Genomic DNA, 57,671 nt, shown 5'->3' with positions numbered 1-57,671 from the left:
GGTGGTCCAGCAAAAGATGGTGTACCTGGTAAAGATGGCGCTATGGCTGTGAAAGACGCTAAAGGTAACGATGGCGTATCTGCGACAGCGAAAGATGGCAAGGGTACATTGACATTGAATAATGCAGGTACTGATACAGATGGTAAAGATGCTTCTACAGTTAACATTTCTACTGGAAAAGCTCCAACTGATTTAGCCAATACTCCAAAAGATGGAGCAGAAGTGCCAACTATGGATCGTATCCAATACACTGATGGCAAGGGTACATCTTACAATGTAGCGACTATGAATGACGGTCTTCGTTTCGTAGGGGATGACGGTACAGCTATCGATAAAACGTTGAACTCTACATTGACATTAACTGGTGGTAATCGTGAAGCTACAAATAAACCAGTGGCGGAAACAGCAACCACAACAGGTAATATTGGTGTGTTCAATAAAGAAGGTAAATTGTCTATCCAATTAGCAAAAGACCTTGATAAATTGAACAGTGCTAACTTTGAAAGTAAAACTGACAAAGCAGGCAACCCATTGAAAGTTGTGGATGGTCAATACTATCCTGAAAAAGCAGTAGTCAAAGAAGGCAAAGTATATCCTGAAGGTACTGTGATTATCGATAATAAACCATATCCAGCAGGCACTACAAAAGATGCAGCAGGTAAAGTGGTGAACAACGGTAAACCGGCGACAGAAGCGACACCGATTAACCCAATCGATAGCAAACAAGTACAAGATGGTCCTACATCTAAATTGACTGGCACAGGATTGACTTTCAACACACCAACACCTAAGGATGAAAAGGGTAACCCATTAGTATTAGTGGACGGCAAATACTATAAAGCTGATAACTTAGAAAATGGTAAACCAAAAGCAGGTGCAAAACCTGAACCTGTGAAACCGGCACAATCTACTGCATTTACTCCAGATGGCTTGATGGTAACACCTGACACGGCAAAAGTAGTAGACCCTAAAACAGGTGAAGTGAAAGTAGATCCTAACAAAGTAGTATCTTTTGGAGCTCCATCTATCGTAACGGATCCAGCTACAGGTAAACCGGTAATCGACCCTAAAACAGGGGAACCTGTGATGAAATCTGGCATCTCTGCAGGTGGCCAAGTGATGGCGAATGTAGCACCAGGTGTCCTTGATACAGATGCGGTTAACGTATCTCAGTTGAAAGGCGTATCTAACATGGTGATGAACGTTAATAACCGTGTGAACCGTCTTGGTGCACAAGCGGCAGCAATGGCTGGCTTACGTCACTTACAATATGATCCATTGGAACCTACAACAATCATGGCAGGTGTTGGTACATACAAAGGTGAAGGTGCCTTAGCATTGGGTATCGCTCATTACAAAAATGAGTCTACATTATTCCATGCAGGCGCATCCATTGGTAGCCGTGGCGATGAATTGATGGCGAACGCTGGTGTGAGCTGGAAATTCGGCTCTCGTGCTGACGAAACAGCTGTGAAAGACACATTCCGTCAAGGACCTATCAGTGCGTCTTATACATTACAAGATAAAGTGTCTGCTTTAGAAGAGCAAAACCAAGTGCTTAAAGAACAAGTGGCAGAATTATTCAGACGCTTGAATGAAAAAGCTTAGGTTATAATTAGATATACTTAATAGATGTCTTACAAAATGGACACTAAGTTTCTGTAACAGATAAGGAAAAGAACCTGACTTTCGAGTAAGAGAGTTCAGGTTCTTTTTCTATTTTCTGAATAGATAGTGGAGGGTAATGAAGGGAATGTAAAGAATTTGTTGCTGTTGTAAAGGAGGGAAGGGTATCAATCAATTAAAAAAAGCCGAAAGGATAGAGGGAAACGCTTGATACTGGATGAAAATTCATATATAATAACAATATCGAAAAAAATTAAACTAAATTGATACAATGTTATATCTGACAGTAGTACTCTACGAGTTATAAAATGTTGATTGTAATGTAAGTATAGATGTTATTTCTGTCATCAAACTTTTGGGAAGCTAGGGAGTTGTTTTAGTTTAATTATAGCTTACTATAAGAATCGTCTTTCTTATGTTTCATCGTATATGCTATGTGAACATACTATGGGAGTCGATTAAAATTTTTTTATCACTATAAGTATACTAAATAGGTATAGTATACAGAAGTAGAGTATGAGTAGGTACTAAGATCTAAAGTTAGTATAAAAGGAGACATATATATGGGGTTAAATCATGTATATAAAGTAGTTTGGAATAAAACTAAGGGATGCTATGTAGTAGTATCTGAATTAGCAAAGCGTGTAGGTCGTAATAAGGCGAAAGCTATTGTCATTAGCTCTGCTGCTATGGCTATGGCGGTAAGCCCTGTTGTAACAAGTACAGTAGGTGCAGCTCCGAATCAGGCTGGTACAGGTCCTGATGACAGTGTAGCATGGGGAGCAGACTCGACAACTGTTAATCAAGCAGTGGCTGTCGGTAAGAATGCTAAGGCAACTGGTGGTGCATCTGTGGCTATCGGTAAGTCTTCAAAAGCGGAAGCGGTCAGTGCTGTAGCCCTTGGTGAAGAGGCAAAAGCAAGTCAGGCACGTTCTATTGCTATAGGCAAGGCTGCAACGATTGTTGATGGTCAAGATACGATTGCCATCGGTACTGCTTCAGTAGCAGCAGGTCATAACAGTATTGCCATTGGTAAAAACGCCAAAATCACAGATAAGCTTGCAGAAGGTACCGTTGTTATCGGCCGCGATGCGTTCAGTGAAGGTTCTGGCAATGGAGCTCGCCCTAATACTGTTGTGGGGCGTGGTGCGTATACAGCATTTGGTGAAAATGGTACCTATCGTTTGAATGCCTCTACAGCGTTTGGTTTCCAAGCGGGTGCTGGTGTGATTGTAGATCCAAAAAATAATCGAAAATTAGTGAACAATAACACCAATGCAGATACGAATGCAGCGGTTCTTGTAAAAGCTGGTTATGGTTTAGATGTGAATGCTCCTACAGAGACTAAAGCAACATTGCAATCAGGGGCTATTAATGATGGTTTAGTATTCTATCGTAAAAATCATATCAATGAAGCCACTGCACTTGGTGCAGAAGCTCGTGCCATAGGTGATCAATCCATTGCGATTGGTGCACAAGTAGTAGCCGGTGATGGTGTAGTTGCCTTAGGTGGTAATGATACGGATCAATTGCGTCGTAATAAATATCAAGTGGTAACGGGCGATGCAGTAGCTAACACTGACGTAAGTACAATAGATGATTATAATTTGGCGTACACGGAAAGTGAAAGAACAGTAGAGCAACAATATAATAAACTTGTAGGTCGTGGTATGCCTACTGCTTATAAATCTACGTATGGTCAATCGGGTTCCGTAGTTATCGGTATGGAAGCCCATTCTACGACAGCGTTGGGTACAGCTATTGGTACTAACTCTGTGGTTCGTATGGGTGCTTTCGGTGCGACAGCTATCGGTTCTGGTTCTACAGTACAAGCAAATGCAGAAGCAGCGGTGGCTATCGGTATGGGCTCTGTAGCAAATGGTGCCTATGCGTTAGCAGCAGGTACTGCATCTTGGGCAGAACTTGGCGATATTGCGATGGGTTATAAAGCAAAAGCCAGCGGTAAACAAGGGGCGATTGCGATTGGTCAAGCTACGAACGCAAAAGGTGACTCTTCTGTTATGATCGGTGGTGCTAACATTTCTAATGCCGCTGATCAAGCGATTACCTATGAAGCGGAAAAAAAGAATCCGGATGGCTCTCGTGAAACCTATACAAAAAATGTGACAGAGCGCATCAATGGACAAGATGTAACTCGTAAATATACCTATGTATCTACGGAGAGAAAAAACGGTAAAGTTTCTGATGCCTATGCTGAATTGACTGGCAAAACAATGAACACATCAGAATTAGATTATAATAGAGATGAGAACAAGAATGGTCATGCGTCTACATCGGTAGGTGTACATTCCTTAGCAAAAGGTGATTTAGCATCTGCCTATGGTGCAAGCTCTCGTGCCTCTGCTGTTGGTTCCTTAGCATTAGGTACTGGTGCCATTGCAGATAAACAAAATGCAGTAGCGATTGGTACAGGCTCTACTACAGACTTGACAGGTACTCGCCAATTAGATGCAAGTTATGACAAAGATGGCAAATGGGTAGCTAGTGATTCTCCAGAGGCTGTATATACTTTCAAATGGGCTGGTGGTTTAAATACCTCTGAAGGTGACGTAGTATCCTTCGGTTCTTCTGGAGCAGAACGTCAATTGAAAAATGTAGCAGCTGGTCGAATTGCAGAAGATTCTACAGATGCTATCAATGGTTCTCAAGTGAATGCTGTCATTGAAAAGTTCATTGCAGATGGAGTGAAATATTTCTCTGTAAATTCTACGGTAGAACCAAACAGACAAAATAAAGGTGCCACAGGTACAGATGCGATTGCCATCGGACCAAGTGCATCTGCTACAAATACAAATGCACTAGCCACTGGTACTAATGCAACAGCCACAGGTGACAGTGCGACTGCGTATGGTACAGGTACAAAAGCATCTGAAACAGGTGCGGTAGCGATTGGTTCGACGATTACGAAACCGGATGCAACAAAAGCCAGCACAGAAGCGACAGGTACTAATGCAACAGCAGTAGGTGCTGGTGCACAAGCAACTGCCTTAGATAGTACAGCAGTGGGCGCACTTTCAGAGGCAAAAGCAGAAGAAGCGATTGCGATTGGTTCTAAAGCAAAATCTGAAAGCGTAGCTGGTGTTGCCATCGGTCAAAATGCACAAGTGGGAGCAGCAGCGACACAAGGCTTAGCATTGGGCCAAAATACAACAGTAAGCGCAGTAGGTGGTGTTGCCTTAGGTACTGGATCTGTAGCATCCGTTGCTAGCGGTGTTTCTGGTATCGGCGTGGATGGTGAAGCAGAGGGTACCGATCGCGTTAATAAGTATGCGAAATTACATAGCAATGCAGATAATGCCTTAACATCGGGTCAAGGTGCTATTTCTGTAGGTGGTACGGTGAATAATAACTCTTTCACCCGTCAAATTACAGGCGTAGCAGCAGGTACAAATAATACAGATGCAGTGAACGTAGCACAGTTAAAATCTGTAAACTTGGCGTTCAAAGGTAATGCTGGTACAGGAGACGTGCGTTTATACGATCAACGCTTAACAGTAGAGAGCGACAACACAAATCTATTAACAGTAACAGCAAGTGATAAAAAATTAACATTAACACCAAAAACAACAACTTTAACGGTAGATTCTACAGCAGGTAGTACTACATTAGGTAAAGTGACTGTGCCAGATGCAACTAATAATGGGTTGGTAACAGCCGCTGACGTAGCGAATGCCATCAATGCAGTGCACTGGAATGTGGCTACATCAGCTAGTACAGCAACAGGAGCGAAGCATACAGGGGACTCTAATAAAGCGGTACATGCTGGTGAGACAGTTAAATTTATTGCTGGCGAACATGTAACGATCGATCAAAATGGACGTGATATTACAGTATCCATGAAAGATGCTGTTACATATGTTATGCTAAAAGATAAAATTCAATCATCTTTTGAAAATGGTAATAATACTGTATTTAATGTCAATCCAGAGAATGGGAAAATACGTTTTGATGTGACGCCAACAGCCACGTTCACGTCTGTACAGACAGGTGATACAGTACTGAAAAATGGTATAGTTACTAATTTGAAAGACCATTTGCCTTCAGATGCTGTTACTTCTGGTACAAAACCAGTTCTTGATGAAATCAATAAAGAGGGCAACCAAGCCTCTACTGTGAACGATGTGCTGAATGCAGGTTGGAACTTACAAAATAATGATGTACCGAAAGATTTTGTGAAGCCATATGATACAGTGACTTTCAACGATGGTGTTAATACAAGTGCCGTAGTGGCAGTATCTCCAGATGGTAAGAAAACTCAGGTTCGATTCAATGTAACAGGTTTGCCAATTACTTATACTACAGAGACGGGAGCCCCTGTATCTAAAGTAGGTAACGAGTTCTATACAGTGACTGAAGATGGTATACCAGTAGGTCCAAATGGTAATAAAGCAGTTGGTAAAAATGCGTCTGGCGATGTAATTGATAAAGATGGTAATATCATTCCTCCTATCGATATAACAAAAAGTCCATTGAAAACGAATTTAGTAAATCCAAATGTAGATACTACAACAGCACCTCCTAATTCAAGAAATACAACCCCAACACAATTGGGCAATGTAGCGAATGGTGGTGTAACGCATAATTTGCGTGATGCGGATGGTACAGAATTAGCCTTGGCAAACGATGGCAATTACTATGATGCGACAAAAGTAAATCCAGATGGATCTCCTGCGACAGGAGTGACTGCAGCGGATGCGAAAACACCTGTGGTATTAGCGAACAATGGTAAATGGTATCCAAAAGATAAAGTATCAGACCGTGGAGAATTGAAAGATCCAACGGCAACACCAGTGGTGCCTGGTATTACAGCAGCTTCACCAACAGCAGGCTTGATTGACTTCGGTAAATCTAATCCAAACAATGTTGCCACTATCGGCGATTTACGTAACATGGGGTGGGTAGTATCTGCGCCTACGAATGGATACTTAGACCAAGTTCGTAATGCGAACCAAGTGGACTTCGTTGGTAAAAATGGTATTACAGTTACTGGAGAAACAAAAAATGGTATCCGTACAATTACTGTGGAAACAGCAGAAGAAGCGGTAGTATTCAAAGCTCCAGATGGAACGCCATTAGTTAAAACAGAGACAGGGTATTTCCCTGAAGATAGCGTAAAAATTGATGGAAACTACTATCCAGCGAATACGACAAAAGACCCTGTTACAGGTAATATTACAAACAATGGTGCGCCAGCAAGAGCGTTAACTCCTATACAATCAAAAGATATTGTGACTTCTATGAATAGTTCCACACCCAAAACATTGAATAATGTGAAAAATACATTACCAAGTGTTAATGATGGAACAAAAACTGTAACGAATGCAGACGGTACGCCAGGAGCCAATCCAGGGGATGTATCAAACATTACAAAAGCGCCTATCACAGCAGAAGAAGCGGCGAAGTTGGCAAATCCTACGACAGCAAATGGACAAACAAATCCTAATTACCAAGGAAGTAATGCGGCTACAGTGTCTGATGTATTACATGCTGGCTGGAATTTACGGACGAATGGCACTGCCTTAGACTTCGTGAAACCATATGACACGGTGAACTTTATTAATGGTGCTAATACAACTATCGAAAGCTCCACAGATGGTACAACAAGCAAAATCCAAGTGAATGTAACTGGATTGCCAGTGTCTAATACGATCACAGATGCACAAGGTAAACAAGTTCCTGTCGCAAAAGAGGTAATACATACTTCCCAGTGAAAGCAGATGGTGCGCCAGATATTCAACGTGATGCGGAAGGTAACCCAACGAATGGATACACGATAGCAGATGATGGAAATATCTACCCATCTAATCAAATGAATTTTATTCAACAACCAGATGGTAGTAAAACGATGACTCCACGAGGGGGTACGAAACCAACTACATTGAATACGAATTTGGTTAACCCAAATGTAACGCATAGTAACCCTACGGCAGGTGTGAATACACCAACAACAGTAGGTAATGTAAACAATGGAGCTGCGATATTTAACCCAATCTCTACCACAGGAGTACCATTGAGACAGGCCATCGATGGTAAATGGTATGAGGCCACAAAAGTAGATGAGCAAGGTAATAAATTGCCTGATGCAGATGCTTTTGAGGGGACACCAGCAGTATTAGCGAATGATGGTAAATGGTATGAAGCAGGAAAAGTAGATGCAAAAGGCACTCCAAAAGCAGATGCGCAACCAATTGCAAATCCATTGACAAATAAAATTGCTAATGGTGGATTAATTAACTTTGCAAACTCTAATCCTAACAATGTAGCCACTGTAGGAGATCTACAAAATATGGGTTGGATTGTAGGGGCACCTGGTAATAACTACGCGGATCAAGTTCGTAATGCGAACCAAGTGAACTTCATTGGTACAAATGGAGTTAGCGTTACAGGTGAAACAAATACAGACGGTATTCGTACTGTCACAATTGATGTGCATGAACAAAAAACTGTAGAAGCGGCACATACACCAGTTGTGTATACAGATGGCAAAGGCAATAAATTAACAAAACTTGACAATGGTAAGTTCTATGATGCACAAGAAACTGCGGCTCTAGGCCCAAAAGTGAAGGAAGTAGATGGTAGATTATATCCTGCAGATGCATTGGAAGTGGATGGTAAATACTATCCAGCAGATACTATTTTCATCGATGGTAAACCATATCCAAAAGGATCTATAAAACATGATGATGGGTCAATTACAAATCCTAGAGGGTTGGATTATAAAGCGTTAGATGGGGTTGCACCTGTGACAGATGCTAAAGCATCTATGAATGATACAGAGGGCAGCACTACCAATCCATTTCCATTGGCAAATGTAGGTTCTAACTTGAAACAAGTGGTGGATCCAAAAGAAAAGCTGCCAGGTAAAGTCAACGACAAAGATGGAGAAACTAAAGTTGGTGATGTTACCAATACAGCTCCATATACTGCACAAGAAGCAGCAACAATGACGCAACGATATGAGTTGAATGCTGATGGTACAATCAAAACAGAAAAAGTACCGGTTATCGACCGTGAAACAGGTAAACAAAAAGTTACTAAAACAAAAGAAATAGACCCACAAACAGGTCTAGAAACTGAAGTAGAAACTCCAGTATTCGAAGATAAAAAAGTAATCAATGCTAACTATATTGGCAATAACGCAGCTACTGTATCCGATGTATTGAATACAGGTTGGAATTTGCAAAATAATGGGGACGCTCGTGATTTTGTAAAACCATATGATACGGTAAACTTTGTGAATGGTGCTAACACAACAGCGATGGTCACAACATCTGAAGATGGTTCTACAAGCAAGGTGACTTTCAATGTTACAGGATTACCTGTTACCTACACAGATACAGATGGAAAACCTGTGTCCAAAGTAGGCGATAAGTTCTACAAAGTGAATGATAAAGGGGAACCTATCAGTGATACTGGAAAGCCAGCGGTGAAAACAAATAATGATGGAAAATTAGTGGATGAAGATGATCATGTTATCGAACCAATCGATCCAGCTGCTACACCATTGAAAACTGCTTTGACAAACCCAGCACCAGCGAAAGATAAAACAAGCACAACTAGCCCAACAGCATTAAATAATGTAACAAGTAACTTGTCTAACTATACAGAGCCAGTGAAAAACGCATTACGTAATTTAGATAATGAGAATGTATCTAATAACACAGCAGCTACTGTTGGTGATTTACGTAATATGGGTTGGATTGTATCCTCCGATAAGAAAACTGATGATTTAGGTAACGCATACTCTGAGGCTGTGAAAAACGCTAACGAAGTGAAATTCGTAGGTACTGGTGCAGCGGTTGTATCTGGTAAAACAGCAGATGATGGTGTGCGTACAATCACTGTAAGTGTAGATAATCAAGTAGCCACAAATAACTCTGTAACGCCAGTAGTTTACACAAAAGCAGATGGTACACAAGTATATCCTACAAACCAAAAAGATGAGCAAGGTCGTCCAATCTTCAATACAAAAGCGGATGGCAATGGTGAACCAGTTCAAAGTGGAGATGTAGTTACATCCGTGAACGGGCCTAACGGCACAAAAGGTGAAAATGCACCAACTACATTGAAAAATGTGAAAAATAACATTCCAAATGTAAATGATGGAACTGAAGAAATCACACATCCAGATGGCACTGTAGATAGTAAAACTCCAAATAAAGCAAATATTACGAAAGCTCCGTTAACAGCAGCAAAAGCAGCTGAACTGTCTAACCCTAAAACAGCAGACGGTGCGGTAAATCCTAACTACATTGGTAACAATGCAGCTACCGTATCTGACGTATTGAATGCTGGTTGGAATTTACAAAACAATGGTGCAGCGAAAGACTTCGTAAAACCATTTGATACTGTGAACTTCGTGAACGGCGGCAATACAACAGCTGTAGTAACAACGAATGCGGAAGGTACTGCAAGCGATGTAACATACAATGTAACAGGATTACCTGTGACATATACAACAGAAACTGGTGCTCCAGTATCTAAAGTAGGTGACAAGTTCTACACAGTTGATGAAAGTGGTACACCAGTAGGACCAACTGGTAAAAAAGCAGTTGGTAAAAATGCAACAGGTGATTTCATTGACGATGCGGGTAATGTAATTACGCCAATCAATATAACAGAAAAGCCATTGCAATCTAATTTGGTAAATCCAAATGTTAAGAATACAAATGATGCACCAAACAACCAAACTACAACACCAACACAATTGGGTAATGTAGCGAACGGTGCGAAAACATTTGCTCCACTAGCAGCTGATGGTACAGAAGCAACCGATGCAAAACCAGCAGTGAAATTAGCTAATGATGGTAAATGGTATCCAGCAGATCAAGTGGAACCAAATGGTAAACCAAAAGAAAATGCAACACCAGTAGCAGGTCCAGTTAACGTTGCAAAATCTGGTTTAATCGACTTCACAAACTCTAACCCTAATAACGCGGCTACTATTGGTGACTTACAAAATATGGGTTGGGTAGTGTCTGCAGAAGGCAACAGCTACTCTGATCAAGTACGTAATGCGAACGAAGTGAAATTTGTTGGCGAAGGTAAAGCTGTTGTCACAGGTAAAACTGATGCGAATGGTGTGCGTACAATTACAGTAAAAGTAGAAGACCAAGATGTGAATCATGATGCATTGCCGGTAGTGTATACAAAAGCAGATGGTACACAAGTATATCCAGTTAAGAGTGAAGATGGAACGATCACATACCATACAACTCCAAATGGAAAAGGTGATGGTGATCAAGAAGTACAAGGTGCAGACGTAGTTACATCTGTGAATGGTCCTAATGGTACAAAAGGAGAAAATGCACCAACTACATTGAAAAATGTGAAAAACAACATTCCAAATGTAAATGATGAATCTAAAACGATTACAAATCCGGATGGAAAAGAAAAACCAGGTGCTGGAGATGTAGCGAATATCAACAAAGCTCCATTAACAGCAGAAGAAGCCGCTAAATTGTCTAACCCTAAAACAGCAGACGGTGCGGCAAATCCTAATTACATTGGCAACAATGCAGCCACAGTATCTGACGTATTGAATGCAGGCTGGAACTTACAAGGCAATGGTAAAGCAGTAGACTTCGTAAAACCATTTGATACTGTGAACTTCCGTGATGGTGGTAATACAACTGTAACGGTAACAACAGATGACAACTTAACATCTCATGTACAAGTGAACGTAACTGGTCTTCCAGTGGCTAACACAATTACAGATCCAACAACAGGTAAACAAGTACCAGTGGTAAAAGTAGGCGATACGTTCTACCCTGCAAATCCAGATGGCACACCAAATATCGAAAAAAATGATAAAGGTGAACCAACAAATGGATATGTACGTGCTGACGATGGTAAGTTCTACCCACGTGAAGATGTGGATGTAACTCCGGCAGCAGATCCAACTAAATCTGCAACAGTAACACCAAAAGAAGGCAAAACACCAACAACAGTGAATACAAACTTGGCAAATCCAAATGTGGCAAACACAACAGATAACCCAGGTAACAATGTAAACACTCCAAGCCAATTGGGTAATGTAGCAAACGGTGCGAATACTTTCAGCCCTGTTGATGCAGATGGCAATGAGTATGTAAAAGCTAACAATGGTAAATACTATGCACCAGATAAAGTGAATGAGGATGGATCCTTGAAAGAGGGTACTGATGCTGTAGCTGATGCGAAAGATCCATTAGTATTAGCTAACGATGGTAAATGGTATAAATCTTCTGAAGTACAACCGAACGGTACACCAATCGACACAGCGACTTCCGTACAGCCACCAACAAATACTGATGCAGCAGGTCTTGTAGATTTCAGCAAATCTAACCCTAACAATGCAGCCACTGTAGGTGACTTACAAAACTTAGGTTGGATCGTATCTGCAGAAGGTAACGATTACACTGACCAAGTTCGTAATGCGAACGAAGTGAGATTTGTAGGTGCAGGTTCAGCTACTGTGACTGGTGAAACAGATAAAAACGGTGTACGTACTATCACTGTATCTGTGGATGATCAAGTATCTACAAACAACGCTATCACTCCTGTGAACTATACAACTGCAGATGGTACGAAAGTATATCCATTGACAGATGAAGATGGTAATGTGACATACCACACAACTTCAGATGGAACCGGTGACGGAGATCAAGTGATTGCACCAGATAATGTAATTACATCTCTAAATGGTCCTAAAGGAACTAAATCTCCAACTACATTGAACAATGTGAAAAACAATATTCCAGCAGTGAATGATGCTGATAAAAAAGTAACAAACCCTGATGGAACAGAAGCACCAAATGCAGGCGATGTAGCGAACATCAATAAAGCTCCATTGACAGCAGAAAAAGCAGCGGACTTGTTGAATCCAAAAACAAAAGATGGAAAAGCAAATCCAAACTTCGCGGGCAACAATGCAGCTACCGTATCTGATGTATTGAATGCTGGTTGGAATTTACAAAATAATGGTACAGCGAAAGACTTCGTGAAACCATTCGACACTGTAAACTTCGTGAACGGTGGTAATACAACAGCTGTGGTAACAACAAAAGCAGATGGCACAACAAGCGATGTAACTTTCAACGTAACAGGCTTACCAATCGCTACGACAATCACAGATCCAACAACAGGTAAACAAGTACCAGTGGTAAAAGTGGGTGATACGTTCTACCCTGCAAATCCAGATGGTACACCAAACATTGCAAGAAATGATAAAGGTGAACCAACTAATGGATATGTACGTGCAAACGATGGTAAATTGTATCCACGAGAAGCGGTAACTGTGACACCATCAGCGGATCCAACTAAGCCTCCAACAGTCACACCAAATGCTGATGTGAAACCAACCACAGTGAATACAAACTTGGCAAACCCAAATGTGGACAACACAACAAATGAGCCAGGTAATAATGTAAATACTCCAACACAATTGGGTAATGTAGCGAATGGTGCGAACACATTTGCTCCGAAAAATGCAGATGGCGATGTTCTTGCTAAAGGCAACGACGGCAAATGGTATAAAGCAGCTGACTTAACAGATGGTAAACCAAATGCAGGCGCACCAGAACAAACGGTAGCACCAAAAGCAGATAATGTTGATAAAGCAGGTTTGGTAGACTTCAATAACTCTAACCCTAACAACGCTGCTACTGTAGGTGATTTACAAAACTTAGGTTTCGTAGTATCCGCTAAAGATAACGGTTACACAGATCAAGTACGTAATGCGAATAAAGTAGAGTTTAAAGGTACAAATGGTGTTGAAGTAACGGGTAAAACATTAGAAGATGGTACTCGTGAAATCACTGTAGGCTTGAAAGAAGGTAAAGTTACAAATGATGTAATTGTTACTAAAGAAGATGGTACTGAAACTCACGCTGTTCGTGGCGAAGATGGTAAAATTTACGAAAAAGATCCTGTAACAGGCAAAGCGACGACTACAGAAATTCCAGTAGGGCCTAAAGATACTGTTAAAAATGATGGAGATTCTTTCGTAAATGGTAATGCAGTAGCTACTGCTATCCAAAAATCCGGTTGGAACATAGGCATTGGCTCTACAGATAAAGCTTTCAGCACTGATGCAAAAATATTTGAAAAGGTAAACCCTAATGACAATGTGAAATATGTGAACGGTGCGAACACAACGGTTTCCATGGCTGTAGATGAGGCTGAGGACAAAGATGGTACAAAAGTAACAACTACGTATGTAAAAGTAGATGTCAACCGTGACCTTAAGATCGATAGCGTAACAGCTGGTGGCCCAGCAAAAGATGGTGTACCTGGCAAAGATGGCGCTATGACTGTGAAAGACGCAGCTGGCAAAGACGGTGTATCCGCGACAGCGAAAGATGGCAAGGGTACATTGACATTGAACAATGCGAAGGCTGGCAAAGATGGAAACAATGCTGCTAGTGTAGCTATCTCTACAGATAAAGCACCAGCTGACTTGGACAATACACCGAAAGATGCAGTTCGTGCCAACGATGGTAAATGGTATGCTCCAGCAGATGTAGATGTGAAAACTAAAGATGGTAAAACTGTGGTGACACCAAAAGCTGGTAAATCTCCAATGGCAGATGCACCGACTATGGATCGTATCCAATACAAAGGCACAGATGGTAAACTTCGTGACGTTGCGACTATGGACGACGGACTTCGTTTCCAAGGTGATGATGGCGAATCCATTAGCAAACCATTGAACTCTACCGTACAATTGACTGGTGGCAACCGTGCTGATACGGGTAAACCAGTGGCGAAAGAAGCTACGACAACAGGTAATATCGGCGTATTCAATGCAGATGGTAAATTGTCCGTTCAATTGGCTAAAGACTTGGGTGCATTGAACAGTGCTAACTTTGAAAGTAAAACTGACAAAGCTGGTAATCCAGTAACTATGATTGATGGTAAATACTATAAGGCTACTGATTTAGAAAATGGTAAGCCAAAAACAGGTGCAAAACCTGTAGAGGGAGATAACCTTAAAGGAGGTCCAAACTCTAAATTGACTGGCACAGGATTGGTAGTAACACCTGAAACAGCAAAAGTAGTTAATCCAAAAACTGGTGAGGTCATAGTAGATCCTACGAAAGTAGTATCCTTCGGCGCTCCTTCTATCGCAGTGAATCCTAATACAGGAAAAACAATGGTAGATGCGAATGGAAATCCAGTGATGAAATCTGGTATTTCTGCAGGTGGCCAAGTCATAGCGAATGTAGCACCAGGTGTGGAAAATACAGATGCAGTTAACGTATCTCAATTGAAAGGTGTAACCAATGCAGTTGTTAATATTAGCAACCATGTTAATGGCTTAGGTGCGCAGATGAACCGTGTGGGGGCTCAAGCGGCAGCTATGGCTGGCTTACGTCATTTACAATATGATCCATTGGAGCCAACAACAATCATGGCAGGTGTAGGTACGTATAAAGGTGAAGGTGCCTTAGCATTGGGTATTGCTCATTACAAAAATGAGTCTACATTATTCCATGCAGGCGCATCCATCGGTAGTCGTGGCGATGAATTGATGGCGAACGCAGGTGTGAGCTGGAAATTCGGGGCTCGTGCTGATGAAACGGCTGTGAAAGACACATTCCGTCAAGGACCTATCAGTGCATCTTACACATTACAAGACAAAGTATCTGCCTTAGAAGCACAAAACCAAATGCAAAAAGATGAAATTAACACATTAAAAGCGCAATTGGCTGAAGTACTTCAATACATTAAAAAAGGTTAATGGATAGACGATTCCTATGTGTAGAACCTGTGAAAGTTACTACTTTCACAGGGCCTACCATGGGTTTTGCATCGATTCAATGTTGTATACATAACTATACTTGTTGTATAATAGGATGCAGATGTATATGTATATAATTATAGAAACAATATGTATATTAGATAGGAGATAGAAACGTGAAAAAATTAGTATTAACAGTTGCGTTGTTAGCAACAGCCACGTCTAGCTTTGCGATGGGAGATACGTTGTTCGATCAAAAGAACCCAGCTCATATCGTAACACCAGCAGCAGGCTACGAAATTGAAGTGGCTACACCAGAAACGGTGGAAGCTTTGGAAGAGTTAGGCGTTACCTTAGAGCGTGTGTATGAAGTACACAAAGACTTAGTGTATCGTCATGAGCGTGGTGAGCGCTTGACAGATCGCCAACATCGCTATGCAGAACATGATGTGAATCATGAGTTCTTACGCGTGTTAGATCGCAACTTGACTAATCGCGTAGAGTTCTTTAAACGTGCTCATAATTGGAATGGTGACAACAAATACGAACATACTGCGAACTATCAAGTGTTCTTGAACAAACACAATAAACATGCGAAAGAAGCAGTGAATGGTTATAGCAACAGCTATGGCTGGAATGTATTGCGTGCTGTTCGTCAAGATGCATTGGACAATGTAAAAGCTGTGTTTGATAAAAAAGGTGAAGACACACGTGGTGAAGACATTGTGGCAGCTATGAAACAGGCGGCAGAAAAAAATGCATTAACTGTGAATAGCGAAGAACTTCGTTTCTACATCAATGAACTTGTTTGGTACACAGCAAAACAAACAGCGAAAGAAACTAATAAAGAACTAGATCATGTATTAAAATAAGATGAACTAGTGTAGAGTATGTAGATGCTCGATAACAAAGGAGCCTTAACAAACCTGAGTGTGTGTTAAGGCTCCTTTGCTGTGCCATAAGGATATAGTCTGTGAAGCTGTGGTGAGGGGTATGGTATTAATAAGTCATAGGTATTGCATTTAGGTGTATTTTGAGTTGCACTGATGCGAGTCTGGTCTCGAGTGGGGCACCGAACAGAGTCTTAAATTTATGTCGATATTCATATCTTTGAGCTAGTATTTATGGAGTGCATTAAGATAGGCATTTTGTAAAGGTGCTATACTGCTAGGGCCACAAGTTATGATATAATAAAAGATAGATTGAGTAGAATATGATTCAGTAAGTTATATAGGAGATATAAATTTGAAACGTTTAGTAGTATCAACAGCATTATTGCTGACAGTAGGCACAAGTTTTGGTATGAGCGAGGACATTTTCGCTCGTCAACATCCATCCGAGGTAACGGAAGTGGCAAAGGACTACCATATATTAGGAATTATGCCAGAAACAGAAAAAGCCATTGATGGCTTAGTACGTACCATTGATGGGGAACACCCGATGGCAGAGATGACGAGCACACCTATTCAAGGTATCACATTAGAAGAATTGTCTCATGCTGTAAAAGGTCATGATTCTGTGACTCCTACAGAGGTAGTGTCACACATCACAGAAAAACCAATCCAGGGCATTACAATGGATGAATTATTGGAAGCTTTGGAGGAACTGGGGCAAGACAAAACGACTGTTTATGATGGCGCCCAAGTGTTATCTATTTTGGACGCAAAGCTTACAAAGCGGTTGCGATTCTTTAAACGCATTCACAACTGGCATGGGGATAATAATCTAGATCGTTCTAACCGCCGCAAAGAAGCCATTGAGTTGGCTAGAAATGAAAAGGCGGAAAAAGGTAGCTATGCGTGGTATGTATTGAAAGACTTGCGCCACGATATCTTGACCAATGTAGAGGAAGTTACCCAAGTGAAAGGTAATCCGCTAACAGGTGAATACATTGCTTTAGCCATTGCAACTGCAGTAAACACTAATGCGAGACATGTGAAAAGTGAAGAGCTTCGTTATTACATGAATGAACTTGTGTGGTACTCTGTGACAGAGACGACGAAAGAACTAGGTAAATAATCGTTACCAGAAAGGACGATGACTATGCAAGAGATTGTAGTAGGCGGTTTATATCGTCATTTTAAAGGCATGTTATACTATGTCATCGACATTGCCATCCATTCCGAGACGGATGAACCTTATGTGGTGTACCAACAACTCTACGGAGAACGGAAAACCTTCGTGCGCCCCTTGGTGATGTTCGCCAGCGAGGTGGACCATGAGAAATATCCAAATGTGGATCAGAAAGACCGCTTTCAGTTGGTGAACGGTTGGGATGAAGAGCAGCACTTGCGCTGAGGAGGACCGGATGGACAAGAAGTATTTTTTCTTCGATATTGATAACACCCTAGCGGTTTGGCCAGATGGGGTGATTCCTGAAAGCGCGCAGTACTCCTTGGACTATTTGCAGGACAAAGGGCATCACGTAGCGCTTGCTACGGGCCGTTTACAGGCAGATGCTATGCGATTTGCCAAGATGGCGAAGACACTGAATTTTGTGGCTGATGGTGGCTATAGCATTACGAAAGATTACGAAGTGCAATGGATGCAGGGTATGGACCGGGACCGCTGTGTGCAATACCTCCAGTATTTGACGAAACACAATGTGCCTTGGGGTGTGACCCACAAAAATGACTTTGTCCGCATTACTCCTTATGAAAGTGTCCTAGCATGGGATCCGCAGTGGGATATGATGCAAAACGAAGTCGTGCCAGACTTGGTGCCTGAGGATATTGAGCACTTTTACAAGGTCTATGCTTTCATTACAGAAGAAGAGGAACAACGTCGTGGTATCGTACACATGACGAAGGATTTAATTCGCTATGGAGACGGATGCATTTTATTTGAACCGATGGATAAGGCCTATGGGATTCGGAAAATGATCGATGGCTTTGGTGCATCCTACCAAGATGTTATCGTCTTCGGCGACGGCAATAACGATCTATCCATGTTCCGACCAGACTGGCTGAACATTGCCATGGGGAATGGCCGTGACGCATTGAAAGAAAAAGCTGACTACGTCACAGCATCCTGCCATGACGACGGGATTTATAAAGCATTACAACATTTTGGATTTATACCGAAACAGTTTTAATAAATAGTGCCCTTTGTTGTAGGCTTCCCGGTATATGGGGAAAGCTGAAGCATAGGGCTTTTTTTATGGAAGGTGCTTATGAAAAAAGAGCTGGCAATATTGGTGGATGGAAACGTAGCTTTCAGTTAGCAATGCTTAATTATGAATGAAGTGGATAGTATACTTTCACCATAACTATATGAAGCGGTTTGAACATCAAAATTAGTTATAGTATAATAAAGCGTAGATATATCGAAATGGGTCTTAAAAGGAGGACATACCATGGATTTAATTCAAAGTTTAAAAGAGCAAGCAAAAGGCTTGGGTAAAAAAATTGTATTGCCAGAATTCGAAGATAGCCGTGTCATCGAGGCAGCGGCTGCGATTTTGAAAGAAGGTTTCTGCGTGCCTGTCTTGGTTGGTGCAGAAGATAAAATTCAAGCGGCAGCTACAGCAGCTGGTGTATCTTTGGAAGGTGCTGAAATCATCAACCCAGCTACATTCGGCGAATTAAACAAAATGGTAGATACATTTGTAGAATTGCGTGCGAAAAAAGGCATGACACCTGAAAAAGCACACGCTACTATGACTGGCGATGCGTTATTCTTCGGTGCTATGTTAGTGCGTTTAGGTTTGGCTGATGGCATGGTTGCAGGTTCTGCAAGCCCTACAGCAAACGTACTTCGTGCTGCTATCCAAGTGGTAGGTACTCAAGCTGGTTTGAAAACTGTATCCAGCTCTATGCTTGTGCTCACTGATAAAAAAGAATATGGCGATGATGGCTTGTTGATTTTCTCCGATTGCGGCGTTATCCCTAACCCAACATCTGAACAATTGGCTGATATCGCTGAATCCAGCGTTGGTAAAGCTCGTTCCGTAGCAGGCATGAAAGAACCTCGCGTATCCTTCTTGTCCTTCTCCACAAAAGGATCTGCTTCTTCTCCAGAAGTTGATAAAGTAGTAGCAGCAGTAGAAGACTTGAAAGGCCGTAACGTAGACTTCGCATTCGATGGAGAATTGCAATTAGATGCGTCCATCGTTCCATCCGTAGCAGAACGTAAAGCTCCAGGATCCCAAGTAGCTGGTAAAGCTAATATCTTGATTTTCCCTGACTTACAAGCTGCTAACATTGGTTACAAATTAGTACAACGCTTTGCTGGCGCTACTGCTATCGGACCAATCATCCAAGGTTTGGCAAAACCAATCCATGACCTTAGCCGTGGTTGCTCCGTAAGCGATATCGTTGACCTTTGCGCGATTGCTGCAGTGGAAGCAAAATAAGTCGTCTCTGGTTGCCCTATGCAATCTTGTGGCGAATCTTGATTAACTAAATAGAAAGGCGTGACACATTCCTTCGCAAACGGTATTTCATAATGTTTGCTCAGGAACATGTCACGCCTTTTTTGCGTTTATTTAATTTAGGCAGTAAAGAGTGCCACAAGATGTGCTACGTACAATTGCGTTCCTCAGTGAAAAGACCGCAATACACCCCCTCAGAAACGGCATTTCATGATGTTTCTTCGGAGGTATATTGCGGTCTTTTTGGGTTTATGTGATTTGGTCAGTAAGGGACGCCACAAGGCTACTACACCTACTGGCGTTCCTCAGGGGAAAGGTGCTTGTGACGGTACTATTTGCAAACTTGTGATTTGCTTAGTTTGCTGTTCGGTATGGTAGTAATCTTATATAAACAGTACGAATAGATTATGCTATAATGGTTATAAGAGGCACTGACATCGGTGAATGTTGGTATTCCATTATTAATATATACTGGTGAAGATGATTTTGTCCTATATACTAATCATAGCAAGGCTCTTTTTTATTCAATATTTATTTAACCTTTTTAAGGTCCATTTTTTGCAGTATATATAAAAAATGTGATAATAAAGCCATTCAGGGATAATTTTATTTGACATTTATTTAGCACTTTTAGGGAAAATACTATGGAATTAACTACATTAGAAGCAATTGTATCATTGAAAGAGTCTTCACAAGTTGAATACAAAAAAGCTAAAAATGACTTTCCAAAGGATGCATGGAAGTCATACTCTGCATTTGCTAATACTACAGGTGGCTATTTAATTTTAGGGATTTCTGAAGACGAAAATAAAAGACCAGTTTTAACAGGGGTAAACGATGCAGAAAAAATAATAAGTGACTTTTGTTCCACATTAGCTGATAGATCTAAGGTTAGTTTAAATGTTATAAAGAATGATGATATAAGAATAAGAGTTATTGAAGGTAAAAACATCATTATTCTACATATAAAAGAAGCTAATATTAAGAATAAGCCCGTTTATCTTAATAATAATCTTACTCATACATATATCAGATTGCATTCACAAGATCATCAAGTAGACACTCAGCAATTAAGCTCAATTCTAAGAAATCAATCTGACGAATTAGATTATGAATTGCTCCTTAATTATGATATATCTGATTTAGATATAGATAGCATCAATAGTTATAGATCTATACTGGCTAAAAGGTATCCTACCTTAAACTATTCAGAAATGGATAATCAAAAATTTTTAGAAGATATCGGTGTTTTTCGTAAAAATAGGGATACTAATTTGACTAACTTGACAGTGGCTGGATTGTTATTCTTTGGTAAATACAATTCTATTATCTCTCGCTTTCCTCATTATCATGTGGACTTTTTTGATAAACGTGGAAATTCACAAAGATGGAGTTTTAGAATTGAGTCGGGTAACCTAGATTTTCCTGATATGAATTTATTTAATTATTATCGATTAGTAAGTGAGAAACTCTTATTATCTGTGAATAGAGATTTTGAACTTGATGAGTACACTATTAGAAAGAACCCTACGGACTTAACAGTTGCTTTACGCGAAGCATTCGTCAATATGATAATCCATGCCGACTATTTTTTGAATACAACAGCTCTAATTGCAGAAATTCATGAACCATATTATGTATTTATTAACCCAGGAATTATGAAAATTCCTGTAAAAGAATTTTTTACAGGAGGGGCCAGATCTTTAGTTAGAAACCCTCTCCTTGTTAACTTATTTACTAGAATGGGAGCATCTGAGCATGCTGGTAGCGGTAGCCTAAAGATAATTGATGTAGTAGTAAAAAATAGATTCAAGGTGCCTGAACTAGAAAGTGACTTAGAAAGGACATACTTAAAATTATGGGTTGCTGAGCCATTAGTAGATATATCTAACCTAAAAGAGGATGAGAAAAAAGTATATGGATTTATTTGTAATAATCAAAACTTAAATAAGTCATCAATTGAATTTACAAAAAAAGAAATTGCTGATGCGTATCCTGACATAACTGCTGCTCGCTTAACAAGGATACTAAATAAGTTATCTGATCAAAATTTAATCTTAAAGATGGGTGCATACAAAAACAGGACTTATGTTAGACCAATTTCCTCATTAGAGATGATTCATCGTTTGGGAGAAACTTATGACATTATGAAGCAAATGTTTTATGAAGACAAGTCCGATTCAAAATGACTAGAATTATTTGATAGTAATTTTAACTCTTCTCTCGTTATGTAGGCCGTCTTTTGTTGCTCTATGCAATCTTGTGGCGAACCTTGATTAACTAAATAGAAAGGCGTGACACATTCCTTCGCAAACGGTATTTCATAATGTTTGCTCAGGAACATGTCACGCCTTTTTTGCGTTTGTGTAATTTAGGCAGTAAAGAGTGCTACAAGATGTGCTACGTACAATTGCGTTCCTCAGTGAAAAGACCGCAATGCACCCCCTCAGAAACGGCATTTCATGATGTTTCTTCGGAGGTATATAGTGGTCTTCTTGGGTTTATGTGATTCGGTCAGTAAGGGACGCCACAAGGCTATTACACCTAACGGCGTTCCTCAGGGGAAAGGTGCTTGTGACGGTACTATTTGCAAACTTGTGATTTGCTTAGTTTGCTGTTCTGATGTAGCAAGTTCATATAAACAGTACGAATAGATTATGCTATAATAAAAATTATAAGAGTCATTAACGTGTTGTTAGGCTCATCTCTTCCTTAACGGGAGGAGGTGGTTCTATGAAATTTTTTAAAAAGTTATCTATATTGATAAAGCTTTTAAAATTGATTATAGATCTTTACCATTTCTTTAATTAGAAATGACAAAGCCTAACGAATAAGGTCTAGCACACCTTAACACGTTAGGCTTCATCAAATTTTAGCAATTTTTGAGATGAGCCTAACGCCAAGCACACGTTGATGGCTCTTCTTTTTGTAAGTTAAGTATAGCATACTTTCAGCGTTAATGCTATCGTTTCTTGTTACGTTATGTAGATCGTCTCTGGTTGCCCTATGCAATCTTGTGGCTAACATTGATTAACTAAATAAATAGAAAGGCGTGGCACATTCCTTCGCAAACGGTATTTCATAATGTTTGCTCAGGAACATGCCACGCCTTTTTTACGTTTATTTAATTTAGGCAGTAAAGGGTGCCACAAGATGTGCCACGTGCAACTGCATTCCTCAGTGAAAAGACCGCAATACACCCCCTCAGAAACGGCATTTCATGATATTTCTTCGGAGGTATATTGCGGTCTTCTTGGGTTTATGTGATTCGGTCAATAAGGGACGCTACAAGGCTATTACACCTAACGGCGTTCCTCAGGGGAAGGGTGCTTGCGACGGTATCGTTTGCAAACTTGCACTTTGCTTAGTTTGCTGTTCGGCATGGTAGTAAGTTTATATAAACAGTACGAATAGATTGTGCTATAATAAAAATGTAAGAGCCATTAACGTGCTGTTAGGCTTATCTCTTCCCTAATGGGAGGAGGTGGTTCTATGAAATTTTTTAAAAAGTTATCTGTATTGATAAAACTTTTAAAGTTGATTATAGATCTTTACTATTTCTTTAATTAGAAATGACAAAGCCTAACGTAAAAGATAAGTGTTCCTAGCACTTATACACGTTAGGCTTCATCAAATTTAGTTCTTTTGAGATGAGCCTAACGCCTGCGCACGTTGATGGCTCTTCTTATTTGTAAGTTAAGTATAGCACAGTTTACTGCAGAATAGCAACGTCTCTTGTAACGCTATACAAGTCTATGGTGTTTTTTAACTAAATAGGATAAAGGGAAGAGCACGACATATTCCTCCACAAACTGATCCTACGGTAGGTTTGCTTCGGAACATGTCGTGCTCTTCTTGCACTTATGTAATTTGGTCAGTAAAAATGCCACAAGGCTACTACACCTAACGGTGTTCCTCAAGGGGAAGGGTACTTGTGACGGTATCGTTTGCAAACTTGCACTTTGCTTAGTTTGCTGTTCGGCATGGTAGTAAGTTTATATAAACAGTACGAATAGATTGTGCTATAATAAAAATGTAAGAGCCATTAACGTGCTGTTAGGTTTATCTCTTCCCTAATGGGAGGAGGTGGTACTATGAAAAAGTTTAGAAAAATCGATATCTTGATTTTAATTCTAAAATTAATAGTACGACTCATTGATTGGTTTAACTAATTAATGAAAAAGCCTAACGATAAGAGGTTTGCCCCCTCTACACGTTAGGCATTTCATATTTCACAAGTTTGAGATGAGCCTAACGCCAAGCACACGTTGATGGCTCTTCTTTTTCTATGTCAAGTATAGCATAGTTTGATGTAGGATGACAATATCTCGTTACGGGCTTTTGTGTTAGTGTGAGTTAGGTAGTTAGGGTAGCCACAAGTGTGCTACGTACAACTGCGTTCCTCAGTGAAAAGACCGCAATGCACCCCCTCAGAAACGGCATTTCATGATGTTTCTTCGGAGGTATATTGCGGTCTTCTTGGGTTTATGTAATTTGGTCAGTAAAAATGCCACAAGGCTACTACACCTAACGCCAAGCACACGTTGATGGCTCTTCTTTTTCTATGTCAAGTATAGCATAGTTTGATGTAGGATGACAATATCTCGTTACGGGCTTTTGTATTAGCAAATGTAAACAGTAAAGATAGCCACAAGTGTACTACGTACAACGGTATTCCTCAGGGAAGGGGGGCTTGTGACGGTACCATTTGCAAACTTGTGCTTTGCTTAGTTTGCTAATTAGTATGATGCTGAGTTTATATAAATAGTGCGAATAGATTATGCCAAGCATCAATGTAGTTCTTTGCCGCAATAAAGCGATTTTAACAAAATTAATTGAATAAAAGTAAATAGCAAATAACACTATAAAACAATTTATATTCAATATGTGTAAAACGGGGGGGGTAAGGCATTTATTTATCAAAAATGTAGGTTTTATTCGTTGTACAAAGTCTAGCAAACTAGTATAATATATAGTGAATGTGTATGCATAAAGATATGGACATATCGATTTAAATTAATCGATTTGAAAATATTACTCTTTCTGTATATTTATTTCAAGATTCAAAATAACATAGGATGAATATAATTCGCGGAATGTGATAAGTGTACAAATACTCATGCAAATTATGTACTATGACTGTGCAATGATTTAGATGGTTAGTGCACTATGAATCATATATATGTGATTTCAGATATATGTAATCGTGAAGGTATATATCCATATCTATGTGTATACATGTTGTTTATTATTACACCATAACATAACAACGGTACCAAGGAGTGTGCTGTGACGGTAGAGTAGGGTAGTGATGAATGAGTTTGCTTGTAAAAGCAGAAAGGGTAAGGCTTATGGGAAAAAGCTTTGAATTTAAAGAGTGCGAGCGTTTTCTAAAACGTGTGTTAAAAGACAAAGGGATGTACAGCAAGGGGGCAGTTATTGCGTTCTTGATCACTGGTGGTATTGGATTTTTTGCGCCACCAGCACAAGCGATTATTTATGTGGAAACGGACCTTGATTCAGGTGCTACGGGGGCTTCCAGTTATTCTAATGGCAATGGCAATATTCATTTACCACGTAATTCTGTTGTATTCGCGCCGATTAGAAATGGTAATGTCTATGGTGACTTGAACCGTACGGCGAAGAACTCTGTTATCATTGGTGCCGGCTCTTATGCGCATGGTATTGTTGAGGGTGCCAGAGAGGAAAAATTTACTGCCGTTGGTAATAACGCCCATGTAGCAGGTGGCCAAGGTACGGCGATCGGTAGTAACACGTTTGCTGTGAAACAGGCGACGGCTGTCGGTAATGACGTGTATGCCGCAGGGGACTCCTCTATCGCCATCGGTAATGACGATATTTCCACAAAATATAAGGACTCCTTGAGTAGGGAGACCTTAAAAGGTATATTCGGTAATGGTGAAAGCAACGATCCGGCTGTTGCCAAACTGTTTAGAGAAGGTAAATGGTACTCTTCTGAAAATGATGCCAAGGGACCTTTTAAATTAACGTCTTGGTCAGATTTTAATCGTTCCTATTTATCAGATGGTACAGAGATGTATAGCCCTACCTACGCTGGTGGTGTTGGTGCCATCGCGATCGGTTCTCGTTCCATTGCCTATAAAGATGGTTCCACAGCGATTGGTACTTTGTCCTATGCCTTCGGTGAAGGTTCTACAGCCATGGGTCTTCGTGCTTACACAGCAGAGAATGCAAAGGGTGCCGTTGCGATCGGTGAACAAAGTCGTTCCTTCGCGCCTCAATCCTTGGCGGTAGGTAACCGAAATGAATCTACCGATGATGGTGCTATGTCCTATGGTTATAGTGCGAAAGCCGTAGGTAAAGGTTCCTTGGCTTTCGGTTACAAAACGTATGCCAATGCGAGCATTGCAAATAATATCGCTGCAGCAGATGGTCATAGTGCAACGAACCCATTGCGTCAAGCGGTGCGTAGCAAATTAGGGAATTATTCAGAAACACAATTAGCGGCATTAGAGACGTATCAAAATAAAGCACGTGAGTATTATGCAAAAATCGATGCTAGAGCTTCAGAGGCGGCTATTGCTGCTGCCAAAACCGCTATGGACAATGCTAAAGCAGACGTGGATGCTATCACGTTGACAGATGTGAATGCAATGGCTCTTGTAGATGGTGGCCAAGTATCGCATCAAGGTTGGAATACAGTGGGTAATACCATTAAAAGTGTGGTAGACGCCGTTGAAGATAAGAATGCAACAAACAAATTAACAGTTGAAAAGCTAGATGGTGTATACTTAACTACAAAAGATGAGGATGGCAATACACAAACTGTACAAAAATCTAAAAAGAGCGGTGACAATGCCATTGCGATCGGTTACTATGCGTCTGCCAAAGGGACATCAGCCATTGCCGAAGGTTCTGGTTCCGTAGTAGATTCCTTAAGTGGTATCGGTATTGGTTCCTTATCCTATGTAAGTGAGAACTCCGCTAACTCTATTGCTGTTGGTGTAGGGGCACAAGTACGGAAAGAAAACTCCATTGCTATTGGTACGCAGTCCCAAGTGTTTGGGGCAGGTGCGATTGGCATGGGTCCTGGTAGCCGTGTTATGGGTGATAACAGTGTTGCTATGGGTTATGGTACAGATATCCGCAGCGTGTCCTCTATCGGGTTAGGGGTACGTGCTAAGGTAGGGTATGGTTCCATGAATGCTACTGGGTTAGGTGCGAATGTTAATATCGGTACCGATGCGGGTAACACCGTAGCTCTTGGTAGTAGTGCAAGCATTGGTGATAACTCCTTGAACTCTATGGCGGTCGGTTATAATGCGAATGTTGCAAATAATACACCGAACAGTATTGCCTTCGGTACACGGGCTCGAATTGCAGAAGGTGCTACCAGTTCTTTGGCAGTAGGTGATTTGGCAGCAGTTACAAAATCATCTTCCACAGCATTGGGCCGTTTGGCGACAGCTGATTTTGAAAACTCTGTTGCCTTGGGTTACCGTTCCAATACGCATTACTGGGGAAATCCAAATACGCGGGAATCTAACTTTAGTAGTAGCGCATCCGATAGCAATAAGCATGGTTTATCTATCGCCCCGTATTTACCGCAAGGCTCTACCTTGGGTGATAAGTTAAAAAAATTAGATAGTGTTACGGCAGGTTATGTATCTGTCGGTGGTTGGGATGAGAAAGATGCGAATGGTAGGTCTACAGGTCGACGTGGTCTTCGTCGTATCGTCAACGTAGCACCAGGTGCGTTGGACACTGATGCGGTTACTGTTGCACAGTTACGTGACTGGACAGATAAATCTGCCCACTTCCTATCTATTGCAGGAGCATCGAATAAAGCTGCAACGGATTATCCAGATATCAATGATCCATTAGGAACAAAAAGTAATAATAAAGTCGTTAAAATTAAATCCAACTTCGATAATGATACAGCCACAGGTACCAATGCATTAGCACTAGGTGTATATGCCTATGCGAATGGTCAAAAATCAGTAGCTATGGGTCCTAATGCCTATGCAAACGTTGACCACGGTGTGGCCATTGGTGATAGTGCGCAAGCTTGGAGTGAAGGTAGTAATGGTAATGCTGGCGTGGCTATTGGTAAGGAGGCTAAAGCATACTATTGGAATGCGTTAGCACTTGGCACGAATGCTAGAGTTAGTGGTTCCCACTCCTTAGCGTTTGGTCCCAATGCACGTGTAGGCGTTGTGAAAACAGTAGATGCTGCAACTGGTAATGTCACTAATAAAGGTACCATGGTAAATGATGGTATTGCCATCGGTCGCGATACAGCAATAGATGGAACTGGTTCTATCGCATTGGGGGCAGCTTCCAATGTTACGACAGCTACCAATGCAGTGGCAATTGGTACTAGTGCACAAGTATTAGCTGGAAAAGGCGCCGATAATAAAGCAGTACAAGCGACAGGAGCGGTGGCATTAGGCTCTAACGCTAGTGTTACTGGGTCTCAATATTCTGTAGCGTTGGGTTTGAACTCTTCCGTTGTCCAAGATGATACAAAAGAGAAAACAAGAGCAGCTTTCACAAATGAGGAAATCAACGACCCAGGTAATGGTGTTGTGTCCGTTGGTAATAACACGACTGTAAAACGTCGTATTATCAATGTAGCTAGCGGTGTTAATGATAATGATGCGGTTACTGTAAAACAGTTGAAAGCAGTAGCTCCGAAGTATTACTCTGTGAACACAACAGAAGCAGATAATCGAACTGTAAATAGTGTAAACGATGTAAAATCTAATGTGAATAATGATGGCGCTACGGGAGCTGGTGCAGTGGCAGTTGGTTCCTATACGAGAGCGACAGGAAATTATTCATCAGCCATTGGTCGTGATGTCATTACTTCGGCTCAATTATCTACAGGTATCGGTACGAATGTCACTGTCAGCGGTGATAAATCTGTAGGTATTGGTAATAATGTGGAAGTTAGCAATCATAGCGCTGTAGCGATTGGTTTAGAGGCTAAGTCGGACCATGCTCGTGGTATTGCCGTGGGGTATAAGGTAAATGTCAATGAATCTGATACATTTGCAGGTGGTTCCGAAGTCAATGTCACAGGATATGGCTCTGTAGGTATTGGTAAAAAAGTTGAGACTCGAGCGAATAATGCAGTAGGTATTGGTGCTAGTACTAATGCATTAGGTAGCGAATCCATTGCATTAGGTTATGCTGCGTACACAGGGTATACGACAACGGAAAACATTGCGAATCCACCGGCAGGTGGACCTACCACAAGAACGGTATATAATGGTGCTACAGAAGGTGTCGCGATCGGTAAAGAAGCTGTTGTTGAAAGTAACTATGCCATCGCTATCGGCGGTAATGCAAAAGTAAAACGTGATGGAACTAAGGATGCAGAATCTTCTGTGGCAATTGGTGCTGGTGCTAAGGTAACAGGTGCTAAATACTCTGTAGCATTAGGCTTGAACTCTGAAGTAAATGCTTCTGATACAGCTACAAAGACTACAGCAGCTTTCAGTGGTGAAAGCAACGATGATCCAAGTAACGGCGTTGTATCTGTTGGTAAATCTGGTAAATATCGTCGTATCTTAAACGTTGCAGGCGGTGTGAACGACAACGATGCAGTTAACGTAAAACAGTTGAAACAAGCTGCTTGGGGTCTAAAAACGCAAAGCGGTACAGCGGCAGCGACTGGTGTAACACCAGATGCAAATGGTAAAGTAACTTTAAAAGCAGGCAACAATGTAACTATCGACAATGCAAATGGCGTGGTGACAGTTAATGCTACAGGAATTCAATCTGTATCAAGTGGTAATGCGAATGCATTAAACGTGACGACTACTAACGGTGCTGTTACGATTACACCTAATTTAGCAGGAACTATTACTGGCACAGGTAATGATGCGAATAAATTAGTGACAGCTGGCGTTGTGAATACGGCATTAAATGCGAAGGCAAATGTATCTGATCTTGCAGCTAAATTAGATAAAACAGCAGAACTTCATGTAAGAGCAGGAGACTATACTGTAGCAAATAATGGTGAAGTATCCTTAATTCAAGAAGATGCAAGTGGCACGCAAAATAGTAGCAAAGGTTTCAAGATTAAAGGACTTGCTACAAAAGGCGATATTACTAATATCAACACTACATTAGCGGGTAAAGCAGATAAATCCTATGTAGATACACAAATTGGCACAGTGTCTAATTTAGGTTACAAAGCAGCTGGAGAAACAGCTAAACAAGTCGCAGTTGGTACAGGGTTAACATTTACACCTGGTACGGGTACAGTAGGTGCCACTGGTACTACTGCTGCTACAACAAACGCAGTAACTACAAAAACTGGTATTGCTATCTCTACAGCGGCTAATGGTGTTGTGAACATCGGTTTAGATGCAGCAACTCGTAGTGCTATCGACAATGCAGCGACCAAATCCTATGTAGATACAAAATTTGGTAATACAGCGGACAAAAACTTAAGTAACCTAAACACAGCAGGTGAAGAGAAAGTAAAAGACTTAGCAGCAGCGGCTGTGAAAGTAGCTGCTGGTAAAAATGTTGCAGTCACACCTAAAACAACAAACCATGTGACAACATATACAGTAGATGCTATCGATACAAAAGTAGCAGCGGGAGAAGGACTTGAAGTTACTGGTGGCACGGAAGATACTAATAAAGTACGTGCTTACACAGTAGGGTTGTCTGCAGATACAAAAGCTAAATTAGCGAAAGTAGATAACTTAGTTAATACAGTAGGAACTATCGGCGCTGACGGCCGTGATGGCAAAGCAGGCACTGGCAAAGATCCAAAAGCAGCTGATGCAGCAGCAGGGGATAAAGGCTTGACTGGCAAAGACGGCTTGAACGGTAAAGACTTAACATCTAAAGTGAATGCATTACGTAACGGCGAAGCTGGTACAGTGGTGTATACAGATGAAAATGGCAACCGTTTAGTAAAAGCTAACGATGGTAACTACTATCCAGCTACGGCAGTTGATAAAGATGGTAATGTATTGAATAATACTCCAGCGGCAACAACTGTACAAGCTCGTTTAGTGAACCCAGATGGTACAACAACTGGTGGTACAACTAAGTTGAGCAACATTGCTGACGGTGAAATCGCAGCAGGTTCTACAGATGCTATCAACGGCGGTCAATTACATAGCAAATTAGCTGAAAAAGCTGATAAAGCAGATATTACAACGATCAACAACACATTAGCTGGCAAAGTAGATAAATCTTCTGAACTTCATGTAAAAGCAGATACATATAAAGTTGGCGACGATGGCGTTGTGACTGTAAAACAAGAAGATGGTACAGGTGCAGAAGCTACAGATAAACAGTTCAAAATCAGTGGACTAGCTACGAAAACAGATATTAACAATATCAATACTGAGTTAGGACAAAAAGCTAATGCTTCTGACTTGAATACGTTGGCAGAAAAAACGCTTACTTTCAGTGGAGATACTGGAACTGATGCAACTCGTAAATTAGGTACTACATTAGCTGTAAAGGGTGCGGCAAACTTTACACCAGCAGCAACTGCAACACCAGGTGTGAACATCCAAGTAGCATCCGATCCTACGAATGGTTTAACTGTGAGCTTAGCGGATACCTTAACAAACATGAAAGGTATCTCTGGTAACGGTAAAGATCCGTTGGTAATCAAAAACGGCGATCAATCCATTACGATTACACCAACAACAGCAGCGGAAACAAGACCTGAAGGCACAGTAACAAAACCGGCACAAGTTGGTAAAGTAGATTTCGGTAACTCTAAAGTTACAAGCAGTGCTACGCCGACAGAAGCGAATGACCTTGTTAACAAAGGCTATTTAGAAAAAGCCATTGAAGACGTAAATAGTGTTGCTACAGGCAATGCTAAGTTAGGTTATAAAGCAAATGCTGAAACAGATATTAAGAAAGTAGCAGTAGGTACTGGCTTACACTTCAAATCTGGTACAGGTACAATCGGTGCCACTGGTGCTGATGCAGCAACTCCAAAAACAGGTATTGCTATCTCTACAGAAGAAAACGGTGTTGTGAATATCGGTTTAGATGAAGCAACTCGTAAAGTGCTTGACAACGCAGCAAAACTTGGTGATACAGCAGTGGATGGCCGTGATGGCAAACCTGGTACAGGCGACAATGCTGGTATGGGCAAAGATGGCTTAACAAAAGAAGATGGCCTAAACGGTAAAGACTTAACATCTAAAGTCAACGCACTTCGTAACGGTGAAGCTGGTACAGTGGTGTACACTGATGAAAACGGCAAACGTGTTGTAAAAGCTAACGATGGCAAATGGTATCCAGCTGAGAAAGTAGATGCTAAAGGTAATAAACTGGACGGTGCTACTGAAGTCGCAACACCACAAGCTCGTTTAGTGAACCCAGATGGTACAACAACTGGTGGTACAACTAAGTTAAGCAACATTGCTGACGGTGAAATCGCAGCAGGTTCTCATGATGCAGTGACTGGTGGTCAATTATTCACTAAATTAGCAGAAAAAGCTGACAAATCTGTAGTAGATAATTTAACTACTAAGGTGAATACAAACACTACAGATATTGCAGGTTTAAAAACAACTGTAGACAAAGCGATTACTTTTAAAGGTGATGACAACCAAGGCGTAGAACGTAAGTTAGATACTACATTAACTGTGAAAGGTGCAGCTAACTTTGATCCAACTGGAACAAATCCAGCAACAGCAGCAGGCGTGAACATTCGTGTGGAAAAAGATACTACTACAAATGCGAATGGTTTAGTGGTGAAATTAGCAGATACCTTAACAGGTATGAAAGGTATCTCCGGTAATGGCACAAATGACCTAGTGATTAAAAATGGGGATACTGTGGTTACTGTAAAACCAGGTACTAATGGCGCTAAAGGTGACGTAGACTTTGGTGGATCTAAATTAACGAATATTGGCACACCTGGTGCGAATACAGATGCGGCGAATAAATCCTATGTAGATACACAAGTTGGTAATGCAGCGGACAAAAACTTAAGTAACCTAAACACAGCAGGTGAAGAGAAAGTAAAAGACTTAGCAGCAGCGGCTGTGAAAGTAGCTGCCGGTAAAAATGTTGCAGTCACACCTAAAACAACAAACCATGTGACAACATATACAGTAGATGCTATCGATACAAAAGTAGCAGCGGGAGAAGGACTTGAAGTTACTGGTGGCACGGAAGATACTAATAAAGTACGTGCTTACACAGTAGGGTTGTCTGCAGATACAAAAGCTAAATTAGCGAAAGTAGATAACTTAGCGAATACAGTAGGAACTATCGGCGCTGATGGCCGTGATGGCAAAGCAGGCACTGGTAAAGCTCCAGAAGCTACTGATGCAACAGCAGGGGATAAAGGCTTGACTGGCAAAGACGGCTTGAACGGTAAAGACTTAACATCTAAAGTGAATGCACTTCGTAACGGCGAAGCTGGTACAGTAGTGTACACTGATGAAAACGGCAACCGTTTAGCAAAAGCTAACGATGGTAACTACTATCCAGCTACGGCAGTCGATAAAGATGGTAATGTATTGAATAATACTCCAGCGGCAACGACTGTACAAGCTCGTTTAGTAAATCCAAATGGTACAACAACTGGTGGTACAACTAAATTAAGTAACATCGCAGATGGTGAGATTAAAGAAGGTTCTACCGATGCAATCAACGGTGGTCAATTACATAGTAAATTAGCTGAAAAAGCTGATAAAGCAGATATTACAACGATCAACAACACATTAGCTGGCAAAGTAGATAAATCTTCTGAACTTCATGTAAAAGCAGATACATATGCTGTTGGTGATGATGGCGTTGTGACTGTAAAACAAGAAGATGGTACAGGCGCAGAAGCTACTGGTAAAGAGTTCAAAATTAGTGGCTTAGCTACGAAAACAGATATTACAAATATCAACAATTCGTTAAATGATAAAGCTAACATATCTGACCTAAACAGCTTGAAAACAAATCCAATTACTTTCACAGGTGATGATGCGCAAGCTGTAACACGTGCATTAGGTACTACCTTAACTGTAAAAGGTGCGGCTAACTTTGATCCAACTGGAACAAACCCAGCAACAACAGCAGGCGTGAACATCCGTGTAGAAAAAGACCCAACTACAAATGCGAACGGTTTAGTGGTGAAATTGGCAGATACCTTGACAAACATGAAAGGTATCTCTGGTAATGGCGCAGATCCATTGACAATTAAAAATGGTGACAATACCGTTATCACAGTAAAACCTGGTGCTAATGGTGCTAAAGGTGACGTAGACTTCGGTGGCTCTAAATTAACGAATGTAGGCGCACCTGGTGCAAATACAGATGCAGCGAATAAGTTCTACGTAGACGAAGCGATTAAAGCGGTCAACCAAACAGCAGCTGGTAATGCTAACTTAGGCTACAAAGCGAATGCGGAAGAGGCTAAAACAGTAGCGGTAACAACTGGTTTACACTTCAAATCTGGTACTGGTACAGTAGGTGCCACTGGTGCTGATGCAACGACTACGAATGCGGCAACTACTAAAACTGGTATCGCTATTTCTACAGAAGAAAACGGTGTTGTGAATATCGGTTTAGATGAGACAACTCGTAAAGTGCTTGACAACGCAGCAAAACTTGGTGATACAGCAGTGGATGGCCGTGATGGTAAACCTGGTACAGGCGACAACGCTGGTATGGGCAAAGATGGCTTAACAAAAGCGGATGGCTTAAACGGTAAAGACTTAACATCTAAAGTGAATGCATTACGTAACGGCGAAGCTGGTAGCGTGGTGTATACAGATGACCAAGGCAACCGTGTTGTGAAAGCTGATGACGGTAAGTGGTACAATGCGAAAGCTGTGGACGAAAACGGTAAATTAAAATCTGCGGATCAACTTCCACAAGGTGTAACAGCTGATGAAGTGAAAACACCTCAAGCTCGTTTAGTGAACCCAGATGGCACAACAACTGGTGGTACAACAGTATTCAACAATGTAGCGTCTGCGATTCTGGCGGCAGCAGCTGATGGTGCTAAACCTACATTCTTAGACAACTTGAACACAGCAGCAGGGGATGCGAAAACGAAAAACGTAGCGGTCAATGTAAGTGACTTGAATAGCACAGCGACTGAAATCATTGCGAAAGGATTAACATTCCAAGGTAATGATGCGCAAGACATCAAAAAACAATTGGGTGAAACCTTACATATCGTGGGTGAAGGTACAGTTCCGGCTACGACTACAACAGCAGCGAATAATATCCGTACTAAGAAAACTAATGATGGCAAACTAGAAATTGGCTTGGCAAAAGACTTAGTAGGTATTACTTCTGTTACGAATGCAGCAACCTCTGACGGTGCAGGTACTAAACTTGCTTTAGATGGAGATAGCTTAACTATTACGAATACACAACCGTTGCCAGAAGGTGCAGCTCCTGGTACAGCACCAACTGTGACAACAGTGACAATCGGCAAAGATGGTATCAATGCTGGTAACAAAGTGATTTCTAATGTAGCAACTCCAGCTGTAGGCACAGATGCAGCAAACAAAGATTATGTAGATACACAAGTTGGCAACGCAGCGAATAAAGACTTAAGTAATCTAAACGATGCTGGTATTAACAAAGTGAAAGACTTAGCAGCGGCGGCAGTGAAAGTAGCAGCAGGTAAAAATACGAAAGTAACTGCAGACGATTCTACACCTAACACAACTACCTATGTAGTAGATGCTAATGACACAGTGGTAACATCCACGGATACAGCGTTGGCTGTGACTGGTGGCGAAGTAGCAGGCGATAATGTTCGTACTTATAAATTAGCATTATCCAAAGCTACAAAAGATACATTGGCAAAAGTAGATACCTTAGCTAATACAGTAGGCACGATTGGTGCTGACGGCCGTGATGGCAAAGCAGGTACTGGTAAAGATCCAAAAGCAACTGATGCAGCAGCAGGGGATAAAGGCTTGACTGGTCAAGACGGCTTGAACGGTAAAGACTTAACATCTAAAGTGAACGCACTTCGTAACGGCGAAGCTGGTACAGTAGTGTATACAGATGAAAACGGCAACCGTTTAGTAAAAGCTAACGATGGTAACTACTATCCAGCTACGGCAGTCGATAAAGATGGTAATGTATTGAATAATGCACAACCAGCAACAACTGTACAAGCTCGTTTAGTAAACCCAGATGGATCTGCTACAACAGCAGAAGGTGCAGCAGGTACGAAATTATCCAACATTGCTAATGGTACAATTGCTGATAAATCCAAAGACGCTGTGAATGGTGGCCAATTGCATACTGCTAAACAAGAATTGGCAACAGCTCTTGGTGGTAATGCAACAGTTACTAACGGCGTATTAACAGGTCCTACATACGAAATCACAAAAGATGATGGAACGAATGGAAAAGATTCTGTTAACAATGTAGGTGCAGCGATTGATAAATTAGATACTCGTATCAATACAGTGAAAGGATTGGCAACACAACCATTGACTTTCACAGGCGATGATGGACAAGCTGTAAAACGTGAATTAGGTACTACATTAACTGTAAAAGGTGCGAAAAACTTCACACCAAGTGCAACAACTCCAGTAACAGAAGCCGGCGTGAACATTCGTGTGGAAAAAGATACGACTACGAATGCGAATGGTTTAGTGGTGAAATTGGCAGATACCTTAACTAACATGAAAGGTATCACTGGCAATGGTAAGGATCCATTGGTTATCCAAAACGGTGACCAATCCATTACGATTACACCAACAACAGCGGCGGAAACAAGTCCTGATGGGGCAGTAACAAAACCAGCACAAGTTGGCAAAGTAGATTTTGGTAATTCTAAAATCACAAGCAGCGCCACACCTACAGAAACGAATGACCTTGTTAACAAAGGCTATTTAGAAAAAGCAATTGAAAATGTAAATAATGTTGCTACTGGCAATGCTAGCTTGGGTTACAAAGCTAACACAGAAGATGCTAAGTCGGTTAATGTGAATACTGGTTTGCACTTCAAATCTGGCACAGGTACTATCGATGCGACTGGTACTGGTGCAGCGACTACGAATGCAGCAACTACTAAAACTGGTATCGCTATTTCCACAGAAGAAAATGGTGTTGTAAACATCGGTTTAGATGCAGCAACTCGTAAAGTCATCGACAGTGCAGCGAAACTTGGCAATACAGCAACTGATGGCCGTGACGGCAAAGCAGGCACTGGTAAAGATCCAAAAGCAACCGATGCAGTGGCAGGCGATAAAGGCTTGACTGGTCAAGATGGCTTGAACGGCAAAGATTTAACATCTAAAGTGAATGCATTACGTAATGGCGAAGCTGGTACGGTGGTATACACAGATGACAAAGGCAACCGTGTTGTGAAAGCTAACGATGGTAACTACTATAAAGCAGATGATGTGAAAGCTGATGGCACTGTAAAAACAGCCGATGAAAATGGTGGTAAAGCCCCTGAAGTGGTAACAGCTCCACAAGCGCGTTTAGTGAACCCAGATGGTACAACTACAACAGCAGATACAGCAACAGGTACGAAATTATCCAACATTGCCAATGGTACGATTGCTGACAAATCGAAAGATGCTGTGAATGGTGGTCAGTTGCATACTGCAAAACAAGAAATGGCAAACGCTCTTGGTGGTAATGCAGGTGTTGACGCTAACGGCGCATTAACACAACCTACATACAGCATCACAAAAGATGATGCAACAGGTGGCACAGACACTGTTAACAATGTAGGCGCAGCGGTTTCTAAATTAGATACTCGTATCAATACAGTGAAAGAAATGGCAGCAAAACCATTGACTTTCACAGGCGATGATGCTCAAGATGTAACACGTGCATTAGGTACTACATTAACTGTAAAAGGTGCGAAAAACTTCACACCAAGTGCAACAACTCCAGTAACAGAAGCAGGCGTGAACATCCGTGTGGAAAAAGATACGACTACGAATGCGAATGGTTTAGTGGTGAAATTGGCAGATACCTTAACCAATATGAAAGGTATTTCTGGTAATGGTACAGATAACTTAGTTATCAAAAACGGTACTAATACGATTACTGTCACACCAGGTAAAGCAGAAGTAAAAGATGACCAAGGTACGGTAACTACACCAGCAGATCCTGGTAAAGTGAACTTTGGTGATGCTACTGTAACTGTAAAAAATCTAGAGGCACCAATTACATATCGTGCCAATAGCGTGGCTGATGACAAAGCTAAATCTGTATCCTTGAAAAAAGGTTTAGACTTCGTTGCTGGTGATGGTACAGCGGCAACAGCAACTGCAGCTAAAGCAGGTTTACATATCGAAACTGGCGATGACGGCAAAGTAATCGTTGGCTTGTCTGATGATGCGAAAACAAAATTAGACAAAGTAAATGACATTGCTAAAGCAGTAGGTGCTAACGGTGTTGATGGCCGTGACGGCAAAGCAGGCACTGGTAAAGATCCAAAAGCAGCGGATGCAACAGCAGGCGATAAAGGCTTGACTGGCAAAGATGGCTTGAACGGCAAAGATTTAACATCTAAAGTGAATGCATTACGTAACGGCGAAGCTGGTACAGTGGTGTATACAGATGAAACCGGCAACCGTCTAGTGAAAGCTAACGATGGTCAATACTATCCAGCTACGGCAGTCGATAAAGATGGTAATGTATTGAATAATACTCCAGCGGCAACAACTGTAGAAGCTCATTTAGTGAACCCAGATGGTACAACAGTTGGTGGTACAACTAAATTAAGCAACATCGCAGATGGTGAAATTACAGCTGACTCTAAAGATGCAATCAACGGTGGTCAATTACATACTAAATTAGCTGAAAAAGCTGATAAATCAGATATTACAACTATCAACAACACATTAGCTGGCAAAGCCAATGCGTCTGACTTGAATACGTTGGCAGAAAAACCACTTACTTTCAGCGGGGATACTGGAACTAATGCAACTCGTAAATTAGGTGAGACATTAGCTGTAAAAGGTGCGGCAAACTTCACACCAGCAGCAACTGCAACAGCAGGTGTGAACATCCAAGTAGCATCTGATCCTACGAAAGGTTTAACTGTGAGCTTAGCAGATACTTTAACAGAAATGAAAGGTATTTCTGGTAATGGCAAAGATCCATTGACAATTAAAAATGGTGACAATGCAGTTATCACAGTAAAACCTGGTGCAGCTGGCGCTAAAGGTGACGTAGATTTCGGTGGATCTAAATTAACAAATGTAGGAACACCTGGTGTTGGTACAGATGCAGCAAATAAAAACTATGTGGATACTAAAGTGGGAGAAGCGACTGCAGCTGCCGTAGGTAATGCTAAGTTAGGCTACAAAGCAAATGCTGAAACAGATGTTAAGCAAGTAGCAGTAGGCACTGGCTTACACTTCAAATCTGGTACAGGTACAATTGCGCCAACAGATTTAGCGCCTAATACTGAAAGCACTACAAAAGATACAGATAGCAAAGAGGCTAAAACTGGTATCGCTATCACTACAGAAGAAAATGGCGTTGTAAACATCGGTTTAGATGAAGCAACTCGTAAAGTCATTGACAATGCAGCGAAAATTGGCAACACAGCGACTGACGGCCGTGATGGCAAAGCAGGCACTGGTAAAGATCCAAAAGCAGCGGATGCAGTAGCAGGCGATAAAGGCTTAACAGGCAAAGATGGCTTGAACGGTAAAGACTTAACATCTAAAGTCAATGCACTTCGTAACGGCGAAGCTGGTACAGTAGTGTACACAGATGACCAAGGCAACCGTCTAGTGAAAGCTAACGATGGCAAATGGTACAATGCAAAAGCTGTGACTGACAAAGGTGAGTTAAAATCTGCGGATCAACTTCCACAAGGTGTAACAGCGACTCCGGTAGATGCGCCACAAGCGCGTTTAGTAAATCCAGATGGTTCTACTACTACTGCGACTAAATTAAGCAACATTGCAGATGGCACGATTGGAGAAAACTCTAAAGATGCAATCAATGGTGGTCAATTGCACACTGCGTTAGCTGGTAAAGCTAATATAAGCCTAGATAACCTAAGCAATGAGGGTGAAAACAAAGTCAAAGATCTAGCAGCAGCAGCGGTAAAAGTAGCAGCAGGTAAAAATACGAAAGTGACTGTTGATGACTCTACACCTAATACAACTACCTATGTAGTGGATGCGAATGATACAATCGTAACATCAACTGATACAGCATTAACTGTGACTGGTGGCGAAGTAGCTGGGGATAATGTCCGTACTTACAAATTAGGCTTGTCTCAAGCCACAAAAGATACATTAGCGAAAGTAGCTGATATTGCTAAAGCAGTAGGCGCTGATGGTGCTAATGGTATCGATGGACGTGATGGAAAACCTGGTACAGGCGACAATGCCGGAATGGGCAAAGATGGCTTAACTGGTGCAGATGGCTTGAACGGTAAAGACTTAACTACGAAAGTGAATGCGCTTCGTAATGGCGAAGCAGGTACCGTAGTGTACACAGATGACAAAGGCAACCGTGTTGTGAAAGCCAGCGATGGCAAATGGTATCCAGCTGACAAAGTAAAAGCAGATGGTACAAAAGCAGATGATGCTGTAGAAGTGAAAACTCCACAAGCTCGTCTAGTGAACCCAGATGGTTCTACAACAGGTGGTACTACAGTCATCAACAACGTAGCCTCTGCAATTCCAGCTGCACCAAAAGATAATGCTAACTCTCCATTCTTAGATCGTTTGAACACGGCAGCAGGTGATGTGAATACAAAACATGCGGCAGTGAATGTAAGTGACTTGAATAACACAGCTAAGGACATTATTGCGAAAGGATTAACATTCCAAGGCGATGATGTAAAAGATGTAACACGTGCATTAGGTACTACATTAACTGTAAAAGGTGCGACGAACTTCACACCAGCAGCTGATGCAACAGCAGGTGTTAACATCCGTGTGGAAAAAGATACGACTGCAGGCGCAAACGGCTTAGTAGTGAAATTGGCAGATACTTTAACAGATATGAAAGGTATCTCTGGCAACGGCAAAGATAATCTAGTGATCAAAAATGGTACAAACACAATTACTGTGACACCAGGTAAAGCAGCAGAGGGTGATAAAAAAGCAACTCCTGGCACTGTTAACTTCGGCGATGCTACAGTGACTGTGAAAGACCTAGATGCTCCTATTACGTATCGTACGAATGGTGATGCCGATGAAAAAGCAAAAACAGTATCCTTGAAACAAGGTTTAGATTTCGTTACTGGTGATGGTACAACAAACACTGCAGAATCTGCTAAACCAGGTCTAAATATCGTAACTGGCGAAAATGGCAAAGTCATCATTGGCTTGTCTGACGATGCAGCAACGAAATTAGGAAAAGTAGATGGCATTGCTGCGAAGGTAGATGCTGTTGAAAAAGCCCTTGATAACAAAGCAGATAAGTCTACTGTTGAGGATCTTGCAAATAAGTTAGCTGATAAAGCCGATAAAGCAACTGTTAAAGATTTAGCGGACAAAGTAGATGGCAAAGCTGATAAATCCACTGTTGCAGACTTAGCGAAAACAGTAGATGGCAAAGCTGACAAATCTGAGTTAGACAAAAAAGCAGATAAAGGCGAAGTGACAGCATTAGCTAATAAAGCAATGACTTTCACAGGCAACAAAGCAGATGAAACAGTTGATCGTAAACTTGGCGAAACATTGCACTTAGTGGGCACTAACAACATCACTGTTGAGAAGGATGCGAATAAAGATGATACATTAAATGTTAAGTTGGCATCTACATTGACTGGTATGGAATCCATTACTACAAAAGCTGTGGATGGTTTAAGTAATACAACTTGGGATCCTACAAAAGTTGCCTCTGCTGAGGAAGCGAAAGCTAAACCTGATTCTGATGCAGCTAAAGAACGTTCTAAAGCAGCTACACAAGGCCAATTGAAAGACGTAGCCGATCGTGTAAGCAAAGGTCGTGTATTCACTGCGGATACAAAAGATGGAAAAGACCCATTAAAAGCTGAAGTTGGCTTAGGCGACACATTGGCTATCCAAGGTGGTGCAACTGGTGAGTTAACAGATAAAAACATCGGTGTTGAATTGGCTCCAGCGAAAGATGGTAAACCAGCTACGATGACTGTGAAATTGGCGAAAGACCTTAACATGGCTGATGGTAAATCTAAGTATGACCGTTACTTACCTGAGTTCGAAAAAACTGACAAAGGTCTATTAAAATTAGATGCTAAGGGTAACCCTATCCCTAAAAAAGATAAAGATGGTAATGTAATCCTTCAAAAAGATGGTAACGGTAACCCAATCGTTAACTCTTCTACAGTGGTAAACGGTAATGGCACAACATACACGGTTAACAACTTGCTCAGTGATGGAAAGGTTCAAGTAGACAATGCGAATAAACCTGTAGCAGGATTGGTGACGACTACAACAGCAGCAGGTACTCGTTATGAAGAACGGTTAACAACAGAAGATGGTCACGTTATCTTTAAACAAGATGACAATACAAAAGAGTTGAAACCAGTATTGAAAACAGTATCTGTAGTTGATAGTCGTGGTATCCGTATTGGAAGCAATGATAAACCAGTAGTAAGCTTAACAAAAGATGGCTTAGACAATGGTGGCAACACAATCAGCAACGTAGCCCCTGGTGTATATGAATCTGATGCAGCGACAGTAGGCCAATTAAATGCAGCTACTAATACTGTGACGGCAAAAGTGAACGAAGCAGGCGCTCATGCAGCAGCATTAGCAGCGATGAACCCATTAAGCTACGATCCACTTAAAAAATCACAAGTAATGGCAGGTGTTGGTGCTTACAAAGGCAATAAAGCTCTTGCGTTAGGGGTAGCTCATTACGCAAACGAAGACACTATGTTCAACGTAGGTGTCAGCGTTGGCGGCGGTAGCAACATGATGAATGCAGGTGTGACATACCGATTCGGTGGTGAAGACAGCATGATTCCTGAACGCTACAAAGGTGGTCCAATTTCTTCCGTCTACATTTTACAAGACGAAGTATCTGCCCTTAAGGCTGAAAATGCACAAGTGAAAGCAGATAACGAGCAAGTAAAAGCAGACAATGCACGCATGAAAGAAAACTATGAAAAAGTAATGCAAGACAATGAAGAAATGAAAGCACAAATTAAAATGCTTATGGCTCACATGGGTATTAAATAATAGAAGTAATTCTATTCCCCACAACGAAAAGTCATAGACTTTCATAAGAAAACCCTCCTGAGGTACATACCTTGGGAGGGTTTTTATGTTATAATAAAAGTAATCAATAAAATTATCAATTAGGAGTTAATATGAAAGTTACCTATTTAGAGCATAGCGGTTTTGTCATCGAAGAGGGCAAACGGGCCTATGTATTTGATTACTGGAAAGATCCAGCCGGAGTGATAGATACACTAGTGGAACAAGGCTACGAGTTACATGTCTTTGTATCCCACATCCATCATGATCATTATATGAAATCAATTTTCAAGTATTTACCATATATATACAGTGTTTGGTACCATGAAGATGTGCCAGCTTTGCGAGATGCTTGTCAGCAAGTACAGGATATGCTAGCCCGTCAGCAAGATGGTGAGAAAGCTAGCTTACTGTTAGAAAGAATTAACAATGTTGAGCCTACGGAAGGTCAGATTATATCAGAGGAACGTCTAACAGAAGAGTTGGTACAACAAGTATTTTTTTTGCACTCTATGAAAGTAGGCGACACAGTAGAATCGGACAATCTAACAGTCACCATGTTTGGTTCCACTGATGAAGGGGGTTCGTTCTTAGTAGATACAGGTACGCATCGCATCTTTCACGCGGGAGATTTAAACTGGTGGCATTGGTCTGGAGATACGCCTGAGAATATTGCAGAGGCAAAAGCGTTAAAGGAGAAAGAATTCGCACCTCTATTAGGTTTGTCTGTGGATATTATGATGTTCCCTGTGGATGCTCGCTTAGAAGTAGCCCGTGAATGGGGGGCTTTAGAAGTGTTAGGTATGATGAACACGAAACTATTTATTCCTATGCATGCCAATGGACCTATTTGGGTGCCCTCGGACACATTCCGATACACATACCCAAACCAACGTTGCTGGATTCCAGAACAACCAGGAGATGCAGTGGTAGAGGAAGTGAAGTAAATGACACCATGGTTACAACGACATGGAGCGACTGCTCTACTAGTCTTGATGGCAGTCATATTCTTAGTGACCTATCCCTTTCATAGAGATCCCTTTTGGGGGCTCATTACGCATATTTCAGGGGCTGCCATGATTGGTGGTTTGGCCGATTGGTATGCGGTGACGGCGCTGTTTACGAAGCCTTTGGGGATTCCTTTCAAAACGGCGCTCATTCCTAGGAATAAGGAACGGTTCGTGGAAATGGCACGTCACATGATGGTGGATGAACTCCTTCGGGTGTCTCACATGTACGAGGTGCTGAAACAGGAGCGTGTACCAGGGCGGATAGTTTCATTTATGAATAGTGCCACTGGTCGGGGGTATGTTCATGTGTGTTTTGAGGAACTGAAAGACCATGTATTGCCCCATGTGAAAGAAAATTTATTGCAAGAGCAATTGCTAGGGCACATCAAGAATGGTGTGGAGTCTTGGCGCGTGACGCCTTTTGTGGTTAGTTTGTGCCGTCAACTCTTAGAACCAGAACGAGCAGAGGTGCTATGGATGCACATCAACCGTATGCTTCAACGATTGCTAGCAGCGGAAGGGATTCGCCCCTACTTATTAGGGCTAGTATCCTCTGTGATGAATCGCTATGCAGACCATTCTTTTTTACGAGAATTGGCGCTCGTATTAGGTGGGGAGTCACTTTCACCGGAATACATTACGCACATGATACAGGTGAAAGGCTGCGCCTATTTAATGAGTCAAGAATCCTTGCAGTCGCCCTTGGGGACTGCGGTATATACGAAGGCTCGGTGGGCAGTGGATGAACTTGCACAGAATGGACAGTGGCAACAGAAACTAGAAGATAAAAAGAATGCTTGGTTTCGGGAGTTCATCGAAGATGGCTATGTATTGGAAGATACGTTAGACCTTGCGCATTATGTAGAGCAAGGGGAAGCAGAATTGTATCATTTCTTTGAGCGCTTGGAAACGAATGCTGTGAAAGGCCGCAAGGCAGAGCGGTTTATTCTGTTCCAATTGTTGCACGTTTTAAATTACGTACGCCCTTGGATTGAACACATTGTCGTGCGTGAGATGAATCGATTCACACCAGAGGAAATTACCCGCATATTACAATCTAAACTGGGTTATGATTTGCAGATGATACGCATCAATGGGTCCTTGGTGGGTGCTATTTTAGGCGGTCTCTTCTACGGACTGACCTTGCTGAAAGGAGGGATCCTATGAGCCCTCGTGTTATAGAAACTACTAGGAATCTCTACACAACCTATGCGAATCGATTGCTGATTACCACGGCGGTGCTGTTCACTTTTGTGTGGTGGGGTCAGTGGTATATGACGGCTCCTTGGTATGATGGGTTGTATTGGTTTGTCCAATCTGCCCTTATTGGTAGCGTAGCGGACTGGTTTGCGGTGACTGCTTTATTTCGAAAACCTTTGGGTGTGTCCTTTCATACGGAACTGATTCCACGGAATAAGAATCGCCTCATTGAGGGGATTATCCGTATGGTGAATACGAAACTTCTCACCTATGATCAATGTAAAAGTGCCATTGAACGGGTACAGTTTGTACCGTTTATAGACCAATATATCCGCAGTGATGTAGGTCGGAATACGGTGCGCCAAGGGATTGCCACGGTGTTGTCGGAGTTGTGGGAGCGACGTAGTGATCAGGAGTGGGCCCAATGGGGTGCACAACGGTTGCGGAAATTTTTGCATAATCAATCTTTTATCGGTCCTATGCAACAGACGTTACTCTATGTGTGTGAGCACAATCGCTATGAAAGTGTGGTCATTCGAGGCATCGACTATTTGCAGAGGGTTCTGTATACACCGAAAGCACAGCAATGGCTAGAAGCGGTCATTGAGGAAGAAATCGAAAAGCGCAAGAAAGATGTAGTATCTGCTATGCTCATTGGACTTTCAGAAGGATTGAACATTGTGAACGTCCAAGAAATGGCGAGGGCCATCATCGAAGAAGTGCATCACATGTTAGAACGTTGGAAACAGCCGAACAGCACAGAGCGCCTCGTGTGGTTACACCAATGGGTGGGACCTTTACAGCAGATGGCGTCGAACCGAAGTATTACAAAGACCTTGGATGATGCTATCCAACAGTGGATCGATGTGCAAGATTGGGAGCTCATGTTAGAAACCTATGTATGCCCACGGATTCGTGAAGGTATGGTATCTGCGGATGGGACATCACCAATGGCGATCGCCTTGGAATCGAGCTTTCAAGAGTTGTGGAATCAGTATTGCGAAGAGCCAGGCATGGTGGAACGGTTAGAAGAAGCGTTGACGCATATCATGTTGCACATTGCGTCCAAGAGCCATGGATTTATCGGCATCATCATCCGTGAAGTGCTGCAAAGTTTAAGTACAGAACGGTTCATCCATTTTATTGAAAGTAAGGTGGAAGAAGACCTTGCTTGGATCCGTATTAACGGTGCCCTCGTAGGCGGCGTAGCAGGATTGGGGACATGGCTGTTCCTGTATTATGTGTATGAGCCAGTATTGAAAGGTGTGGGAATCATTTAGGTCTGTATATAGGTTTTAATGAGCTCAATGCTAGCATACCGATACATTGCCTTAGATAGATACAGTGTATGCTCATACTGTATATATGGGGATTGGTAAGCAATGATGAATAGAGGTTTAGTACAAATAATTTTAGGAGTTCGTGCTTGCTGTATCTAAGGTATTTATTATAAAAATTATATATAGCAGAAAACAGGGGACCCAGATTCGATGGAATCGGGCCCCCTGTTCTCATTTGAAAGTTCTATATGGTTGCAGCTCTCTAATTGAGACATATAGGTAATGAAAAAGTCTCGTTGTTACCGTGATAGGATTAAGCTTCTTGTACGGTGTTAAGGTTGAGTTCTAAGTCTTTGATCATTTGAAGATCATCTAATGGAGAACGACCAGCCGTTGTTAGGTAACCACCTACCATGATACCGTTCAAGCCGCCTTTTAATGCGTAAGCTTGTAAGTCACGAAGGTTTACTTCACGACCGCCCGCCGTACGAATTAAGGCCTTTGGCAATACGAAGCGGAACACAGCGAAGGTACGAAGAATTTCCAATGGTGGAATTGGTTCGTTGTTTTCGAAAGGTGTGTTCTTGATTGGGTTTAGAATGTTTAATGGAATAGAATCGACACCTAAACGTTTTAATTCGAAGGCCATTTCTACACGTTGCTCTTTCGTTTCGTTCAAGCCTAAGATGCCGCCGGAGCAAACACGAATGCCAGCTTTTTGGGCATTGGAAATAGTGGACATTTTATCTTCATAAGAATGTGTGGTACAAATATCTGGGAAATGGCTTGGTGCCGTTTCGATGTTGGAGTGATATCGGGTCACGCCAATGTCTTTCAATTGCACTGCTTGCTCATAAGTCAATAGACCAAGGGAGCAGCAAATTTCTAAGCCAGTTTCTTTACGAATACGAGTGAGAGCACTCAAGATTTGCTCGAACTCTTTTGGGTTGTTTGTGTTACGACCGCTTGTTACGATGGAGAAGCGGATAGCCCCAGCTTCTTTTGCTTTTTTAGCAGCGTTCACAATTTCATCCTCTTCCATGAAAGGATACACAGTCACACCAGTGTCATGATGGGCAGATTGAGCACAGAATTTACAGTTTTCTGGGCATTTACCGGAACGGGCGTTCACGATGGCACATAGGTCTACTGTATCGTCATTGAACTTTTGACGGATTTTGTCAGCCATAGCCAATAGTATCATAGTGTCTTCGTCAGACGTGTGAATCAGTTGCTCTGCCTCTTCACGAGTGATCTCGCCACCATCTAATACTTTTTGTGCGTATGCTATGATTGTTTCATAGGAAATAGATTTTGATACAGTTTCCATAATTACACCTCGTAATTTTCATTTGATTTTAATGACTACATCATAATGACTACATTATATATCCATTGTTAACTTGAGTCAATAGAGATGGTGTTAACATTTAAGTCGTCACTTGTTCCGCTATGAATCGTCACTTGTTATGCTATGCAGCCTGTGGCGTTCGTAACTGAATAGGGCAAAGGGAAGAGCACGACATATTCCTCCACAAACTGATACAGTGGTTAGGTTTGCTCCGGAACATGTCGTGCTCTTCTTGCATTTGTGGAATTTAGCTAGTAAGGAGCGCCACAAGGCTGCTACACGTAATGGCGTTCTTCAGGGTTAGGGAAGACCGTAACACACCCCTTTTCAAACCATATAGCGGCTATGTTTGTTCAGGGGGGATGTTACGGTCTTCTGTATTTGTGTGATTCGGGTAGTAATGGAACGCCACAAGTTTACTACTCGTAATGGTGTTTCTTGGGAATTGAAAAAAGGTGATAAGTTCTTATCAAAGGAATCCTGAGGTTGGCTTATTTAGGAGTATATTTTGGGTTTCTGCGATTATGGAATATTATTCTAAATGTATAATTCGTGGTATAATAGGTTCGTAGAAGAGTTAATGACGTGTTGTTAGGCTCATCTCTTCCTCGTATGGGAGGAGGTGGTTGCTATGACTAAATATGAAAAAATCTCCTTGATGATTTCTGTTGCTAGTTTAGCAATTCAGTTCATTGATCTAGTAAAATAGACAATGAAAAAGCCTAACGGATAAGGTCTCACACACCTTAGCACGTTAGGCAATTTCGGTTGAATAGTTTTCGAGATGAGCCTAACGCCAGCACACGTTATTAGCTCTTCTTGTTTATAAGCTAAGTATAGCATTGTTTATTGCTAAATGCAAATATTGCTAGAGTTTACGTGAATATATGGAGAAAAATTGTTGAAATTATAAGTGATAGGTGATACAATAAGCGTAGCTAAAGATTTAATGAATAACACACAAAAACTCCCTAGGGTGCCACCTAGGGAGTTTTACTTTGCATTATTTATAGATCAATACAAAATCTAGGATTGTTACAAGTGAAATAGCAATTCAATCCATTTGCGAATATAGTAGCCAATTATATTCACCAGAATTGCTTTTAAAACAGACTTAACAAAATAACACACAATATCACCTCCTCCTGTTACGGAATCGGTTTTACCTGTAACAAGATTAGTATACCATAAACAGTTATTTAAATATATGCATATTGTTGATAGTTAAGTCGAGTTTATAACGATAAAAATACTTTTGGTGTAGTCATTTTTCGTGTTTACTTTTATAATATAAGGTAAGAGTCTATTTTAAAAATAATGGTTCAAGTTGCTGGAATCATGGAGTAATGAAAGGAACCACTCAAGAGTCGAGAGTTAAAGATAGATATATACATGTAAGCGCGTAAGGTTATTGTTTTGGAGGGCCTAGATGATTGTCCTAGATGCGAATGCAGGGGTTCCCATGTACGAGCAGGTATATGAGGCTGTAAAAGTGCATATTGAGCAAGGCTTATTTCGTCCAGGTCAGCGACTTCCTTCTATACGTGCTATGGCGGCGCAGTTAGGGGTCAGCAAGATTACGGTGGAGCAAGCCTATTTGCAGTTGGCTACGGAAGGATATATTCAAGCTCATAAAAAGGCTCCGTATGAGGTATTAGAGATTTCTCAGCCTTTAGGGGCAGGTTGTGTGACTATGGCTCATGATACGATCAGCTTTGATCTGGCAAGTGAGGATACTGCCGAGAATGGGAACGTATCCTCTACCTTAAACAATGCATTATCTAAAGAGGCGCATACAGATAACTCTCCTATTCTCTACAACTTTGCTACTGGTGCCATGGATCCAGAGGGGTTTGATTTCAAACGATGGAAACGGTTTATTGGTTATGCGTTGCGAGATACGAATCGTCTCATGACCTACGGTCAGTTAGAAGGGGAGCCTGAATTGCGAGAGGCTTTGAATCAATATTTACAACAAGCTAGAGGTGTCAGAGCCACAGCGGAGCGGACACTTGTGACGAGTGGTACGCTTAACTCGTTGCATATCATAGCATCTTTGTTGCAACGTCAGGGAAAATGTAAGGTGGCTATGGAACGTCAAAGCCCTAGTTTTGCGAAAGCAATTTGGAAAGGCTATGGATGTTCTGTATTAGAAGTAGATATACGAGGTCCTCAGCTGATTTCTACATTACAGGAAGCGAATGTAGATGTAGTATACTGTATGCCTTCTCATGGAGACAGTATGGGTCGCGTTATGACGATACAAGAGCGAATGGAGTTATTGCGGTGGGCTCAAGATACAGGGGCCTATGTCATAGAAGATGATTATGACAGTGAACTTCGGTATTATGGAAAGCCAGTTGTATCTTTGCAAGGGCTAGATCGACAAGGTTGTGTCATCTATATGGGGACACCGTCCAAGGTGCTACCCCCATCGATTCGTTTGAGTTATCTGGTATTACCTACCCTGTTGTATACAGACTTTTGCAGATATCGTCATGCCTATGGTCAAAGTGCAGGGGTGCTAGAGCAACTGGCCTGGGCTATGTATATGGAGGCCGGTGAGTGGAATAAACAGATTCGTCGATTACGAAAACATTACTTAGAAAAAAGTAAGTATTTTACGCAGTTGTTGCGTCAATATTTGGGAGCTTCTTATGAGGTGATAGAGCCAGAAGGTGGTGTCTATGCAGGGCTTCGCAAAGCGCATATAGATGGCGCACAGTGTAAACAGCTAGCGTTAGGGGCTGGCTGCGATGTGATTGTCGTCGATACAGATGATACAAATGCAGTAGAAATTTTGTTGTCTTTCAGTGGCATACCTACTCGTGAACTAGAACGGGCTGTACAGGTATTGGCTAAGGCATGGAAAGGGTTATAATATGGGCATACCATTTCGATTTATACAATGTGGGGATCTCCATTTAGGAGCGCCTTTTCGCTATTTAAAGTCCTTTGGCAGATCCTTGGATGAGGCCATGATGCGAGCTACCTATGGGTCCTTTCAAAATATTGTAAACTTGGCCATTCGCCAGCGTGTAGCGGCAGTGCTCATCACGGGAGATATTTACGATGGGGCGGAGCATCCTTTAGAGGCGGAGATGCATTTTGTGCGAGGCTGTGAAAGTTTAGATAAGGAACATATTGCAGTGTATATAGTACAAGGGAATCATGACCCTGCTGAAAGCTGGAAACGGCACATGCCGTTGCCAAAGAATGTGCATATCTTTTCGTCAGAACGGGTGGAACGAGTTCCATTGTTAGTGCGAGGTCAAGAAGTGGCAGCTATTTATGGTCGCAGTATCTCTAGTAGCACCCAATATGATGATCTAACATCGGATATCCATCCGCTGCGAAGTGACCTCTTTTCCATTGCCTTAGTGCATGGAACGGTAGGCAGTCATGAGGGACATGACAGAACGGGACCTTGTTCCGTAGATGCGTTGCGTAGTATTCCGATTCAGTATTGGGCATTTGGCCATATTCATAAGCGGCAGATAGTCAGTGAAAATCCGCATATTGTCTATGCGGGTAATTCACAAGGATTACATCGTAGTGAAAGTGGACCGAAAGGTTGTTATGTGGTTGATGTATCCAGTCGTGGTACGATAGAAGCACGCTTTCACGAGACGAATGTCATCCGATTTGCAGAAGAGACGATTGATTTAGGACAAGTGCAATCCGTATTAGACATGCAAGAAATGTTGCGTCATAAAAAAGAAATGCTGCGGAAGCCAGGTATATCTATGTTATTGACGATTCGCGTAACGGGACAGGGACCACTGTTAGATGTCGTTCGAGATGCTAAGGTGCGAGCTGCATGGATGGAAGAATCTCAATCGGAAGAAAGTGGTAAACACGGTGTGTATATTATAGATATCAACTGTGAATCACTCGAGGCAAGTAGCCCAGGGATAGCACCAGGTATGGTGAGGGATTATGTACAAGCCTTAGATGCTATGCATACAGGAATAGAATCATTAGAGGCGATTGTAAAAGGTCGCCCAGAATGGAAACGGTTAGGTTCATATAGTCGGTTAGTGACAGATACCATGTTGCAATCTGCTTATGATAGAGCAAGAGGCGAAGGAATCCGTTTGTTACAGGGGAATGATCATGAAGATTAAAGAAATATATATAGAACAGTATGGCCCCTATGAGAAGTGGAGCTTTCAACCTCATGAAACAGGGTTGCATGTACTGTATGGACCGAATGGAAGCGGTAAAACAACGTTACTTCAAGCCTTTCGAGGCATTTTGCTAGGAACGAAACGTAAAGAAGAACCAGTGGAAGGTCATATTGTAGTAGAACGTCAAGGAAGAACCTATCACATTGGACGGAAGGGAAAGCAATTAGACTTCTACGAAATAGGAGGGGATCGTTTTACCATAGAACCTGCCGAATTATGGTGGCAGGGGTTAGATAAAAAGACCTATGACCGTATTTTTGCCATTACCCTAGATGATCTACAAGGGGTAGATATTATCCAAGAGGTGGACGTACGTACACGGTTCTTCGGTGCCGAAGGTGGGGAATCCTTGGGGACTCTCGTGAAAGACGTGGATGAATTAGCTAGTCAATTGTTAGTGGCATCTCCTACAGGGAAACGGACCATCAATACATTGTTGGAACGGTTGCAAGAGATTGAGCAAGATATTTCGAGACTACAACAGGGAGAGCGAGAGTATTATCGATGGCAAGAATCGCTAGCAGCCCTAGAGGAGCAAGAAGCCTCTTTGCAAGAACAACGGCAAGAACGAAAAGAGTACATCCAAGAAGTAGAGCGTGTACTTCGAGCTTGGGACACCTATAAACGAGGAGAAGAAGCAAAGCAGAATATGCATCGTTTCCACGTGGATCAGCCATTAGAGCGAGAAGCCTTTTTAGAATTAGATGAAGAGATTCGTCGATGCCAAGAATATATGCGCATTTGGCGTGGTAAAGAAGATGGCTTAGTGCCGGATAATTTTGATCCAGAAGATGCACTGGGAATGTACGAGAAGGAAATTGAAGCCTTATACCAAGAGGTGTCTAAATGGACGCAATTAGAAAAAGAATGTCGTGAAGGAGATTTGTACTTGGGAAAAGTGCAAGCTCAATTGGCTTTCATCCGTAAATCTCATGTGTATTGGCGTGATGTGGATACGTTTCCTCATGATGTCAATTGGTATGATGGAGAGCAGGCAGCCCGTCAGTTGCGCAGTGCTCGTGAGGCCTATGAAGCGTGGCAACGGAGAGAACCTTTTCCTCAAGATGAGAGCGCTCGTGAGGTGACTAATGCGGTGAAAGCATTGGAAGAGAAGCAAGCTGCGTTGGAAGCGATGAAAGAAGCCTATCTATCTGAACAGAGTACTCCCGCTACGGAGACTGTGACGTCGGGGCGTTCCTATTACATCGGTGCTGTGATACTAGTGGCACTAGGTATCATCTTGTTGGGATGGCACATGGCGTATGCAGAAACACTGGGTGTACCAGCTATGGCGGGTGTACTAGCTCTATTGATAGGTGCGGGATGTGCTTATAAGGGATATGCGTTTGGTAAAGCTAAGGTCGTACAAGTATCTACTAAGGATTTTTCAAACTTGGAAACGCGAGCTGGGCGATCTATGCCAACGACGGAATCTGAGTATGAAGCGTTACTTTCAGAGATAGAGACTATATCCGAACAGATTAAGGCCTATGGCGATGATGTCAACCATTTTAAAGCCTATGAAGTGATGAAGGCACAATGGGTAGCAGAGGGCAAATCCTTAGAGCTAGCCGGTAGTGAAGCTATGGATGTATGGGAAGCATGGCTTCCGAAAGAAGCAAAGCAGACAAATCGAGATGATGCTTTCTATGGTATGAAAGAAGAATACCAAGCGTATCATGAACGATTGCGTGAGTTTGAAGGCTATCAAAAGCAAGTACGGTTACATCATGAACAATTGGAAGCGATTGTAAATCGATGTCGCACATTATGGGGTTCTTTACAGTTGACTACATTGCCATCGATTGTAGAATTGCGTGTGGTGTATAATCAATTACAGTTACATAAGCAGAATCGTGTACGGTGGGAGCAAAAGGAAAGCCAGCGTAAAAATTATCGCGAAGAATATGCTACATGGAGTAAAAAGGAAAAAGAACTGTTCTTAGCGCAAGAAGAGTTGATTCAAAAGGCTGGGGCTAAGAGTGCGGCAGAATATCGTCAGCGATTGTTACAACAGGACCAGTATAAACAATGGGATACGATTTATCGACAAAGTCAACGACAATTGGAGTTGTTGGCGCCTAAAGAGTTGCATCGAGATGTGTGGTACCGTCGTCTGCAAGGTAATGATAAAGGAAAGTGGGAGTTAGAATACACTCGTAGTGAAAAAGAGTTAGGAAAAATTGAAGCGTCCTTGCAAGCTTTGTATGAAGAACGAGGTACTTTGCAAGAGTCGATGCGGCACTTGAGTACATCCCATGCGATATCGGAAGCATTGTTGCGAAAAGAACAGCTAGAAGCGGAATTACGCGAGGCCTTGGAAGAGTGGATGACCTATGTGTTCATCAACCATGGTATGGAACTGGCGCAACAAGAATACGAAACAGATCGGCAACCAGCTATGCTGGCTAGGGCTTCTGCGTATGTGAAAGCCATGACAGGTGGTATTTACACATTGCATATGGATGATACCCATAAAGGGGCGTATGTAGAAGATACAACGGGCCGAGAGATTCCATTAAGGAAATGGAGCAGTGGTCTTGGAGATCAAGTGTATTTGGCATTGCGACTAAGCCTAGCAGAGTCTTTTGCAGAAAAAGTAGAATCTATGCCGTTACTGTTGGACGATGTACTAGTGCGCTTTGACATGGAACGACAAAAATTGACATTGCAGGTCATAGAACGGTTGAGTGAGCATACACAGGTGTTCCTGTTTACATGCCATGAGACGACCAGTCAGTTGGCTAGTGAAAGAGTACATCGATTTGACCTCACTTGTCCTGCTATATAGCCTGTGACGGTCTTAACTCAATATGATAAAGGAAAGAGCACGACACATTCCTCCGCAAACTGATCCTACGGTAGGTCGTCTCTTGCTATACTATATACTTTTTGACGGTCATGACTAATGCAGTTCAATGCAAGACCGCAACACACTCCTTCTCAAACTGATCCTTCGGTAGGTTTGTTCAGGAGTATGTTGCGGTCTTTTGTGTTTCTATGATTTAGGTAGTTAGGGGCCCGCCACAAGGCTACTACTCGTGACGGCGTTCCTTTGGGGGATAGTTTGTGGATTGCTTTTAAACATGATTTAGTGATATACACGAATGTGATATAATGAAGGCGTAGAAGTGTCGCTAACGTGAGTTGGGCTCATCTCTTCCTATTATGGGAGGAGGTGGTACTATGAAAAAGTTTAGAAAAATTGATCTATTGATTTTAATTCTAAAGTTACTAGTACATCTCATTGATTGGTTTAAATAAACTAATTAATGAAAAAGCCTAACGTAAAAGATAAGTACTGCTAATACTTATACACGTTAGGCTATCCATTTTGAAGCTTTAGAGATGAGCCTAACGCCTTCACACGTTGGTGGCTCTTCTTTTATTGCTTTAAGTATAGCACTAAACTCAGCAAAAGACAATGCACTTGTTCTGCTATGTAGGCTGTTAACTGAATAAGGTAAAGGAAAGAGCGCGATACATTCCTCCACAAACTGATCCTACGGTAGGTTTGCTCCGGAATATGTCGTGCTCTTTTGCCTTTGTGTGATTTAGGCAGTTAAGGGCTGCCACAAGGCTACTACGTATAACTGCGTTTCTCTGTGTGGGAATGATGTGAGGGTGGCATATAACTGCGTTCGATTCTAGATATTCCCTTTATATCGTAGTATAATACAACGTATACGAGAGGAGTTTTGTTATGAAGTATGGTTGGATACGAACGTATTGGAAATATATAGCTATTGTATCTGTGGTTGTCATTGTAGGCAGTGTGTATATGATGATGCAACCTACAAAAGTGCAAGTGGAGCAACCGGTGGAACGACAAATGCCGGTGCGGATTAGTCATGAGGCCAATATTACGGCTTTACATAAGGCGAGTATTGAATCGCCTGTATCGGGTAGTGTGTCTGCTTTCACGGTGAAAGTAGGCGATACGGTGAAAGCAGGTCAAGTGCTGGCGTTGATTGATACGACGTCGTTACAACAGCAACTACAAATGTTGTTAGGCCAACTGCAAGAGGCTCGAAGTAGAGCGGTGCAACATAGTTCAACTACAACGGTAGTAGGCGGAAGTGTATCTTCGGGGGATGTGGAACGTGCACGTCATATGCGCGATGCGGGGATTATTACGAGTCGAGAATATGAAACGATTGCGGCCAGAGCACAATCTTCTGTTGTATCTGTCCCCTCCAATGCGAGAGGATCAGCAGTGGATACATCAGGGATAGAAGCGGCCATTGCTAAAGTACAGGCGCAAATGGCAGCTGCGCAAATCGTGTCGCCCATGGATGGAAAGGTAGCGGCAATTTATAATGAAGATAGAAAAATAGCTATCGAAGGAAAACCGCTCATATTAGTACAACAGGATTCACCCGTGATCGCAACACTAAGTGTACCGCAAAGTTTTGGGGCTATACTGAATCAACCGAACCAAACAGGACCTATACAGGTATATCTAGAGGTTGATGGTAAGCAAATTCCTGGTCAAATCACGTATGTGGGAGTGGAGAATGGGCCTAGTACGACGGTGAAAGCGACTTTCACGGTGGAACCTGGTGTCATTACGATTGGCGAGTTTTATACGTTGGTTATTGAAACAAATGCAGAAGCACCGGCACTTACATTACCGAAAGATGTTATTCGAAGCGGTGATGATGGAAGTTTTGTGTATGTATTAACGGATGATAACACAATTGATATACGCACCATCGAAGTCGGACTTGAGACTGATGGCTATGTGACGATATTAGATGGATTGCAGGCCACAGATAGAGTAGTTACAACAAAAGGGACATTTGAATTGGGTGAAAGCGTTCGCTTGTGATGCTATTTTATCTTATGCCGTATGTATATATATGGTAAAGAATGACCGCAACATACTCCTTTTCAAACTGATGCCTTCGCTAGGTTTGTTCAGGAGCATGTTGCGGTCTTTTTGTATTTATATTATAGGTAACAAAATGGCATAAGGAAGTTTACGCATCATTGCGCTCTCTTGAGAAGAAATAAGAAAGGTTTGATATGAGGTGATTTACTTGGTTTGTTCAGGATCATAGTGTATTTTTGTATTTAAATTATGGCATAGTAAAATGATATAAAACAATTTTACATAACTGCGGTCTCTTGTATGGGGGTAAGAAAATAATAATGATAGATTATATGAATCGGTAAGTATATACAGGAGTATGGTGTTAACTTTTGTATTTGCATTATAAATAGGAAAAACCCTAAGATAGTTTGGTGAAAATTGTGCACTCCAGTTAGGGTCTTGCCAGATAGTATCAAAGTTATTACTATGTTGAAAATATATAGTAAGTTATACCTTGTAATGAGTCGTGAAGTGATAGGGTATAGATAAATACATAATAGAAAAGATATGATGAGCGGAGAGGGAATGGGGGTATCGAAAAAAAGAAAAATGGGGGTTGCATTTTACTAAAAAATGGCATATACTATTAAAAGTGTTCAGGAGAACACATGGAAATAACTCGAAAGAGTTATAAAAAAGATTAAAATAACTGTTGACACAAACTTGTGAATCTGTTATCATAATCTAGTCGCCACAACACAGGGGTGTGAAAGACAAAGTTGATCTTTGAAAACTGAACAATGTAAGATAATTACTTCGAAAGAAGTAAACATAAGCCAGAGTGCGGGTTTCATATAGTTGAAACCAACCAAAAAATTCTAGCCAAGCAATTGGCAACAACGAAAATGAATGAGCTATCAAATAGCTTCAAGATATCTTGGAGAGTTTGA

18 protein-coding genes (1 of these 18 running past the window's edge) are annotated in these 57,671 nt (G+C 41.7%); 17 read left to right on the top strand and 1 reads right to left on the bottom strand.

Annotated features, from left to right (window positions below; all coding sequences use genetic code 11):
• The 13 genes from EO122_RS06170 to EO122_RS06110 all read left to right on the top strand — a co-directional run.
• The coding region annotated (locus EO122_RS06170) for a YadA-like family protein (RefSeq protein ID WP_206168515.1) crosses the window boundary (this coding region is incomplete at its 5' end): on the top strand, positions 1–1,608 show 1,608 of its 3,897 nt. Its footprint begins 2,289 nt before the window's first position.
• A 581-nt stretch (positions 1,609–2,189) separates the two neighbouring features.
• A complete protein-coding gene (locus tag EO122_RS06165) occupies positions 2,190–7,358 on the top strand; it encodes an ESPR-type extended signal peptide-containing protein (protein WP_127009820.1) in 5,169 nt (1,722 codons plus the stop codon).
• Entirely contained in the window at positions 7,355–15,370 is an 8,016-nt protein-coding gene (locus EO122_RS06160) for a YadA-like family protein (RefSeq protein ID WP_127009819.1), read from the top strand. The genes EO122_RS06165 and EO122_RS06160 overlap by 4 nt, the downstream gene beginning before the upstream one ends.
• A 176-nt stretch (positions 15,371–15,546) precedes the next feature.
• Positions 15,547–16,242 (top strand): hypothetical protein, encoded by a 696-nt coding sequence (locus tag EO122_RS06155; RefSeq protein WP_127009818.1) that lies wholly within the window; start codon positions 15,547–15,549, stop codon positions 16,240–16,242.
• 373 nt (positions 16,243–16,615) lie between these two features.
• A complete protein-coding gene (locus EO122_RS06150; RefSeq protein ID WP_127009817.1) occupies positions 16,616–17,389 on the top strand; it encodes a hypothetical protein in 774 nt (257 codons plus the stop codon).
• 24 nt (positions 17,390–17,413) lie between these two features.
• Entirely contained in the window at positions 17,414–17,668 is a 255-nt protein-coding gene (locus tag EO122_RS06145) for a DUF1653 domain-containing protein (protein WP_127009816.1), read from the top strand.
• Between the two features lie 10 nt (positions 17,669–17,678).
• Positions 17,679–18,464: an HAD-IIB family hydrolase gene (locus EO122_RS06140; RefSeq protein WP_127009815.1), complete on the top strand. Its 786-nt coding sequence runs from the start codon at positions 17,679–17,681 to the stop codon at positions 18,462–18,464.
• A 261-nt stretch (positions 18,465–18,725) separates the two neighbouring features.
• The gene (gene pta / locus EO122_RS06135) at positions 18,726–19,724 is read left to right on the top strand and encodes a phosphate acetyltransferase (protein WP_127009814.1); all 999 of its coding nucleotides are present in this window, start codon (positions 18,726–18,728) and stop codon (positions 19,722–19,724) included.
• Between the two features lie 662 nt (positions 19,725–20,386).
• A complete protein-coding gene (locus tag EO122_RS06130) occupies positions 20,387–21,931 on the top strand; it encodes an RNA-binding domain-containing protein (protein WP_127009813.1) in 1,545 nt (514 codons plus the stop codon).
• Between the two features lie 3,162 nt (positions 21,932–25,093).
• Entirely contained in the window at positions 25,094–42,856 is a 17,763-nt protein-coding gene (locus EO122_RS06125) for a YadA-like family protein (protein ID WP_164725976.1), read from the top strand.
• A gap of 131 nt (positions 42,857–42,987) precedes the next feature.
• Positions 42,988–43,821 (top strand): MBL fold metallo-hydrolase, encoded by an 834-nt coding sequence (locus tag EO122_RS06120; protein ID WP_127009811.1) that lies wholly within the window; start codon positions 42,988–42,990, stop codon positions 43,819–43,821.
• Positions 43,822–45,051 (top strand): DUF445 family protein, encoded by a 1,230-nt coding sequence (locus EO122_RS06115; RefSeq protein WP_127009810.1) that lies wholly within the window; start codon positions 43,822–43,824, stop codon positions 45,049–45,051. It abuts the gene before it with no gap.
• Positions 45,048–46,364, top strand: coding sequence for a DUF445 domain-containing protein (locus EO122_RS06110; RefSeq protein WP_127009809.1), 1,317 nt, complete (start codon positions 45,048–45,050; stop codon positions 46,362–46,364). The genes EO122_RS06115 and EO122_RS06110 overlap by 4 nt, the downstream gene beginning before the upstream one ends.
• A gap of 313 nt (positions 46,365–46,677) precedes the next feature.
• Here EO122_RS06110 and bioB read toward each other — a convergent pair whose 3' ends face one another.
• Positions 46,678–47,694 (bottom strand): biotin synthase BioB, encoded by a 1,017-nt coding sequence (bioB, locus tag EO122_RS06105; protein WP_127009808.1) that lies wholly within the window; start codon positions 47,692–47,694, stop codon positions 46,678–46,680.
• A gap of 1,450 nt (positions 47,695–49,144) precedes the next feature.
• On the opposite strand from bioB, the gene EO122_RS06100 reads away from it, so the two are divergent.
• From EO122_RS06100 to EO122_RS06085, 4 genes are all read left to right on the top strand, one after another.
• Positions 49,145–50,596, top strand: coding sequence for a PLP-dependent aminotransferase family protein (locus EO122_RS06100; RefSeq protein ID WP_127009807.1), 1,452 nt, complete (start codon positions 49,145–49,147; stop codon positions 50,594–50,596).
• A 1-nt stretch (position 50,597) separates the two neighbouring features.
• Positions 50,598–51,842 (top strand): DNA repair exonuclease, encoded by a 1,245-nt coding sequence (locus EO122_RS06095; protein ID WP_127009806.1) that lies wholly within the window; start codon positions 50,598–50,600, stop codon positions 51,840–51,842.
• Positions 51,832–54,696, top strand: coding sequence for an AAA family ATPase (locus EO122_RS06090; RefSeq protein WP_164725975.1), 2,865 nt, complete (start codon positions 51,832–51,834; stop codon positions 54,694–54,696). The genes EO122_RS06095 and EO122_RS06090 overlap by 11 nt, the downstream gene beginning before the upstream one ends.
• Before the next feature lie 912 nt (positions 54,697–55,608).
• Entirely contained in the window at positions 55,609–56,736 is a 1,128-nt protein-coding gene (locus EO122_RS06085; RefSeq protein WP_127009804.1) for an efflux RND transporter periplasmic adaptor subunit, read from the top strand.
• Positions 56,737–57,671: the final 935 nt, after the last annotated feature.

Origin of the sequence: Veillonella sp. CHU110 (assembly GCF_003992255.1) — a bacterium.
Lineage (GTDB): Bacteria > Bacillota > Negativicutes > Veillonellales > Veillonellaceae > F0422.
Note: the sequence above shows the minus strand (reverse complement) of the source record. Positions and strands in the feature narration are given on the sequence as shown.

Bases quoted from the DNA above. Each gene is read 5' to 3' on its own strand.
- EO122_RS06165 (WP_127009820.1), top strand. From the start codon at position 2,190: ATGGGGTTAAATCATGTATATAAAGTAGTTTGGAATAAAACTAAGGGA.
- EO122_RS06145 (WP_127009816.1), top strand. From the start codon at position 17,414: ATGCAAGAGATTGTAGTAGGCGGTTTATATCGTCATTTTAAAGGCATG.
- EO122_RS06140 (WP_127009815.1), top strand. From the start codon at position 17,679: ATGGACAAGAAGTATTTTTTCTTCGATATTGATAACACCCTAGCGGTT.
- pta (WP_127009814.1), top strand. From the start codon at position 18,726: ATGGATTTAATTCAAAGTTTAAAAGAGCAAGCAAAAGGCTTGGGTAAA.
- EO122_RS06130 (WP_127009813.1), top strand. From the start codon at position 20,387: ATGGAATTAACTACATTAGAAGCAATTGTATCATTGAAAGAGTCTTCA.
- EO122_RS06125 (WP_164725976.1), top strand. From the start codon at position 25,094: ATGGGAAAAAGCTTTGAATTTAAAGAGTGCGAGCGTTTTCTAAAACGT.
- EO122_RS06120 (WP_127009811.1), top strand. From the start codon at position 42,988: ATGAAAGTTACCTATTTAGAGCATAGCGGTTTTGTCATCGAAGAGGGC.
- EO122_RS06115 (WP_127009810.1), top strand. From the start codon at position 43,822: ATGACACCATGGTTACAACGACATGGAGCGACTGCTCTACTAGTCTTG.
- EO122_RS06110 (WP_127009809.1), top strand. From the start codon at position 45,048: ATGAGCCCTCGTGTTATAGAAACTACTAGGAATCTCTACACAACCTAT.
- bioB (WP_127009808.1), bottom strand. From the start codon at position 47,694: ATGGAAACTGTATCAAAATCTATTTCCTATGAAACAATCATAGCATAC.
- EO122_RS06100 (WP_127009807.1), top strand. From the start codon at position 49,145: ATGATTGTCCTAGATGCGAATGCAGGGGTTCCCATGTACGAGCAGGTA.
- EO122_RS06095 (WP_127009806.1), top strand. From the start codon at position 50,598: ATGGGCATACCATTTCGATTTATACAATGTGGGGATCTCCATTTAGGA.
- EO122_RS06090 (WP_164725975.1), top strand. From the start codon at position 51,832: ATGAAGATTAAAGAAATATATATAGAACAGTATGGCCCCTATGAGAAG.
- EO122_RS06085 (WP_127009804.1), top strand. From the start codon at position 55,609: ATGAAGTATGGTTGGATACGAACGTATTGGAAATATATAGCTATTGTA.